53 protein-coding genes and 1 pseudogene (1 of these 54 running past the window's edge) are annotated in these 57,671 nt (G+C 51.4%); 22 read left to right on the top strand and 32 right to left on the bottom strand.

The genetic code is table 11. The features are described 5' to 3' along the window. The 3 genes in view from HYT77_04775 to HYT77_04765 are tightly spaced (at most 16 nt apart) and all read right to left on the bottom strand, a layout consistent with a single transcriptional unit that may run on beyond the window. On the bottom strand, positions 1 to 514 hold the 5' portion of the coding sequence (locus HYT77_04775; protein ID MBI2067308.1) for a J domain-containing protein. The gene continues 410 nt to the left of window position 1, outside the view; 514 of the gene's 924 nt are visible here — the first part of the coding sequence; its start codon is at positions 512 to 514; its stop codon lies off the left edge, out of view. 16 nt (positions 515 to 530) lie between these two features. Then, entirely contained in the window at positions 531 to 1,091 is a 561-nt protein-coding gene (efp, locus tag HYT77_04770; GenBank protein MBI2067307.1) for an elongation factor P, read from the bottom strand. Then, the gene (locus tag HYT77_04765) at positions 1,088 to 1,591 is read right to left on the bottom strand and encodes a hypothetical protein (GenBank protein MBI2067306.1); all 504 of its coding nucleotides are present in this window, start codon (positions 1,589 to 1,591) and stop codon (positions 1,088 to 1,090) included. Before HYT77_04765 ends, efp begins: the two co-directional genes overlap by 4 nt. Before the next feature lie 117 nt (positions 1,592 to 1,708). On the opposite strand from HYT77_04765, the gene mtgA reads away from it, so the two are divergent. The 3 genes from mtgA to HYT77_04750 are packed head-to-tail and all read left to right on the top strand — an operon-like array spanning position 1,709 to position 4,017. Then, positions 1,709 to 2,524: a monofunctional biosynthetic peptidoglycan transglycosylase gene (gene mtgA / locus HYT77_04760; GenBank protein MBI2067305.1), complete on the top strand. Its 816-nt coding sequence runs from the start codon at positions 1,709 to 1,711 to the stop codon at positions 2,522 to 2,524. Continuing rightward, positions 2,511 to 3,593 carry a hypothetical protein gene (locus HYT77_04755; protein ID MBI2067304.1) on the top strand — a complete coding sequence of 361 codons (1,083 nt, stop codon included), beginning with the start codon at positions 2,511 to 2,513 and terminating at the stop codon, positions 3,591 to 3,593. Before mtgA ends, HYT77_04755 begins: the two co-directional genes overlap by 14 nt. After that, a complete protein-coding gene (locus tag HYT77_04750; protein MBI2067303.1) occupies positions 3,580 to 4,017 on the top strand; it encodes a hypothetical protein in 438 nt (145 codons plus the stop codon). The genes HYT77_04755 and HYT77_04750 overlap by 14 nt, the downstream gene beginning before the upstream one ends. Here HYT77_04750 and HYT77_04745 read toward each other — a convergent pair. Together HYT77_04745 and HYT77_04740 are read right to left on the bottom strand one after the other, a co-directional pair. Next, entirely contained in the window at positions 4,014 to 4,607 is a 594-nt protein-coding gene (locus HYT77_04745) for a hypothetical protein (GenBank protein ID MBI2067302.1), read from the bottom strand. The two genes, HYT77_04750 and HYT77_04745, sit on opposite strands and share 4 nt — an antisense overlap. After that, positions 4,594 to 5,136, bottom strand: a complete 543-nt coding sequence (locus tag HYT77_04740) for a hypothetical protein (protein ID MBI2067301.1) — start codon at positions 5,134 to 5,136, stop codon at positions 4,594 to 4,596. Before HYT77_04740 ends, HYT77_04745 begins: the two co-directional genes overlap by 14 nt. A 123-nt stretch (positions 5,137 to 5,259) precedes the next feature. Here HYT77_04740 and HYT77_04735 point away from each other — a divergent pair, with 123 nt between their 5' ends. Then, positions 5,260 to 7,545 (top strand): AsmA family protein, encoded by a 2,286-nt coding sequence (locus HYT77_04735; protein MBI2067300.1) that lies wholly within the window; start codon positions 5,260 to 5,262, stop codon positions 7,543 to 7,545. On the opposite strand, the gene HYT77_04730 is transcribed toward HYT77_04735, so the two are convergent. The 9 genes and pseudogenes from HYT77_04730 to HYT77_04690 form a co-directional block, all read right to left on the bottom strand. Continuing rightward, entirely contained in the window at positions 7,542 to 10,115 is a 2,574-nt protein-coding gene (locus tag HYT77_04730) for a hypothetical protein (protein ID MBI2067299.1), read from the bottom strand. The genes HYT77_04735 and HYT77_04730 overlap by 4 nt on opposite strands. 164 nt (positions 10,116 to 10,279) lie before the next feature. Beyond that, positions 10,280 to 11,377 carry a hypothetical protein gene (locus HYT77_04725; GenBank protein MBI2067298.1) on the bottom strand — a complete coding sequence of 366 codons (1,098 nt, stop codon included), beginning with the start codon at positions 11,375 to 11,377 and terminating at the stop codon, positions 10,280 to 10,282. 34 nt (positions 11,378 to 11,411) lie between these two features. After that, positions 11,412 to 11,822 (bottom strand): SCP2 sterol-binding domain-containing protein, encoded by a 411-nt coding sequence (locus HYT77_04720; protein MBI2067297.1) that lies wholly within the window; start codon positions 11,820 to 11,822, stop codon positions 11,412 to 11,414. Positions 11,823 to 11,834: 12 nt separating this feature from the next. Beyond that, the gene (locus HYT77_04715; GenBank protein MBI2067296.1) at positions 11,835 to 13,004 is read right to left on the bottom strand and encodes an iron-containing alcohol dehydrogenase; all 1,170 of its coding nucleotides are present in this window, start codon (positions 13,002 to 13,004) and stop codon (positions 11,835 to 11,837) included. Positions 13,005 to 13,047: 43 nt separating this feature from the next. Further along, positions 13,048 to 14,463, bottom strand: a complete 1,416-nt coding sequence (locus tag HYT77_04710; protein ID MBI2067295.1) for an amidophosphoribosyltransferase — start codon at positions 14,461 to 14,463, stop codon at positions 13,048 to 13,050. Positions 14,464 to 14,505: 42 nt separating this feature from the next. Next, positions 14,506 to 16,727: pseudogene (gene purL, locus HYT77_04705) on the bottom strand (phosphoribosylformylglycinamidine synthase subunit PurL). Next, complete coding sequence (purQ, locus tag HYT77_04700) at positions 16,693 to 17,349, bottom strand: phosphoribosylformylglycinamidine synthase subunit PurQ (protein ID MBI2067294.1); 657 nt, start codon at positions 17,347 to 17,349, stop codon at positions 16,693 to 16,695. Before purQ ends, purL begins: the two are co-directional and overlap by 35 nt. Next, a complete protein-coding gene (gene purS, locus HYT77_04695; protein MBI2067293.1) occupies positions 17,346 to 17,576 on the bottom strand; it encodes a phosphoribosylformylglycinamidine synthase subunit PurS in 231 nt (76 codons plus the stop codon). The genes purQ and purS overlap by 4 nt, the downstream gene beginning before the upstream one ends. 24 nt (positions 17,577 to 17,600) lie before the next feature. Further along, on the bottom strand, positions 17,601 to 18,893 hold the full coding sequence (locus HYT77_04690) for an adenylosuccinate lyase (protein ID MBI2067292.1): 1,293 nt from the start codon (positions 18,891 to 18,893) through the stop codon (positions 17,601 to 17,603). A 71-nt stretch (positions 18,894 to 18,964) separates the two neighbouring features. Here HYT77_04690 and HYT77_04685 point away from each other — a divergent pair, with 71 nt between their 5' ends. Next, positions 18,965 to 19,654: a hypothetical protein gene (locus HYT77_04685; protein ID MBI2067291.1), complete on the top strand. Its 690-nt coding sequence runs from the start codon at positions 18,965 to 18,967 to the stop codon at positions 19,652 to 19,654. Between the two features lie 70 nt (positions 19,655 to 19,724). Here HYT77_04685 and HYT77_04680 read toward each other — a convergent pair whose 3' ends face one another. Both HYT77_04680 and HYT77_04675 read right to left on the bottom strand, forming a co-directional pair. Continuing rightward, positions 19,725 to 20,522: a phosphatase PAP2 family protein gene (locus HYT77_04680; GenBank protein MBI2067290.1), complete on the bottom strand. Its 798-nt coding sequence runs from the start codon at positions 20,520 to 20,522 to the stop codon at positions 19,725 to 19,727. 22 nt (positions 20,523 to 20,544) lie between these two features. Beyond that, on the bottom strand, positions 20,545 to 23,700 hold the full coding sequence (locus HYT77_04675) for a hypothetical protein (GenBank protein ID MBI2067289.1): 3,156 nt from the start codon (positions 23,698 to 23,700) through the stop codon (positions 20,545 to 20,547). A 93-nt stretch (positions 23,701 to 23,793) separates the two neighbouring features. Between HYT77_04675 and HYT77_04670 the strand changes: the two genes are divergently transcribed. Both HYT77_04670 and HYT77_04665 read left to right on the top strand, forming a co-directional pair. Beyond that, positions 23,794 to 24,993, top strand: coding sequence for a sodium:calcium antiporter (locus tag HYT77_04670; GenBank protein MBI2067288.1), 1,200 nt, complete (start codon positions 23,794 to 23,796; stop codon positions 24,991 to 24,993). Between the two features lie 30 nt (positions 24,994 to 25,023). Continuing rightward, positions 25,024 to 26,298, top strand: a complete 1,275-nt coding sequence (locus HYT77_04665) for a Glu/Leu/Phe/Val dehydrogenase (GenBank protein ID MBI2067287.1) — start codon at positions 25,024 to 25,026, stop codon at positions 26,296 to 26,298. A 14-nt stretch (positions 26,299 to 26,312) separates the two neighbouring features. Here HYT77_04665 and HYT77_04660 read toward each other — a convergent pair whose 3' ends face one another. The 3 genes from HYT77_04660 to HYT77_04650 are packed head-to-tail and all read right to left on the bottom strand — an operon-like array spanning position 26,313 to position 29,174. Further along, positions 26,313 to 27,728, bottom strand: a complete 1,416-nt coding sequence (locus HYT77_04660; GenBank protein MBI2067286.1) for an RDD family protein — start codon at positions 27,726 to 27,728, stop codon at positions 26,313 to 26,315. A 35-nt stretch (positions 27,729 to 27,763) separates the two neighbouring features. Next, complete coding sequence (locus HYT77_04655) at positions 27,764 to 28,492, bottom strand: hypothetical protein (GenBank protein ID MBI2067285.1); 729 nt, start codon at positions 28,490 to 28,492, stop codon at positions 27,764 to 27,766. Continuing rightward, complete coding sequence (locus HYT77_04650) at positions 28,473 to 29,174, bottom strand: 16S rRNA (uracil(1498)-N(3))-methyltransferase (protein MBI2067284.1); 702 nt, start codon at positions 29,172 to 29,174, stop codon at positions 28,473 to 28,475. Before HYT77_04650 ends, HYT77_04655 begins: the two co-directional genes overlap by 20 nt. Positions 29,175 to 29,231: 57 nt before the next feature. Between HYT77_04650 and rsmD the strand changes: the two genes are divergently transcribed. The 6 genes from rsmD to queF all read left to right on the top strand — a co-directional run bounded on the left by rsmD (position 29,232) and on the right by queF (position 33,477). Next, positions 29,232 to 29,777 carry a 16S rRNA (guanine(966)-N(2))-methyltransferase RsmD gene (gene rsmD / locus HYT77_04645; protein MBI2067283.1) on the top strand — a complete coding sequence of 182 codons (546 nt, stop codon included), beginning with the start codon at positions 29,232 to 29,234 and terminating at the stop codon, positions 29,775 to 29,777. Positions 29,778 to 29,782: 5 nt separating this feature from the next. Next, positions 29,783 to 30,271: a pantetheine-phosphate adenylyltransferase gene (coaD, locus tag HYT77_04640; GenBank protein MBI2067282.1), complete on the top strand. Its 489-nt coding sequence runs from the start codon at positions 29,783 to 29,785 to the stop codon at positions 30,269 to 30,271. Beyond that, complete coding sequence (locus HYT77_04635) at positions 30,268 to 31,464, top strand: pyridoxal phosphate-dependent aminotransferase (protein MBI2067281.1); 1,197 nt, start codon at positions 30,268 to 30,270, stop codon at positions 31,462 to 31,464. Before coaD ends, HYT77_04635 begins: the two co-directional genes overlap by 4 nt. A gap of 72 nt (positions 31,465 to 31,536) precedes the next feature. Next, the gene (locus HYT77_04630) at positions 31,537 to 32,568 is read left to right on the top strand and encodes a tagatose 1,6-diphosphate aldolase (GenBank protein ID MBI2067280.1); all 1,032 of its coding nucleotides are present in this window, start codon (positions 31,537 to 31,539) and stop codon (positions 32,566 to 32,568) included. Between the two features lie 11 nt (positions 32,569 to 32,579). Beyond that, positions 32,580 to 33,089, top strand: coding sequence for a hypothetical protein (locus HYT77_04625; GenBank protein MBI2067279.1), 510 nt, complete (start codon positions 32,580 to 32,582; stop codon positions 33,087 to 33,089). A 34-nt stretch (positions 33,090 to 33,123) separates the two neighbouring features. Continuing rightward, positions 33,124 to 33,477, top strand: a complete 354-nt coding sequence (queF, locus tag HYT77_04620; protein ID MBI2067278.1) for an NADPH-dependent 7-cyano-7-deazaguanine reductase QueF — start codon at positions 33,124 to 33,126, stop codon at positions 33,475 to 33,477. A 5-nt stretch (positions 33,478 to 33,482) separates the two neighbouring features. Here queF and HYT77_04615 read toward each other — a convergent pair whose 3' ends face one another. Next, positions 33,483 to 34,766, bottom strand: a complete 1,284-nt coding sequence (locus tag HYT77_04615; protein MBI2067277.1) for an ATP-binding protein — start codon at positions 34,764 to 34,766, stop codon at positions 33,483 to 33,485. A gap of 163 nt (positions 34,767 to 34,929) precedes the next feature. Here HYT77_04615 and HYT77_04610 point away from each other — a divergent pair, with 163 nt between their 5' ends. Beyond that, a complete protein-coding gene (locus HYT77_04610) occupies positions 34,930 to 36,549 on the top strand; it encodes an alkaline phosphatase family protein (GenBank protein MBI2067276.1) in 1,620 nt (539 codons plus the stop codon). Between the two features lie 3 nt (positions 36,550 to 36,552). Here HYT77_04610 and folE read toward each other — a convergent pair whose 3' ends face one another. Continuing rightward, on the bottom strand, positions 36,553 to 37,155 hold the full coding sequence (folE, locus tag HYT77_04605; GenBank protein MBI2067275.1) for a GTP cyclohydrolase I FolE: 603 nt from the start codon (positions 37,153 to 37,155) through the stop codon (positions 36,553 to 36,555). Beyond that, positions 37,152 to 38,696 carry a thioredoxin family protein gene (locus HYT77_04600; GenBank protein MBI2067274.1) on the bottom strand — a complete coding sequence of 515 codons (1,545 nt, stop codon included), beginning with the start codon at positions 38,694 to 38,696 and terminating at the stop codon, positions 37,152 to 37,154. The genes folE and HYT77_04600 overlap by 4 nt, the downstream gene beginning before the upstream one ends. 62 nt (positions 38,697 to 38,758) lie before the next feature. Here HYT77_04600 and HYT77_04595 point away from each other — a divergent pair, with 62 nt between their 5' ends. From HYT77_04595 to HYT77_04585, 3 genes are read left to right on the top strand one after another with little or no spacing between them, the layout of a single operon-like run. After that, positions 38,759 to 39,649, top strand: coding sequence for a DNA integrity scanning protein DisA nucleotide-binding domain protein (locus HYT77_04595; GenBank protein ID MBI2067273.1), 891 nt, complete (start codon positions 38,759 to 38,761; stop codon positions 39,647 to 39,649). Between the two features lie 3 nt (positions 39,650 to 39,652). Further along, positions 39,653 to 39,838, top strand: coding sequence for a hypothetical protein (locus tag HYT77_04590; protein ID MBI2067272.1), 186 nt, complete (start codon positions 39,653 to 39,655; stop codon positions 39,836 to 39,838). 39 nt (positions 39,839 to 39,877) lie between these two features. Then, complete coding sequence (locus tag HYT77_04585) at positions 39,878 to 40,390, top strand: hypothetical protein (GenBank protein MBI2067271.1); 513 nt, start codon at positions 39,878 to 39,880, stop codon at positions 40,388 to 40,390. Here HYT77_04585 and lipB read toward each other — a convergent pair. The 8 genes from lipB to HYT77_04545 form a co-directional block, all read right to left on the bottom strand. Continuing rightward, the gene (lipB, locus tag HYT77_04580) at positions 40,365 to 40,991 is read right to left on the bottom strand and encodes a lipoyl(octanoyl) transferase LipB (protein ID MBI2067270.1); all 627 of its coding nucleotides are present in this window, start codon (positions 40,989 to 40,991) and stop codon (positions 40,365 to 40,367) included. The two genes, HYT77_04585 and lipB, sit on opposite strands and share 26 nt — an antisense overlap. Beyond that, positions 40,984 to 42,060, bottom strand: coding sequence for a metallophosphoesterase (locus tag HYT77_04575; GenBank protein MBI2067269.1), 1,077 nt, complete (start codon positions 42,058 to 42,060; stop codon positions 40,984 to 40,986). Before HYT77_04575 ends, lipB begins: the two co-directional genes overlap by 8 nt. Then, entirely contained in the window at positions 42,053 to 42,598 is a 546-nt protein-coding gene (locus HYT77_04570; GenBank protein ID MBI2067268.1) for a CDP-alcohol phosphatidyltransferase family protein, read from the bottom strand. Before HYT77_04570 ends, HYT77_04575 begins: the two co-directional genes overlap by 8 nt. Then, a complete protein-coding gene (gene hflX, locus HYT77_04565; protein ID MBI2067267.1) occupies positions 42,595 to 43,767 on the bottom strand; it encodes a GTPase HflX in 1,173 nt (390 codons plus the stop codon). Before hflX ends, HYT77_04570 begins: the two co-directional genes overlap by 4 nt. 79 nt (positions 43,768 to 43,846) lie before the next feature. Beyond that, the gene (gene dnaE / locus HYT77_04560) at positions 43,847 to 47,293 is read right to left on the bottom strand and encodes a DNA polymerase III subunit alpha (GenBank protein ID MBI2067266.1); all 3,447 of its coding nucleotides are present in this window, start codon (positions 47,291 to 47,293) and stop codon (positions 43,847 to 43,849) included. 45 nt (positions 47,294 to 47,338) lie between these two features. After that, positions 47,339 to 48,253, bottom strand: coding sequence for a hypothetical protein (locus tag HYT77_04555; GenBank protein MBI2067265.1), 915 nt, complete (start codon positions 48,251 to 48,253; stop codon positions 47,339 to 47,341). 200 nt (positions 48,254 to 48,453) lie between these two features. After that, the gene (locus HYT77_04550) at positions 48,454 to 49,419 is read right to left on the bottom strand and encodes a hypothetical protein (GenBank protein MBI2067264.1); all 966 of its coding nucleotides are present in this window, start codon (positions 49,417 to 49,419) and stop codon (positions 48,454 to 48,456) included. Between the two features lie 57 nt (positions 49,420 to 49,476). Continuing rightward, positions 49,477 to 49,905: a hypothetical protein gene (locus tag HYT77_04545; GenBank protein MBI2067263.1), complete on the bottom strand. Its 429-nt coding sequence runs from the start codon at positions 49,903 to 49,905 to the stop codon at positions 49,477 to 49,479. A gap of 195 nt (positions 49,906 to 50,100) precedes the next feature. Here HYT77_04545 and HYT77_04540 point away from each other — a divergent pair, with 195 nt between their 5' ends. Together HYT77_04540 and HYT77_04535 are read left to right on the top strand one after the other, a co-directional pair. Beyond that, entirely contained in the window at positions 50,101 to 51,078 is a 978-nt protein-coding gene (locus HYT77_04540) for a deoxyhypusine synthase family protein (protein ID MBI2067262.1), read from the top strand. A 47-nt stretch (positions 51,079 to 51,125) separates the two neighbouring features. Beyond that, positions 51,126 to 52,040 (top strand): TIGR01777 family protein, encoded by a 915-nt coding sequence (locus tag HYT77_04535; protein MBI2067261.1) that lies wholly within the window; start codon positions 51,126 to 51,128, stop codon positions 52,038 to 52,040. Here the strand turns inward: HYT77_04535 and HYT77_04530 are convergent. Next, the gene (locus tag HYT77_04530) at positions 52,037 to 53,041 is read right to left on the bottom strand and encodes a hypothetical protein (protein MBI2067260.1); all 1,005 of its coding nucleotides are present in this window, start codon (positions 53,039 to 53,041) and stop codon (positions 52,037 to 52,039) included. The two genes, HYT77_04535 and HYT77_04530, sit on opposite strands and share 4 nt — an antisense overlap. Positions 53,042 to 53,081: 40 nt before the next feature. Here HYT77_04530 and HYT77_04525 point away from each other — a divergent pair, with 40 nt between their 5' ends. Together HYT77_04525 and HYT77_04520 are read left to right on the top strand one after the other, a co-directional pair. Beyond that, positions 53,082 to 54,050, top strand: a complete 969-nt coding sequence (locus HYT77_04525) for a D-2-hydroxyacid dehydrogenase (GenBank protein ID MBI2067259.1) — start codon at positions 53,082 to 53,084, stop codon at positions 54,048 to 54,050. Then, positions 54,047 to 55,828: a hypothetical protein gene (locus tag HYT77_04520; GenBank protein MBI2067258.1), complete on the top strand. Its 1,782-nt coding sequence runs from the start codon at positions 54,047 to 54,049 to the stop codon at positions 55,826 to 55,828. Before HYT77_04525 ends, HYT77_04520 begins: the two co-directional genes overlap by 4 nt. On the opposite strand, the gene HYT77_04515 is transcribed toward HYT77_04520, so the two are convergent. Next, on the bottom strand, positions 55,825 to 57,264 hold the full coding sequence (locus HYT77_04515) for an FAD-binding oxidoreductase (protein ID MBI2067257.1): 1,440 nt from the start codon (positions 57,262 to 57,264) through the stop codon (positions 55,825 to 55,827). The genes HYT77_04520 and HYT77_04515 overlap by 4 nt on opposite strands. 88 nt (positions 57,265 to 57,352) lie before the next feature. Between HYT77_04515 and HYT77_04510 the strand changes: the two genes are divergently transcribed. Beyond that, positions 57,353 to 57,671 (top strand): hypothetical protein (locus HYT77_04510; GenBank protein ID MBI2067256.1); only part of this gene is annotated, 319 nt, incomplete at its 3' end.

Below are 57,671 nucleotides of genomic sequence, written 5' to 3'. Positions count from 1 at the left end.
TGAGCTGTTCCCGACCTCCCTCACGTGCAATCTTGATCGACCTCTCTGTTCCATGAATCGCCTCCTCAAAATCGATTTCGATCGAGGCATGAAGATCCTTCGGTTCTGGCCCCCGTCGTCGGGCACGCCCTTCACGACCGCTCCTTCCGACCCCCCCCATGAAATTTTCAAACAGATCATTTAAGTCAAAACCGGATTGTCTTTGAAAATCGTCAAATCCAGCCCTCCCTCCCCCACCCGGACCACCAGTCCAACTCCATGTCCTGTAGGCCTGCCCCGGATCAAAACCGCTGCTCTCCGCAAAATGACCAAACTGGTCGTACTTTTTCTTCTTATCGGCATCCCCGATGACGTCATAGGCCTGTGAGATCTCCTTAAACTTTTCCTCTGCCGACTTGTCCCCCTTGTTCACATCGGGATGATATTTCTTGGCCAGCCGTCGATACGATTTTTTAATCTCCTCGGGCGAGGAGGAACGGGAGACCCCTAAGATTTCGTAGTAATCACGAGGCATCGGTTATTTTAAGGATTTAAGAAACTCTTTCCAAATATTCATCGCTGGAGGTATCGACTTTCACCAGATCCCCCTCTTTCACAAACGGGGGGACCTTGACGGTAATTCCATTTTCAAGCTTGGCCGGTTTATAGGAGGAGGCTGCCGTTGCGGCCTTGAAGACCGGCTCGGTCTCAACGACCTTTAGATTCATTGTGCCGGGGATCTCAACTCCCACCGGCTTCTCGTCATACAGATCGACCACGACCTTGGTGTTTGGCTGGAGATAATGGGTGGCGTTCCCCAAGAGATCGGTTGAGAGATGAACCTGTTCGTACGTTGTACTATCCATGAAGCAGTAATGATCCCCCTCCTGATAGAGGTACTCCATGTCTCGCTGTTCCAAGGTTGCCCTTTCAACCGAGTCCTCAGAGCGAAACCGATAATCGATCTTCGTCCCGTCTTTAAGCCGCCGCATCTCGACCTGCATCTTCCCCCGCTTGTTGCCGGGGGTGACATGCTGGATCGCCAAAACACGATAAAGATCCCCCTCATGCAGCAGAATCATCCCAACCCGAATCTGTGTCGCCTGAATCATCCTACGGACTCATGAACAGTTTGATCACGATTTTCAAGCAGTATTTTGCCGATCGGGACGCCGATCAAGAGGGCTAGACCCACCCGCGTCACATTGGCTGTCCAGCCGCCTTCTGTGGCCGAATACAAAAACTCCCCCACTTTGAACCTACTCCCATCAAGCAAATCTTTTACGGCCTTTTCAGCCCAGGCAAACGCTCCATCTCTCCACCGGGCAACGATCTTTCCATTACGACCATTGGCTGTACCCAAGGCGGCCTCTAATGTGGCATTCAATTTACCTCTTAAAAGAGCCGCATACTCAACACCGTCTGAACCTCGTGGGCCAGGAGTAAAGTAGGTACCAACGGAACCGATCACTTCGAGCATCGCCGGATCGGCACGCATCGCCGCATTGAGCCCCCTGTCGCTATTTTGGGCCTTCAAGAAACGGATTAGCTCCTGCACTAGAGCTTGCGCATCAGCCTCTCTGACCCCAAGCAATCCAATACTCATCCCCATACAATCCTCCTTGTCTCAACGTTAACAATTCACCAGGCCCCTACAGACAGCTGACTCGATCGTTTGGATGAAAAAATGGTTGCTAACTGTTCCTCCCAAAACTTACTCTGCCCCCAAATGTACTTGGGACGTTTTTTGATAAAAATTGCGATCTATTCATTTCTCCTTTGCACCCTCCTCTTAGGCCTTCTTTACATCGGCATGATCCCCCACACCCTATACCTTCGCTCCCACAATCCCCGAGGGACCGCTCTGATGGCGGCAGAGGGGGGGAGGACTTCCCAGCAATCGGTCTCCCTTTCACAGATATCGCCGTGGCTCCAAAAGGCGGTGCTCGCGGCGGAGGATCTTGACTTCTATAATCACCCCGGCATCGACCTCCACGAGATGAGAGAATCGATGAAGAAGAACTGGAAGAAGAAACGCTGGGCACGCGGGGGGTCGACGATTACAATGCAGCTCGCCAAAAATCTCTACCTCTCAAAAAATAAAACCGTCATCCGGAAAATCATTGAAGTTGTGATTGCGTTCCGGCTCGAACACTCACTGACAAAGAGGAGGATCCTGGAGCTTTACTTGAACCTCATTGAGTGGGGAAAGGGGATTTACGGCGCCGAGGCGGCGGCAAGACACTATTTTCGGAAACCCGCCTCGATCCTGACGGCCGAAGAGGCCGCCTGGCTCGCAGCCATCATTCCGAACCCCAAGAGATATTCCAGCCCGGGCTATGCCCGATACATAGGTCGCCGCAAGGCGATGATCCTCCGTCGGATCCATGGCGAACCGGTGGAAGAGCCTGAGGAGCTAATCAACGAGATCCCTGAGGAGGGGTCGCAGGCGCCCGGAAAATCGACCCCGGAGATACTGGAGGAATTAGAAGAAGTGACAAATGGTGAGGAAGTTGATACCTCAAATCCCGATGAAGAGAATTAGCGGGAAATTCTGCCTTTTGGCAAGCAGCCTTATTCTCCTTCCCCTTTTAGTCTCACAAACCGCCCATGCCACCCCTCACTTTGCCGTTTATGCCAACACCTCCTGCAGCCACTGTCATGTCAATCCGACGGGGGGTGGGATGCGGAGCAGCCATGGGGTCAATCTCTATAGTGAATTTTCGCTCAAAAAGAGCTCACCCCTTTTCCCTCCAGAATTCAAAGGGAGAGTCGGTCAGTATTTTGGCATCGGCGGGGATGTCCGATTGCAAAATCTCTCCACGATTGAATCACCTACGAATAACTCATTTACGATTCTGTGGGGGAGTCTTTATCTTGCTGCAGATCCCCACAAACATCTCACCATTTATACCGATACCGATCTTGCCAACACCACGAGTCGCGAGGCTTATGGAATGGTGCATCATCTCCCCGGAAACAGTTGGTTCAAATTTGGCCGGCTGAATCAACCGTACGGACTCCGAGTCCCCGATCCCACCTCCTTCATTCGAAGCGATCTCGGGTTTACCTTTGCAAACCAGGACCTCGGAGTTGAAATCGGTGCCGAGCCAGGCCCTCTGACGCTTGCATTGGCTCTCACAAACGGCGTTGGGGGAGGGGCGGGGGATGACAACCAGGCCAAGGCGATCACCTGGTTTTCCGAATGGCGCAAGTCAATTCTCCGGTTCGGTGGCTCCGTTCATTTCAATGATGCCCAGACAACCCGACTCCTCACCGGGGGAGCCCATTCCGGCTTGCATCTGGGAAAGGTCGCATTGCTGGGTGAGGTCGACCGCGCAGAGGTAAGGAATAAGACAAACGATACCGATCGAACAATCACGCTCGGCTATGGAGAGATCAACTATGCACCGATCCAGGGGCTTTACTGCAGGGGGATTTACGATGTCGAGGACGACAATCTCGCTCCCTCCGGCCTTCACCACCGGATCGGTGGAGGAGTCGAATTTTTTCCGATTCCGTTCATGGAGGTCAATCTGCTCTACCGAATGCAAATCGGGAATGGGACGTTGGGAGATGATCAGATTGTGGGACAACTGCATGGCTTTTTTTAGAATAGCACTAAAGACCCTTTTTTGCCTGCTCATCCTCCTCTCGGGCCTTGCCTGCACCGGTTCGGAAGAGGACGCCGATGAGGAAGAGCTCACCTCGACCCTCTCGAGTATTCAGACCAACATTTTTACACCGAACTGTGCCAAGTCAGGTTGTCATTCTTCGAGCAGTGCCTCGGGAGGATTGGACCTCTCTCTCGGAAGTTCTTTTAAAAATTTAGTTGATGTGGCCAGTACCGAGGCAACAAACTTACAGCGCGTTGAACCCCGAAACGCCTCGAATAGCTATCTCATTAACAAACTCGAGGGGACACAAAGCTCGGCTGGTGGCTCAGGAGTTCAGATGCCGAAAGGTTCCTCCGCCCTTACGAGCGCACAGATTCAGAGCATCAAGGACTGGATTAATGCCGGGGCCCAAAACAATTAATAAGACCTTTCTTTTTTTCTCTCTGCACTAGGGAAATGCTCTCTGAAACTAAAATAGCTGCCCCCATACATCATCATCATTGCCAGATTCATCGAAATCATCATGTAAAATCCTGCGGTTGATATGGCATCATGTTCCTCATAGACCATCTTGCCAAATTCCACATTGGCAACATCACAAGGCCCACCAATTCGACTAAAGAGAGTCACACCAAGAGCCTTGTCATCCTCTCCTGCCAAAAGCGATGTTTTTACCCCAACATCCAAAACCGCCATATCATATGTGCCCCTCAATGCCGCATCCCCCCCAACAGCCCAGATCCCAGACCCAACCTTCTCAAGATGCAGGTTGAGCGGGATAGCCATTACATTAATATTATTGAACTCATCGAGCGTCTCCCCGCCCAAACCGAGCGTCAGACCTCCTGTGATTCCAACCCTTCCCGATGGGTCATTCGTTGGGTCTCCATCATCAGGCGCTGCCTCTCTGACAGCGTGACCAAACGTATCTACTTTCGCCTCATCAAGGCGAATCGTACTGATGCCAGCACCGATATTTAACTGTACCCCCTGAATTTCACCGGCTCCCATCGTCTCCTCCTTTATGGGCCTTAAATCCATTAATCGATACCTTCATGGCGATCCCGACCATCGACTCATCCGTACCGGGAGAGTAAGCAAAGATCGGTCCAAATAACATCGCCAGATAGGTCTGCCCCTCGCGAATCCCCCGATTCAGGTAGGCCCTTGAAATTTCGGGTGCGACTGAAGCAAACGCCAAATGCCGGTCCTCTTCCCCCGCATGGGCGTATCCAGCCTCCATCACAAGGGCGAGACCTGAGGCAATCCTGAATTTTCCAAGATACCCTGCACCAAAATTGACATCACTCAATTCACGGCGGGTTATGCCGATGGGAACCGTTAGCTCAACACCATGAAACTGATCAAAAACCGCTCCATCGAGCAAGGCAACACCACCATTCAAGGACGCCCCCCAGACGGCAAAATCGCTTTTCCCTGCACTCGCCTCCGCCGGGGGAGACGACGAATCGGTCTCCCCAATCGGAAACAACTGGCTTTTAAGACCCAATGAAAATGCGGCCGCCTTGATCTCTGTCATGAGGACCTCCTTGAAAACCTCTCACAATTCCCTTTGCGTCCCGTCATCGGAACGGTTATAAGGTAGTTTCTTAATATTTTTAGTGAACTGTACCTCATAGAGGTACAGGGTAGAGGGGGCTCCATGATCAAAAAAATCCTGCTCGGGATCGGGGCGGTGCTCTTTTTGCTCATCGCTGCGATCGTCGTCTTGCCGTTCGTGATCGATGTCAACCGGTTCAAGGATCCGATCATCCAAAAGGTCGAGGAGAATATTAATGGAAAGGTGGCCCTTGACCGGATCGGCCTTAAACTGTTTCCGTTTATCGGACTTCGGCTCGAAAATCTCGCCGTGAGGAATCTTCCCGATTCCCCTTTTGGTGAGACGCCGCTCCTTAAACTTGGCACCTTTGATTTTCGACTCCATCTGATGCCTCTTTTGCAGAAAAAGGTTGTTGCAAGTCTTCTCCTGAAGGCCCCCGAGATCCAGTTCATCAAGACCGCGGCCGGTTCCAATGTCGACCTTTTGATCAAGAAGAAAGTGGCGGCCCCCGCAGAACCTCCTGCTGCCGAAGAGAAAAAGCCGGAGGCAGCAAAACCGATGCCACCGTGGATTGAGGAGGTCCGTATTGAAAAGATAAAAATTGAAGAGGGCCATCTTGTTTACGATGATCAAACCAACCCTGACGCCCCGCTTGCGGTAGGGGGATTCCGGCTTGAGGTCACGAATGCCGTCCTGACCGACACGACCAAACCGATCGGCATTGACCTCGGGATGCATCTCTTCGACGCGGCGAATGAAAATTTAAGTTTCAAGGCGGATGTCGCCGTTGATCAGGCGAAGAAAAATGCGACCGTGAAGGATGCCAAGCTCGTGATCGCCGGTTCACCAATCCTCTTCAACGTCTCCGTGGAGGATTACGAAAAAACCAGGAAGGTCGATGCAACGCTTTCGGCCCCTGCCTTTCAGATGAACTCCGTTTATTCACTCCTCCCCCAGTCTAAAAAGTCGCTTCCGCCCGACTCGTCGCTTGAGGGGTCACTCGCACTAAGTCTCTCTGCCAACGGAACTCCCGAGGCGATCGCCCTCAAGACAAGTCTCGATCTGAAACAGGCCAACATCAAGTATGGCGACACCTTTGTCAAACCGGCCGGGGCAACGCTCGATCTCTCGATTGAGGGGAATTATGCGACGAGTGGCGTCAACATCAGCCAGTTTGCCTTTCATATCCTTTCGGGGGCGATCACCGGCAGTGGAAGTCTTGCAATGTCCGGTGGCCAGGATCTGAAACTCGATCTTCAAACCAACCCGCTCAACCTCAAAGAGCTGCTAACCCTCTCACCTAGAAACAAGGAGATGGATGTAGAGGGCTCCTTACAATTGACCTTCAAGGCGGCCGGATCGCCACTTAAACCGGATGAGATGAATCTTGCGGGAAGCCTCTCCTCCGAAAGCATTCGTTACACCACCTATGCCCTCACGGGGCTTACCAGCGCCTTCTCCTATGAAAAAAAGGTGGCTCACCTTAACGAACTCAAATTCACGCTGTTTGAAGGGCTCTTCTCCGGAACCGGATCCGTTGACCTAAATCCTCAAAAACCGGTTTGGGATTTTGCGTTGACTGTTGACGGGATTAACATTGACACCGCCCTCACCCAATTCGCGGACCAGAAAGATACACTCACGGGGAAAGGAAATTTGGCCCTCACACTAAAAGGAACCGGCACGACACCTCCCGACATCAAACAATCGTTGTCCGGCACAATCGATATTGCGCTCCGAGACGGCGAGATCAAGGCGATCAACATCGCCCCTGGTATTTTTTCGGAGACGATGCTCGGGGGAATGAATCTCGTCGCCGAGAAGTTTCCTAATCTGAGCGTTGGGGGGTTGAAACTCGCAACACCAGGATTTGTGCAGGGACTCAAAGGCACACCGTACCATGAACTCAAGGGGAACGCGAAGATCGAAAACGGCCTGATCCAATTCCCCAACATAAGCCTCGCCCATTCTGAGAGTTCCATTGAGATGGGGGGGACTGTTAATCTGGATCTTAAACTCGATCTGAAAGGGAAATACTATCTCTCCAAGGCGGCAACGGACGGTTGGATCGGGAACGAGAAGATGCGCAGGCATCTGACCGACAAGGAGGGGCGGTTCATCGTCCCGTTTGCAATCACAGGTGACCTTAAGAACCCATCTGTCGGACCGGACGGCGACTATCTGACCGAGATCATGAAGAACGCCCTCACGGCCTATGTCAAGGAAGAGCTTAAAGGAAAGGCAGAGGCCGAGGCGAAGAAATTGGCGGAACAGGCGAAACAGAAGGCGTTAGAACAGGCCAAGCCGGTCGTTGAAGAGAAGGCGAAAGAGGTAATCGAACAGATCAAGCCGGCCGATATTGGTGAGAAGCTTAAAAAACTGTTTTAGAAGTAGGGATTCAAGCCACGGCAGGTACTACGACCAAGATCCTCATTCATCGTGCAGAACTGTCCAACAACGCAGTCAGAATCACTCCAACAACTGGCTGAACAGGGGAGGCCATAGGGGGTCAGGTGCGTAATTGGCTGAAAGCAATGATCGGGTGAGACACAAACGGGGGAATCCATTGTAAGAAATGGAGTCCAAACAAACTCCCTCTTCTTGCCGTCGTAGCCATACTGCCAGATTCGTAAGGCGTGGTCGTAGAACGGGCTCTCGATACGAATTGAGGTCACCTCATCCTCCTGATCTCCCTGCATCTGGTAGGTATCCACGTTATAGGAGCCACCACCCGTCTTGCTAAAATCGGTGCCTCTGGGAATCCACGGTTCATCCATGTAGCGGCTATCATAATTGAATTGATCCGTGACACGGCAACGATCCTCTTCGGTGTCCCCCAATCTTCTCTCGGTAAGATACGGGTGATTTCCGAGTTCCGTTGTATCAATCCATCGTTCGAGCCCTGTCGATTCGTTGTGTGCCCAGACCTGGATCTCAACATGGGGATTGCCAATCAGGTGTTGTCCCTTCCATTTGATAGTGAAGTTGCAACCGCCTGTATAGCACTCTGCATCATACCATCCTGATGGCAGCTTCAGTTCTGACAGATAACCGGCATCAAGGGTCTCCTTTTCGACCGGTACCTCGATCAGTTCATCACCAAAATTCCACATCCTGAGCTCAAACTTGTTGCATCGGTTGTGTCGTTTCTCGTGAATAAAGGTATGGTCTGTGTAGAATGGACTCACCTCCGCAATAGTGGCGGGTGCCTTCTCTTCATCGGAGACCTTCTTCTTCGTCCCTTTCAGATCCTTTGTCGTCTTTTTGACCCCCGTGGGCCGATCGCTGACCGCCTCGAGGCTCCAAATGGGGCCACACCCCTCAAAGTGGACGAGCCCCTGATCTTCAAGATTCTGCTGACCATTTGTCCTGACTGCCACGAGCTCCAATTTTTTGGCGTAATTGACGCTGAATTCCCGTTCTCGGTTCGCCGGTAACGATTTCGTGGTCTTGCCCCCCTTGGTCTTTTTCCCTCCGCTTGTTTTTCTCTTGTTGGCCGCTCCTGCCGAGGGACCAAAGAGAGGGACAACTGTCACCTTCTGCGTAAAACTCATCTCAAGACCGACCTTGCACCAATCCTCCATGTCGTCATCCATGTCGGCATCCTCACTCGAGGTCGGACGCTCCCCGAGATAGAAGGGGCAGGCGTTCTCACCCGTGAGCAGTTTGTTCGTGAGATGGAGCTCCGAATCATGAAAATCAACAGTATAATCACGATACAGGTTGTTCGCCCCTGGATCAAAGCCGCTCGCACCACAGGTAACGGTGAAGCCGTCATTCGGTATATCAAATTCATGCGTTCTCTCGCTCGGGGCGATACGGCCGTACTCCTCAATCGGGAAGTTGTAGCTCTCTGATTGACTACTACCGGCATAGACAGACACATGGGCCCTCACGGCGTTCGAGACATTCATTGTCACCTTTACCTTGGGCCGCTCCGGATCAAACTCGACCACACAACCATCGGTCTCTGACAACTCAACATCGGCCGCTGTCATCTCAACAGGCTCGCCAACCGTCGGGGCGTAGTCACCACATTGATAAACAGGCCAGAAATAGCTCTCGTGAAACAACGGGGCCGCAAGAAACTCATGGAGTTCATGGAGATCTCCTGTCACCGGCAGGTCGTACCGAACAAAGTAATTTTTAAGGGCCGGTCGATCCATCTCTAACTCGGCAAGGCCCTGGCAGTATCCCTCATCTCCCTCACCCGCCTCGGGATCACAACTGGTTACCTGCGCCTCAATTCTTTCATGCTCCTGATCGTATATTTTGAAGCGCCAGAGATCCTCCCCGTTAACCTCCACATTCTCTCCTGCAATAAGTCCAATAATGGAAAGCTTCGAAAAAGAGACCCTTTCACTCAAGTTGGCAACCCGAACGGCGAGCAGATCCGGGGTTGGATCATCGGAGGTCAGATTGCTCGTCAAACCAAAAAACGGTGCCTTATTCTCATTGAAATCGACCTTAAACTCCACCTCGCCACAACCGTGCGGGACCTCGCATTCTCCCGTCTCTCTATTGCAGACCTTATCTGCGGAGCACTCCGAATCCTCTTCACAGGGAGGAGGAGGTGCTTCGCACTGACCGGTCGTCGTATTGCAAATAAGCTCCTGCTCCTCACAATCAATCTCATCGGGGCATGTGAGAGGCCGGCAATGGTTATTGTCGCAAATCTCTCCTGTCGGACAGGCGTCATCCCCTTCGCAACCGATAACAACAGGCGGGTCCGGTTCAAAATCAGGTGCGCGATTCACAACGGTCTGTGAATTCCCCCCATCAAATTGCGGCGGTGTACGATTCTCTGAATTCTGATCGGTCCCATTATCACCACCCGCTGCCTGCTCTTCGTTTCCCACTCCCGCCTCCTCATCTAGATCATGGGAGCAACCAGTAAATCCGAACTGAAGGGACAAAATGAGAACGATGGCAAGGGAGCTTAATGATAATTTGGTCATAAAGGCGTTGATAGAATCCTCTCACAACAAGCTTTTGCAATCGGGACGCCAATTAAGACCAAAAGGTCTGTATAATCTAACGGATTGAATTAATTGACTTATTTCTTTGGATTTTGTTTTTAGAAAAAGATAACGCGGGTTAGCATGGCGAGTTCTCTCCCCCCTTATGGGGTACTATCTGAGCCCTTCTTGACGATTGTCCCCTCGATGAGGATCGCCATCGTCGTCCCACTCATATCATCGAACATGCTGTTGGCACCCGGATCAAGCGTAGAGGACTGAATCGTTGTGGTTCCAACCAACACCACGGCACCCGTCAGTGGATCGATCCGTTTACCAAAGATCCGTTTACCGACCGAATCGTAGTGCCGGCTCCCGAAAGAAGCGATTGCCTCTGCAACAAGAGGTGTTGAAAGTGTTTTCAAAGAAACCTCATCCGTTGTAAGTGTCGTTGTGATTGTTGTGTTGAAATCCCCATTCAGCGTAACAACGAGATTATCAATCTTGAGACTCCCCTTCGAGTCATCATAGGTTCCACGGGCATCTCCAGAGGTAGAGAGCATGGTATCTTGCAGTATATTCCCCCCGAGAATTTCGACGTTCTCCCTCGGACGCGGCAAGATAAAGGATCCTTCTTTAATCTGCTCCATCATTGCTGTCCCGGCCGTGGCATCCAAAGTCATTTCAATCGACACCGGATCGAGCGGACGGACCCCATCTTCGGAGCTTAACGGTTGAGAGATTTTTGAGGTCGCCGCAACGAGCTTTGTGATCGTGAATGCCGCCTCCCCCGATATGTCAACCTGGGCTCCTTCATCGGCAACGATACAGCCGACGGGACCTGTTCCGTCAGCCGTTCCGGTTAAATGAAGTTGGCGAACACCCGTTAACGGGGCGCGATAAACAACATCGATCACCGCGGAATGCCCGCCGCTTGTCTTAGGTGTGTAACTGACCTGAAACTGATATTCTTCACCGGCAGGAATCCTGATGTTTGAAAAACTCGCCCCTTCGGCTGAAAGGGAGGTGTCCGCAACGACCACATCCTGGAGCGAGAAATTTCCATAAGGATCGGTACCGGCTGCCACAGCAACCCCTTCGATAACCATCTCTTCCTCCGTGTCATTCACGAATGGAATCGGCTGCGAGTTTGTGACACAGACGGTGCTCTGAAAAACGTACTCAGAGACCCCGCTCACCTGATCCTCTGCACAGGCAGAGAGAATAAAAAGAAAAGCCCACAAGGCACCCCGTTTTATCATCACCTATAATATCGGCTGGAATCGCAAAACGTTGCTAGAGGCAGTAGGCCGAAAACCCCTTCTCTCTCAAGTACTTGGGGTACAGATCGTAAGCAGGTTTTATCGCTGGAAGGAGACGCAGGATCTTCGGAATCGGTCCCTTGGCGACCATTTCACGACGGGCAAGCGCAATCATGAGATTCACCTTCCCAAACCAGAACCGATGCGCGACGTCGGCCTTCATCCTCATCTCCACATCCGGCGATTTGGTGGAGTCATTAAAACTGATCTCCGGATCCTGACGAGAAAGATCGACAGTGATTGATAGATCAGGCTCCATATAGTTAAACTTCAAGATCAATCGTGACTCTTTCAGCCTTGGCCCCATACCAGGATCGGCAAGAATGAACTGAAAAAAACCGCCAAGGACCTGCTGAAGCTTGTCGCTGTTTTCAAAGGTGGGCATCGTGTCTCCTCCTTAATAAGCCTTCTTTATAAACTCCAAAACCTCTTCCTTGATAACCTCTCTCGGATTGTAAAAACTCGTCCCGTCATTAACCGCCCCTTCGGCAATCTTTTCCAGCAAACCCTCTTCCACACCGACCTCTTTCAAACAGGAGGGAAGGCCACAGGCCTGATGGAGTTCCAGACGGAAGCGTTTGATCGCCTCAATCGCCGCCCGGGCTGCTTCTCTCTCACCCATCTTGGGACGCCGGACACCCAGAAATTCCGCAATCTCCGCATATCGCGGATAACAAAACTCGAGGTTGTACTCCATCCCCCAGGGGAGAAAGATGCTGTTGGCGGTCCCATGATGAACGTTCGCCAATCCTCCCGTTGCATGCGCCATACCATGCACAACCCCCACCATCGCATGGTCAAAGGCAATGCCGGCCATCGTGGCCGCCGTGAGCAATGCCCCCCGTGCCTCCAGGTCATCTCCATGAAGAATTGCCTTTAAAAGATTCTCCCGAATCAGAGGAATCGCGGCCGCCGAGAAACTACGCGACACCGGACTTGCCTGCGGACTCGTGTAAGACTCGATCGCATGGGTCAGGGCATCCATCGCCGTCGCCGCCGTCAGCTTGGGAGGCATCGAAGTCGTGATTTCCGGATCGAGAATCGCCAAGTGAGGAGCCAGATATCGATCAACAAAAGAGAGCTTGGTGTGCGTCGATTCATCCAAAATGACGGCGGCCGTGCTGACCTCACTTCCAGTCCCGGCCGTTGTCGGAATCGCAATGAGTGTCTTGAGAGGATTGGGAATCGTCTGGGCCCCGGAATAATCCCCGACCAGGTCTCCCCCATGCGTGAGAAGGATATTGACCGCCTTAGCGGTGTCGATCACACTACCACCGCCGATCGCGAGAATACCATCGGCACCCGTTGCTATCGCCTTCTCAGCACAGCTCTTCACAACGCGAAGCTCGGAATTGGAAGGAACCTCTGAAAAAACACCGGCGATCTCGATTCCGGCGTTTTTGACTCCCTGCAAGATCGGATCAACAATTTTGAGATCAAAGAGAACCTTGTCCGTAATCACAAAAAGGCTCGGTGGATTGTAAAGGGCCAGCTCTGCTGCAAAGTCTTTTGAAAGACCATTATTAAAGACAACACGCGTAGCACAGTGGAATTGGTAGAAGTCCACCAAAGGGGGCTTATCTCTTGACCCCTCTCAAGTCAAATGGGTCTTATTTTAGTTGAGATTTCAGGGAAGTAGTCAGCTTAAGTTTGGCCGAGGCGTCTTCAACGGCCACCGGGTAGTCGCCCGTAAAACAGGCATCACAGAACCATTCGCCGTGGTTTTTCTCAAACCAGTAGAGACCTTCTGTCGAAAGATAGCCGAGCGAATCGGCCCCGATAAATTTTCGTATCTCATCAACGCCATGAGAAGAGGCAATCAGCTCTTCTTTGGTTGGTGTATCAATCCCGTAAAAACAGGGATCGGTGATCGGGGGGGAAGAGATCCTCATATGAACCTCCTTCGCCCCGGCATCCCGAATCATCTTCACAATCTTGCGAGAGGTTGTTCCACGAACGATAGAATCATCGACCACAATAACACGCTTCCCCCTTAACACGTCCCGAACCGGGTTTAGCTTGATCTTCACCCCAAAATGACGGATCGATTCCTGGGGCTCAATAAAAGTCCTGCCGACATAGTGGTTCCGCATCAAACCAAACTGAAAAGAGATCCCCGATTCCTCCGCATACCCCAGCGCCGCCGGAACACCGCTGTCCGGGATCGGAATTACGACATCCGCATCCACAGCATGTTCACGGGCAAGTTGTTTTCCAAACCCTTTTCGCATCTCATAGACATCCCTTCCAAAGATATGGCTGTCGGGTCGCGAGAAGTAGATAAATTCAAAAATGCACATCGCCTTCTTGCGCGGGATTGGGAAAGGACGAAACGACTGCATTCCATCGGAGTCAAACAGCACAATCTCTCCCGGTTCCACCTCCCGTACAAAATCGGCCTCCAGGAGATCCAAGGCACAGGTCTCACTCGCTACAACCCATGTCGGCTGTCCTCCCTCCTGAACCGGTTTCTTCTGCCCAATCACAAGCGGCCTCCAGCCAAACGGGTCTCGAGCCGCAACCATCCGCGTCTCGGTCAGAAAAACCATCGAGTAAGCCCCCTTAATCTGAAGAAGGGCATCGATGATCCGATCAACCGTCGAATTTTTCCTGGAGTGGGCGATCAGGTGGACAACAACCTCCGTATCCATCGTCGATTGAAAGATGGAGCCCTCCGATTCAAGATCCTTCCGGATCTTCTGGATATTGACAAGATTTCCGTTATGGGCCGAGGCAAGCCAGCCATGGTGGTACTGGATTAAAATCGGCTGGCAATTGATGAGAGTACTCTCGCCGGCGGTGGAATAGCGTGTATGGCCGACTGCACCGGAGCCGGGCAGTGCCTTCAAGACCTCTTCTGTGAAGATATCTGCGACATGCCCCATTCCCTGCCGACTAAAGAGTCGTTCCCCATTGGACGAGACGATGCCCGCCGATTCCTGCCCCCGATGCTGCAGGGCATAAAGGCCAAGATAAGCCAAATTGGCCGCCTCGGGGTGATTATAAATACCGATAATGCCACACATAAAATAGGGCCTAAGTACTTCGACTCGTAAAAATCAACAAAATTACTCGCTCAGCACTAGTTTAGGGCTTAGCGAATCGTTACCAAATACCCCTTTTTCAAATCCTGTTGACCAGGCATTATAAAGTTCCTCGACCGTGCAATCAAGGAGATCCTCAATTCTTAACCGACCCCCCCCCACTCTGCCTAAAATCATCGTCGGACAGTTTTTCACTTTAGCCGACCTCAAAAATTGTTGCAAATTCCGTTCTTGTAACGTCACAAGAATACGGGATTGGGTTTCGCCAAACAAGGCTGAGATCGCTTGGTCGGCTACCCCTTGGCACCCCTCAACGATCATACCAACTCTCCGTGGCCCCGAAATACAACATTCCGCCAGAGCAACCGCCAATCCTCCTTCTGCACAATCATGGGCCGAACGAATCAATCCCTTTTGGATCCCGTTTAAAACAACCTCTTGCACCTTCTTCTCTAATTTAAGATCAATTCCGGGGAGCCTTCCCGTAACGAGACCATGAATGAGCTTCTGGTATTCGGAACCAGCCAGGGAGCCGGAGGTGATTTCTCCAGATTGCCCACCGACCAGCACAACAACATCTCCCTCTTCTTTAAACCACTGCGTACAATGCCGTTTCAGATCCTTTAAAAGGCCGATCATCCCTATGGTCGGAGTGGGATAGATCGCACCATTCTGGGATTCGTTGTAAAAACTGACATTCCCCGAAACAATCGGTGTCTTGAAAAAACGGCAGGCGTCCGACATTCCCTGAAGCGCCTCACGAAATTGCCACATCACCTCGGGATTTTCAGGGCTTCCAAAGTTAAGACAATTCGTCACCGCAAGCGGCGTCCCACCGGAACAAACAATATTTCTCGCCGCCTCGGCAACCGCTCTCTTCGCTCCCTCCCTGGGGTCCAGATAAACATAACGACTGTTGCAATCGGTGGTAATGGCGAGGGCCTTCGACGTCCCTTTAATGCGAACGACCGCAGCATCGGAACCCGGAAGAACGATCGTATCGGTTCCAACGGTGTGATCGTATTGACGATAGACCCAGCGTTTACTGGCCAGGTTGGGGGACGAAAGAAGCTTCTTCAAAACATCGTTGTTATTTCCCTGTACGGACACAGCAAGCGGCGCCCCTACAACAACCCCTTTTATCCCATTCCTCAAATATCTCGGCTTCCTCACCAACCTTCGATAGACCGGCGCCTCCTCACTAATCGGGAGATTGGGGACAACACCGGCAATCGTTCCATCAGAACGGATCACCACATCATGCCCTTTTGTCACCGCTCCAACCACGACTGCATCGAGGTCCCACTTCTGAAAGGTCTTGAGGACTTCATCTTCATGTCCCCCTTTTGCAACGAGAAACATCCTCTCCTGGGACTCGGACAGCATGAGCTCGTAGGGGGTCATTTCAGTTTCACGACGTGGAACCTTGTCCAGTTGTAAATCCATTCCGACTCGCCCCTTGCCCGACATTTCAACGGAGGAGCAGGTGAGTCCCGCCGCCCCCATATCCTGAATCCCGTAGATCGACTTCCGACCCCTGGCAGACTCCATGAGTTCGAGACACGCCTCCATCAGTTTTTTTTCAGTAAAAGGATCGCCTACCTGAACCGTCGGCCTTCTTTCCTCTGATGTTTCATCAAAGACATCGGAGGCCATCGTCGCCCCATGAATTCCATCACGACCGGTCTTGGAACCGACGTAAATCACCGGATTCCCGATTCCTCCGGCCTTGGCATAAAAAATGTTTTTCTTCTGGATCAATCCGACACACATCGCATTCACGAGGATGTTGCCATTGTAGCATTCGTCAAAATAAACCTCACCTCCAACCGTCGGGATCCCCATACAATTACCATACCCTCCGATGCCAGCAACAACACCGCGAACGAGTGATTTTGTTTTGGGATGATCCGGCGAACCAAATCGGAGCGAATTCAGAAGGGCAATCGGCCGGGCCCCCATCGTAAAAATATCCCTGAGGATTCCACCAACACCGGTCGCCGCCCCTTGATACGGTTCTATATGTTCTCCCCGGGACCGCAAATGACCTGCTTCCCCTTCGTGGGCAGTTTTTTTAAGTAAATCTTGGAGCTTTTATAGGAGCAGTGTTCGCTCCACATCACAGAAAAGATGCCGAGCTCGACAAGATTTGGCTCTCGTCCCATCATCTTGACGATTTTCTTGTACTCTTTTGGAGTGAGGCCGTGTTGTTCAATTAATGATTGATTCAAACAACCTCCTCCCATCCTCATTTCCTAACAAACCTTCGGAACATCGCTCCGGATGCGGCATAAGCCCCATCACGTTACCCTGTTCATTCATAATTCCGGCGATGTCATGCATGGCACCATTTGGATTGATTGGAGCATAGCGTAGCAAGACCCTTCCCTCCCCTTCCAACCTCTGAAGCGACTCTTCATCGGCAAAATAATTTCCGTCGCCATGCGCAATCGGCATCCAGACAATAGAGCCTGGAAGATAGGATTGGGTGAATCGGGCATTGGTATTCTCAACCTTTAAAGAAACCGTTTCGCAGATAAACTGGAGATTGGCATTGCGCATTAAAACGCCCGGCAGAAGTTCCACCTCACAAAGAATCTGAAAGCCATTGCAAATCCCGAGCACCAGGCCTCCTCCCCTCGCATGCCGCACCACCTCTTTCATGATCGGTGAAAACCGTGCAATCGCCCCGGTTCGAAGGTAATCCCCATAGGAGAAGCCGCCCGGCAGGATGATACAGTCGACCCCTGATAAATCCGTCTCCTTGTGCCAAAGATAACGAACCTTTTGTCTTAAGATATTTTTCAGGACATGAAAGGTGTCACGGTCACAGTTGGTGCCGGGGAAGAGAACGATGCCAAAGTTCATTTTGAAATCTCAAACTGGTAACTTTCAATGACTGTGTTCGCCAATAACTTCTCGCACATCTGCCGGATTCTCTCTTCTGAATTTTTCTCCAATGTGAGTTCCACATACTTTCCAATACGAACGTCTTTGACCTCCCTGAAGCCCAGACTTGAGAGCGCTTGTTCAACCGCCTTGCCCTGTGGGTCAAGCACTCCCGACTTTAAGGTGATGTAGATTTTGGCCTTCACTCCCTTACCCTCCCATACTCTACCCTAAACAAACACCCTCTTAAATATCGTCTCCACATGCCTCAAGCTTTTTTTTAAATCAAAGAGCCCTTCAAAATCTTTCTTCTTGAGCCGCTTCGCGATCTCCGGGTCCTTTCGAATACCGGCCTCAAAATCCGCCCCCCTCTCCCACGTCTGCATCGCCTGCCTCTGCACCAAACGGTAACCCTCTTCACGTGTGAGTCCTGACTCGACAAGCCTGACCAGAACCCCCTCGGAGTAGACAAGTTTTCCCATCTTCTCCAGGTTTCTCTTCATCGTGTCGGGATAAACGATCAGTTTTTCGATTAGTCCCGTCAGGCGCGCCAGCAGGAAGTCGGTTAAAATCGTCGCCTCGGGGGCAATGACCCGCTCGACAGAGGAGTGACTGATATCCCGTTCATGCCAGAGCGCTACATTCTCGAGAGCCGGTGTTACCGTCGACCGAACAAGTCGTGCGAGACCACAGAGGTTTTCGGACAGGACCGGATTTCTCTTGTGCGGCATTGCCGAAGAACCTTTTTGGCCCTTTGAAAAAAACTCCTCCACCTCAAGAACCTCGGTCCGTTGCAGATGCCGGATCTCGGTCGCGATCCTTTCAATCGAAGAGGCGAGCAGGCCCAATGCGGCAAAGAAAGCAGCATACCGATCCCTTGAAATGACCTGTGTCGAGACCTCATCCGGCCTTAATCCCAACTTCTCACAGACAAGCTTCTCTACCTCGGGCTCCAGATGGGCAAAGGTACCAACCGCACCCGAAATCTTGCCAACCGCCAGATCAGCCCGCGCCAATTTCAACCTCTGTTGATGCCTTTTTATCTCGGCATACCAGGAGGCGACCTTGAGTCCAAACGTGATCGGCTCCGCATGAATGCCGTGTGAACGACCGATCATCGGGGTCATCTTGTGTTCCATTGCACGGCGCTTCAGCGCCAGAAGGAGATGATCAACCTCTTTAAGAATCAGTTCCAGTGCTTGTGAAAGCTGGACCGAAAAACAGGTATCCAGAATATCGGAGGAGGTAAGCCCCAGATGCAGCCATCGCGATTCCGGGCCGACCGATTCCGCAATATTGGTGAGAAAGGCGATGACATCGTGCTTGACCTCTTTTTCAATCTCATCAATCCTTCTCACGTCAAATCTTGCCTTCTTTTGGATCGAGCTCACCGTCCCCTTGGGAACCCGCCCCAGGCGCTCCCATCCCTCACAGGCCAAGAGTTCAATTTTGAGCCAGATTTTGAAACGGTTCTCCGGCTCCCAAATATGGGCCATTTCGTCTCGACTGTAACGGGGGATCATCGCCCAACGCTTTTATCAACTGCCCCAAAAATAGCAACCTTTCATCAACAGACCCGATGGCGAGTTAGAAAATGATTTACAATGCCCTTGTCACATTTGATATTTCTGTCCACTGCCGGATCCTCGAGGCGACACTCCCCACACAAGGGTATTCTGCTGATTCTGTCCGACTCGCTTGCGAAGTCCAATACCCGGCTGACAAGCAGGTGGTCGGATTCAAGAGGAGTTCGCTCTATTGGATGCACTACATCCGGCAGACGTTCGGGATGCATGCGGAAGATTGTGATTATGTCAGAAAAATTTTGGGGAAAAGAAAAGAGAGCCGTCAGTGCACCCCCGATGAGGCGTATACCGCCGGTGAGAAGATCACATTCGGTCAAATCGATCGCCTCATCCGTCAATCACCCCCTGAAACACTACTGACGGATGAAACAGTCGGAAAGAGCCTCTTTCTGCTCGCCTGTCTCGCCCATGCGGTCCAGGACAAGAAACATATGGAGGGGTTCCCGGACGGCATTACTGCACTCGAACACTACCTCCCGCCGGGATGGATCAACAAGGAGACCGATTCCCGCCCACCCCCCGCCATGGAGGCTGGTGGACGCGAGAGGACAGTCGCCCTGCTTGGCCGGTTTGAGGTTTTTTTACAGAGAAGGTTCGGCCGGGAAAGGGGGATGGAACTGGCACGCCAGATCAAGTCGTTCCGGCTTCCACCAAACAAAGAGCTCGCCGAGGTGACGAATTTATTCACTCAGGACTAGTGCTGAGCGAGTAATTTCACTGATTTTTTTGGCTTTTCAGATACGTCATGGTAATTACGAGTCGAAGTACTTAGAACTGCCCTGCCACGGTGAGACCCGCTGTCTCAGCAGAGCCGGAGGGCAGTACAGCAACCGATTTGTCGGAGAAAAGAGTCTCACCGATCCAACTGGCCACCACTCCACCGGCAATCCCTAGTCCACCCGTAATGGCACCCCTCCTGCCGGAAGGACGGTGTTCCGTATCATGGCGCTCTTCCGGCATTACAAAGGTATAGTAGCTCGCCAGTGCAAGACCACTCCCAACCGCGGCCCCCGTTACAATATCTTCCCAGTAGTGTTTGTTGGCACCATTGCGGGCAAGTCCTACAAGTGCCGCACTCCCGAGTGAAAGGGCAACAACAGGGGCTACCGTCCCTGGATAATCGCTGCCATAAGTGTGTATTAAATCGGTCGATAGATAGACGGATGAGACAAACGAAAAGGCGGTGTGGCCTGAGAAAAAACCCTTGTTGTCAGATCGGTCCGGTCGCTCTCTTCCTACAGCTATCTTCGTCACCTGGACTGTGCCAAACGTCAGCATCATCGCAGTCCCATATCCCGCAAGGCGACTGAGCTGATGTTCGGGATCATCGTTAACCTGCCCAACGTAATAACCGGCAGCACCCATATTGACTGCCCCGAATCCGTAATCCGAAAGAGACTTCCATGCTGAAACCGGGAGCCCCTTACCGGCAAGTAATGTCGCCCCCCGACTCTCCCAGGAGGTTGATGGTTTAATATTTGAAACGGACAATCCTGCAAGCGCCCCGACAGTCCCAAATCCAAGCAGGATAAATTGGGCATCGTCTCGTGTTGCTATTTCGCTCATGAAATTGACTCCTGTAAATTCCTTATTTAAAAAACGTCCTGTACCATTCAACTGCTTGAGGCACATCCAACATCAGCCCAACCGGCATACTCCGGGACCCGTCCTGGTAAAACTTCTGTTCCACATGGATGGAAAGTGCCCCAAAGAGCGTTAGCTGGGCATTCCATCCCTTAAAGGATCTTCCCGTCATGTTGTGTTGGAGGTTTCTCAAGGAATACCCTCCCAGCGGACCCGCGCCGACCTCCAACAGATCCAGATAACCGACGGAGAAGACCGACCGTGTCGTAAAATCGAGATTATGCGCCACCAGATCAACACGGCCAAACTGCTCCACATCGCGGAATCGATGGTTGGAAACATAATCAGCAGACTCCCAAAGCCTGAGGTTCAAATCTGGCCAACCGTCCCAATCATAAATATGCCAAAGCGCCCCGGCCCCAACGGAAAGGTTCAGATTGACATCATGGGCCGACTCCGGGGTTCCAAACAGCCTCTCTGTTGACCCCGTTCCAAGCATCACCCCAAAGGGGAAGGAAAACTTAACCTCAGGCCGCCAGGGAGGCGGTGGCGGAATCAGCTCCATCAACGACGCCCGATCCCTCTCTGCCTGTTCAAGCGCCTGCTCCTTTAATCTTGTCCAGCGTGGATCCTCCGGAGATTTTTCAGACGGATCCAGGTTGGAGGTCTGGACATAATTGACCGATTCCTTACGAGACAGGAAGGGGCGGTGCTCCAAGGCCAGCGTAAGGCGATCCGGGACAGTCCTATCCACGTTACGCCTCTCCTCATACATCTTATCGCCGATAATCGCGGCGAGTGGCGTTGCGAGTGTCAGGAAGGCCCAGGACTCACTCCCCTCCGGCAGATCCTCAAGATGCCTGAAAAGCGACTGGAAGCTCCCCTTTCCAAACAGATTCGTACGTGCAATCCAGTCACTTGCATCCTCAGGCCGCTTGATCCGGACCAGATCCTCATAATCCTCAAGCCAGTTCTGATAATCGTTCAGGTAGGCGGTCAGACTAGAGGCCATGTGATGAGAGAGCGTGAGCAGCTCCTTCTCCTCGCCCTCCACGAGGCCCAAGTCGACCAACACCTTGATGGAATCGAGCAGATTGTCACGGGCGTGATCGAGCTCCCCCTCCAGTTGAATGAGCCGGTCATCCTCTTCATGAGAATCGACGCTCGGAACGTAGTCAGCAGAAGAGACACGGTTATAATAGCTATCGAGGGAGGTCAGATAGGCGGAGAGCCCCTTGTTAAAGTCGTCCGCCTCTTGACCAAAATCAGCCTCGCGCAGCGAGAGGTCGAGAATCTTTGAAAACAGACGGATATGGAGTCGGGCATCCGCCACCATCGCCGGAATGACATCCTCCTTGATGATGCGATCATGTCCGCCATTTAAAAGAATCTTCTTGAAGAGATAGATCTTCCGTTTCAGTGGAATCCCTGGAGTTGCAAGTTCCCGAACCTCGGGATCATTAATCCGGCGGATCCCTTCTGCATAGGTGTTGAAGTGAGGGAGCATCTGACGGAGCTCCTCATAAACCCGATCCGTCACACCGGGAACCTTTGAGGAATCAACTCCTTGAAAGGTCAGCTCAACAACCGTCTTCGAGGGATCGGTGTCATCGATCTTTACAACGGCTATTTCGTTAGGGTCGTCGATCATCGAGGGGACAATCACGGAGGGAAGCGGATTTTTCCGCTTGATCCCGTTCTTTTCCGCCCACTCCCCCTGAGAGACATCCTTATCAATGTAGCGGATATGGGAATGTCCCCCAACAAACGCAATCACCGCCTCATTATTGAAGATGCGATGAAGTCCAGCCTCATGAAAATTTTTGATCCTGTGAAGTGCATAATGCCCCGTCAGGATAAACCGGGCCCCCGGGTCATTCCTTTGGGTTTCCGCAATGATCGCCTCGAGGACCCGAACCTGATTTCTGGAGACATGGGCATTCATTGCCCCACCCAGGATACTTTGGTTCCCAAAATCCATGTGGTCCATGTTGATCGTATAAAGACCACTCTCTCCATGGATCGTTCGAATCCGGTCGGTCTGACTGATCGAGGCACGAAACCATTTGTGGTTAATGGAATCTCCTCCCCCATCAAAAAAGACGGTGGAATGACGACTCCCGTCAACCTCCGGCGGCCCCCAAAAACGTTCGACCACCTCATCGGTCTCTGAAAATGAACCAAAACGGCCATCCTCCAAGATATAGCTATCGGAACGATAATCGACCTCTTTAAGGCGAACCGGCTGGATCAGGTCGATCTGGTCAATCAGCGTATCCGGATGGACGCCCCGCCTTTTAAGCTCTTCCATATTCAAAAAGGCCACCGGGTCGAAATTCTGCTCATGCACTTTTTTCGAGGAGAAGAGATCCCCAGGGGCAAGACCTGCCTGGGCGAGGGCGGCATAATCAACAATATCAGCAAGAGTGAGTTTGTTTCTCTTGAGCGCGTTCGGATCAAGACGCCCGACATCTCCATAGTAATGACGCCTCTCCAGAAAGATCCTTTTTTGATGATCCAAACGCCTGTCCGGATGACCGACCGCCACAAGATGGACATCATTGGGGACGCTCTTTTTTCCCTGCAGGTTCAGCAGGATCCTGGGAACAATCAGATAGGCGTCTTCATCCTGAGACAGACCGAGCGGGTCGGTATCGTGATTACCGATCGCCCCGCCGCGATACCGGTGGTTGGGATGAAACTGTTTGACCCGTTGTAGAACCTTTTCGTTTTTATAAAACTCGTAGGTATCACCGATCTGTGAATCATCCCCCAACGTATAGTATCCCAGGTAGCAACCGAGATTCTGCTCCAAAGCGGCATTTTCCTCCAGGTGTTCATGCGTCTTGGAGATCCCCAAAACCGCCGATGGGATCCGCCTCCCAGGACCAACGGTCAGGGCCGTCGCGGAACCGAAGAAAAGGACCCGCTGCCAAACGGTCTCATGCTGGGGATCTGAGGTGAAAGAGAAAAAACGGGGTCGATCGACGCACTGAAAATGGCTCTTGTCGTAGGCCGTGACAAGAGGTGCTTCCGACGACTCTTTCTCCGGATGAAACCCCGTCCCAAAAGAATATTTGGTGTGCCGATGATAATCCTGATGGTGTTGATGACGCAATGCAGGACGGTTACCCGCACCACGCGGAGGATCGGAGGCCATGTGTCGGACTCCTCGGAATCGTTTTAAAAAAGTTGCGGTCAAAACAAAAAAGGACTAGCCGTCTGTTGACAAAGGGGCTTGAAAGGATATGGCATGAAAAATCTCCGATCGACGCTGCTCATCGGGCTTGTTGTGCTCCTCTGTTTTCAGTGGTCTCTCATCAGATTTTCAGGCGTTTCTCTCCCCGCCCCCTGGAATGCAATCCTCCCGGGCCTGGCGATCTTCGGAGCCGCCTTTCTGCTCTCTTGGGGGGCCGAGCTGGCGCAGTTTTTTATCCCCCAGTCTCTCGCGATTGCCTTTCTCGCGTTGATTGCCGTCCTGCCCGAGTACGCCGTCGATATGTACTTTGCCTGGCAGGCCGGCAAGGATCCCCAGTATATCCACTACGCCACCGCCAACATGACCGGTTCCAACCGCCTTCTGATCGGTCTTGGCTGGGCCACGGTTGTGTTCGCCTACTTTTTTCGAACAAAGAAAAAAGAGATACAGCTGGAACCTGAAAACCGCGTTGAACTGTTCGCCCTGGGCCTGGCAACCCTCTATTCCTTCGTGATCCCGATGTTCCACAATCTCTCCTGGGTTGATTCCCTGTTCTTCCTGGCGATCTTTTGCCGCTACATTTACCAGGCAACGCGGAGTCACCACGAAGAACCTGAGATCGAAGGGCCGATCGAGTTTATCGCCAAGTGGACACGAAACTCAAAACTTCTGGCGACGCTCTTCTTCTTTCTCGTTTCAGGTGCCACCATTTTCCTTTCTGCCGAACCTTTTGCCGAGGGGTTACTGGAGACGGGACGACACCTGGGGATTGAGGAGTTTATCCTGGTTCAATGGCTGGCACCGCTCGCCTCAGAATCACCGGAGTTTATCGTTGCGATCCTCTTTGCCCTCCGTGCCAAGGCAGCCTCGAGTATCGGGACGCTTCTCTCCTCAAAGGTAAACCAGTGGACGCTTCTGATCGGCATGCTCCCCCTTGTCTATAACATCTCCGCGGGCCACTTGATGCCGATGCCAATGGACGCCCGGCAGGTTGAGGAGATCTTCCTCACCTCGGCCCAGTCAATCTTTGCCTTTGTCGTGATTGCCAACCTCCGCTTCACGCTCTGGGAGGCATTACTCATCTTTGTTCTCTTTGTAACCCAGCTCTTCTTCACCTCCAAAGAGGCCCGACATGCCTACGCCTTTGTCTACATCGCCCTCTCTCTCTTCTGGCTTATGATGTCGAAGGAGAATCTTATAGGTCTGTGGGGTATTTCCAGGAAGGGCCTCACACCCAACAATGAAAGGAGATGAATCACTCGTATGACACCCTCAAAAAAAGAGATGAACTATCCGGAATCGGCCGAATGGGATTCTCCCCTCTTTAGAGACACCCAGATCCAGTTCGAAAATGTCGCCAAAAAAATTTCGCTCGATGAAAACGCCTTCAACCGGCTCCGGGTCCCGGACCGTGTACTGATTGTGTCGGTCCCCTTCCGGATGGACAATGGATTGGTCCGCGTCGTCCCCGGTTATCGGGTCCAACATAATGACACGCTCGGTCCCTGCAAGGGGGGTATCCGTTATCACGAAAGCGTCAATCTGGGTGAGGTCTCAGCACTCGCAATGCTGATGACCTGGAAAACCGCACTGGTTGGTCTTCCCTTGGGAGGTGCCAAGGGGGGAGTCAAGATCGACGCCACGCTGCTCTCCCGCCAGGAGTGCCAGCGTCTCACACGCCGTTACACAGCCGAGATCATCAATTTTATCGGTCCGGACCGGGACATCCCCGCACCCGACATGGGAACCTCGGCTCAAGTCATGGCCTGGATGATGGACACCTACAGCTCACTGAAAGGCTTTTCAGTCCCCGGTGTCGTCACGGGCAAACCGATTGCTATTGGAGGCTCGCTCGGGCGTGAAGAGGCACCGGGACGCGGCGTTGTCTACTGCATCATGGAGGCGGCCCAGCAGATGAACTGGAAGCTCGATCAAAACGTGCGGGTTGTCATTCAAGGGTTCGGACAGGTCGGTGGCGCGGCGGCGAGGAAGATTACGAAGATTGGTTGTCAAATCGTCGGGGTTGGCGACCACACCGCCTCCTACTATAATGAACGGGGCTTCTCTTACGAGTCTCTGAAGAAGTACGTCGATAAAAATCGCTTTCTGGCCGGTTATCCCGAAGGGACACTGATCCCGAACGATGAGCTGCTTACGCTGCCCTGTGACATTCTCATCCCGGCCGCCGCTGGTGGCGTCATTACTGCCAAGAATGTCAAAAAGCTCAAATGTCGTATGATTGCTGAGGGCGCGAATGGACCGACCGACAGCGAGGCGATCAAGCTGCTTGAAGACCAAAATGAGATCCTCGTACTCCCGGATATCCTCGCGAATGCAGGCGGCGTGACGGTTTCCTATTTTGAATGGGTCCAGGGGCTTCAGAACTTCTTCTGGTCAGAGAAAGAGATCAACGAACGACTCTTTGAAATCATGCGAAGGGCGTTCCTGGCCGTCTACGAAAGGGCCCAGAAGGAAAAGATCAGCCTCCGTGAGTCCGCCATGCGTATCGCCATTGAAAAAATCACGACCGCGATGCTCTCAAGGGGATTATTCCCTTAAAGGTCCGTGAAGGTTTACTCGACCTGAAATTCAACACGATGAAACAACGTCGTCTTCGCCAACCGGTCCCGAACCGTCAGCTCCAGTTCATATCGGCCATGAGCGGCCTCCGGGTGAAGGGCAAAGCGAGACGAGAGATCTGCATCCTTTTTCCCCCGGAGTTCAATTCCTGAATTGATGATGTTTGCCTTGCTCAGGATGACGTTTCGCCGCGGATCACGCACGAGGAGATCAACCTGGACCCAGGCCCTGTCACTTTTTGGTTCAAATCCGGCGAGCCGGAAGCTCACGGCGATCAGATCTCCGGCATGAAATGGGGCTCCCCCGCTTGATTCTCCCTCATTGAGCTGCAACACAAGTTGTTCTATTCGAAGCGACTCTCCTGTTTCACTCAAGAAAAAATGAGGGACCAATTCAAACGTCTGACCTCCCACACGCAAATGATACCCCTGCCGATAAAAACTGCCCGGTTGGAACCAGCCTCCCACAACCGCTCCGGTTGTGAGAAGAAGCATATAAGGGACAACCATCCATCCCCGCCAATTACGAGGGGCATGGATCACACGTGTTCCAGCGGCAATATCCCCCGGTCTCTGCTTTCTGGAAGAGAGCAAGGCACAGAGATAACCGAGCGGATTCATATCAACTATCCGAAAAAAATTCCTGACCAGGATGAGCGAGAAGGAGGGACGCGAACCATCCTCCTGAACCACCTTGAGCCCAAAAATAACCTTTCCAAACGTCGACTGAAAAATCGTCTCGGCCAAGGCCAAGTAGAGCAAGAGTATCAATGGTACGAGATTCAGAAGGATAAAGGAAAGTCGGGGACGATCGGCCGGAATAGAGAGAAGAATTCCATAAAGAAAAAGGACGGATAAGACAAAATCGACCCCGAAGGCGTAGGTTCTAAGTGTCGCCCCTGCGGAAACCATCTCTTCTCTCCTTTGTGCGTTCCCTTGAAACGGAAGTTTCTTCAAGACAACGGTTCCCGCGACGAGATCCCCAAGCCGCCGGCATCGCCTCGTTGATTCCATCATCCCCAGACCGGTCAAAAAGAAGAGCGGATAATCGACCAGACGAAACAGGGTACGGAGCAAGATGGCGAAGAGAGAGGGGGTTCCCCCTCCTTTCTTGTGAATGATAAGCCTTCCGAGCATCTTGCCGGGCGTTGCCGTGAAAACCCCCTCAAAGAAGAGGTGATAAAGAAGATAAAAGGCGACCGAAGATGAGATCCAGATGATCTCCGTGCTCCCCTGGAATTCAAACGGGTCCTTGTGAAAAAAACGGCCCAGAAGGAGAGCCCAACCACCCAGAAGATAGGTACTCAGCAGAAGATCGACAAAGAAGCAGGCAAACCGCTCCTGAAGGCTGGCGGTCCGATAGAGATAGCGCGGGGCATGGGGTCCGCTCGACTCTGCGTGGTCAAGCACGGTGGCGCTAACTTCGCTGTCGCTCTCGTGAGTTGTCATCCGTTGGTCCTGAGGGAAAGCAACCGATCCGGCCGGTCACTGAAAACACCGTCAACCCCCCAAGAGACCATTCTATTCATATCATCCGGTTCGTTAACAGTCCAAACAAAAATCCGTCTGCCCCGCGCCTGTCCTGAACGAACAGTCTTCTGCGTCGCATCTTCGAGGGCAATGTTCAAAGAGGATGGCCCTACCTTCTTTTCGACCAACAGGCGGTGGCGGGTACGGAGGTAGCGGTTCCAGCAGAGATAGCCTCGCTTGAGTTCAGGAGCCAAATGGGACAGCCGATAAAGCGGAAGTGGGTGAAAGGCAGAGACGAGAATAGAAGATCCCAGCCCAAAGGCACGAAGTGTTGCAAGAAGTTTTTTCTCCACAACAGAGGATCGGTACCGAACCGTCTTGATTTCAAGATTGAGGAGGAGTTTGTCTTGAACGAGGTCAAGCAGTTCCTCCAGTGTTGGAAGATGGGAACCCTGCAAGTCAATCTGTCGTATCGAGGAAGAGGTTAATTCCTCTATATTATCGTCCCGATCGGCCAACCGTTTAAGCGTCTTGTCATGAAAAATAATGAGCTCGTTGTCGGCCGTCATACGCAAGTCGACCTCAACTCCATCGACCCCCAGTTTCATCGCCGCCTCAATCGCCTCAAGACTGTTCTCAACGTAACGCTCTGCAAAACCACGATGGGCCAGAATCAGGGGCTTTTTAGATGTTTCCCAGTTCATGTTGAACAAGAGTTAAAGAGACGAGGGAGGCGGTTTCCGCTCGCAGGGTCCGGGAACCGAGCGAGACAACCTCGCACCCCTCCTCCTTTGCAAGTGAAATTTCCTGATCGGAAAATCCCCCTTCGGGACCAACAAAGAGAGAATAGTTCCTCTTGTGAGAGTCCACAGGAAGGGTCTTTCCCTTTTCCGAAAAAATAATTTTCGAGCCAATAGCTGTTTTTCGTACAAGGCTTGAAAAATCCTCTTCCCAATGAACCCTCATCGGATTGACACGGCCGGATTGTTTAAGCGCCTCGTCGGCGATTTTTTGCCACCGACCGATCTTCTCCTGTTTGAAAGAGGTGGGGATTGACCGCTCGGACTTAAATGAAATAACGGCAGATGCCCCCAACTCAACCGCCTTCTGGATTACCCACTCCATCTTCTCCCCCTTCAACAGAGATTGGCACAAAACGACCTCTCCTTGAACCGGTTTTATTGGGACGCTTTTGAGCAGCCGGACCTCGGTTCCGACAGGAGAGAGGACGACGATCTCCCCCTCAAACCGGCAGGCACCGTCAAAAAGGCCGATTCGTTCCCCCACAGAGGCGCGGAGGACCCGGACAAGATGTTTTGAGTCTTCCCGCGACAGGGTGACAATCGTACCCGGGTTCTGGCCCGGAGGGATAGGAAACTGGGGCATTATAGGCCCCTAATCTCTTCTTTAAACGAAGTAAAGATTCATGGTAGCGGAACAACGATGCGTGTCATCAGTGGATCAGCCAAGGGAAGAATCTTAACCGGTCCGAAAAGCGACCGTATCCGTCCTGCCTTAGACAAGGTCAAGCAGGCGATTTTTAATATCCTTTGGGAGATTCAAGGGAAAACGGTGTTGGATCTCTTTGCCGGAACCGGATCGATCGGGATTGAGGCCATTTCAAGGGGGGCGGCCCACTGTACCTTTGTCGATTTATCTCGAGAGGCACTCAATCTAGTCAAAAAAAATTTAGAGAAATGCGGCTTGGAAATGTATGCCAAAATTTTCAAATTCAAAATCCCCCCTATCTCCCCACGGATCAAGGGGGAAGCGGAGGAGGGATTTGCTTTAATTTTTGTCGACCCCCCCTATGACAATAATCTGGTAAACCCCACACTGCTCGAAATTGCACGGGAAAATCTCCTTGCCCCGGATGGAATCGTCGTCGTAGAGCACAGCCCAAGGGAACCGATCAAAAAAGAAACAGGCCTGAGGCTGGTTGATCAGCGGAAGTACGGCCAGACATTGATCAGTTTTTTGAAGAGATGAAATTTATGAAGATCGCTGTTTATCCTGGGTCGTTTGATCCCCCCACCGAGGGACACCTGAATATCATCGAAAGGGGTTTAAATCTTTTCGACAAAATTATCGTTGTTGTTGCAGTCAATTCTTCCAAAAACAGGCTTCTGACGGTTGAAGAGAGGGTCCAATTGCTTCGGGAGATCTTTAAAAAATTTCCGGCTGTGGAAGTCGATTCGTTTAAAGACGAACTTCTTGTCAAATACGCCCAATCCCGAAAGGCCACTGCCATTCTGAGGGGACTCAGGACACTTCAAGACTATGAATATGAGTTTCAGATGGCTCTCACCAATAAAAAACTGGCCCCTGCTATTGAGACGGTCTTCATGATGACGGAGCCACAGTACGCCCACGTCAGTTCAACGTTGATCCGAGAGGTAGCCCGGCTGGGCGGTTCTGTCAGTGGCATGGTCCCCAACGCCGTTCAGAAAAAACTGAACAAAAAAAGGGAGAGGAAAAAATGACCTTACTCTCCGATCGAATAAAACGGATCAAGCCGTCATCCACGATTGCCATTGACACCAAGGCAAAACAGATGATCGCCGATGGGATTGATGTGATCAGTTTCGGCGCCGGTGAACCGGATTTTGACACCCCGGACCCGATCAAGGAGGCAGCGGTTCAAGCACTCAAGGCTGGCAAGACGAAATACACCGCCGTCGGTGGAATCAATGAGCTCAAAGATGCGATCATCGCCAAATTCAAGAGAGACAACGGCCTGTCGTACAGCCGTGACGAAGTTCTTGTCTCCGTCGGCGGCAAGCATTCCCTCTACAACGCCTTTCAGGCCCTCCTGAACCCAAGCGACGAGGTGATCATCCCCTCCCCTTACTGGGTCAGTTATCCGGATCAGGTGCTGCTCTGCGACGGCACACCGGTCATGCTGCCAACGGAGGAGAGGGACAGCTTCTGCCTTAGGCCGGAAGTGCTGGAAAAGGCGATCACAAAAAAGACCCGAATCTTTGTCTTGAACAGCCCCTCGAATCCGACCGGCGGCGCCTACCCCCGAAAAAAACTTGAAGAGATTGCAGAAGTGCTCACCCAGCATGAAATTCTCTGTCTCTCCGACGAGATCTACGAAAAAATTGTTTATGATGGTTTTCAATTTGTGAGCATCGCATCGCTTCACGAGAAGATGAAAGGGCTTACAATCACTGTGAATGGAGCCTCCAAGGTTTATTCAATGACCGGTTGGCGGATGGGGTATGCCGCCGGCCCTAAGGATATCATCCAGGCGATGACCAAATTTCAGGGGCAGGTTACCACGAATATCAACTCGGCAACCCAGTGGGCCTGTGTTGCCGCCTTGAACGGCCCACAGGATTTTCTCCGGGAATGGGTCGGTGAATTTAAAAAGCGGCGGGACTATATGGTAAGCTTCTTCAATAAAATCCCCGGCATCTCCTGCTTCAATCCGCAGGGGGCGTTCTATGTCTTCCCGAATATCTCTGCCTATTTTGGAAAACGGTACGACGACAAAGCGATTCGCGGTTCGGACGACCTTGCGGAATACCTCCTTATAAAATCGCGGGTTGCCGTCGTACCCGGTACCGGATTCGGGGCGGAGGGCTATATCCGGCTCTCGTACGCAACCTCGATGGAGAAGATTCAAAAGGGGCTGGAGAGGATCGAGAAGGCATTCGAAGAACTGATTTAATAGATAGGGTTGATAAAGAATCCTGTTTTTCATAAAGAACCTTGCATTGTGAAACCAAAAAGGAGGGGGACGATGACAACACTGACACCGGGCAAACTGAAAAATCTCGAGAAACTGGCCAACAAAAAAGGGGTCATTGCCGCGGCGGCGATGGACCAGAGAGGTTCGCTGCAAAAGGCGATTGCCAAGGAGAAAGGATGTGATCCTAAAGAGATAACGGCTCAAATGATGTCGGAGTTCAAAACGGCCGTTACAAAAGTACTGACGCCACATGCCACGGCCGTTCTGCTGGATCCGGAATTCGGTCTGGAAGCGGCCCGCCAGAGGGCCTCAAACGCTGGCCTTCTCCTCTCCTATGAATCAACCGGCTATGACCAGACATCACCCGGACGATTTCCCCAACTCATTCCAGGTTGGAATGTCAAAAAATCGATTGCGGCAGGGGCGAATGCGGTCAAGATCCTCCTCTACTACTCCCCCTTTGAGCAAAAGGAGATCAACAAACGAAAGCATGACTGGGTGGAAAAAATCGGCCGGGAGTGTGTTGAAAATGACATCCCCTATTTCCTCGAGTTTGTCGGCTATGCAACGGGCGGAGAGGATGAGAAAGGGATCGAATACGCGCGTAAGAAGCCGGAGATTGTCACTCATAGCATGGAGGAGTTCTCAAAAGATCGCTATCACGTCGATGTCCTCAAGGTCGAAGTGCCGATCAACATGAAGTTCGTCAAGGGGGCGGAGACCTGTAAGGGAGAATCTGCTTATACGCGGGATGAGGCGAAGGAACTCTTCCGGAAGGCAGCGGCGGTCACTCAAAAACCGTTTATCTATCTTTCAGCCGGTGTCAGTGATGAGGAATTCCGGGAAAGCCTTGAACTCGCACTCCAGGCCGGGGTCCATTTTAATGGAGTCCTCTGTGGCCGTGCCACCTGGAAGGAGGGAATCCCTGTTTATGCCAAGTCGGGCGTTGCCGCACTGGAGCGCTGGCTCTCGGACCGCGGCGTCCAAAACATTAAGGCGTTGAATGCCGTTCTGGAAAAGGGGGCTTATCCCTGGCATGAAAAATTCGGTGGACGGGGGAAGGTCGAGGCAAGATCTCGCTAACTTCCGGTACCGTGTCCACAAATCCCTCTATTCTGGAGATTGGCCCTGGCCGCGGTGACTTTCTGATCTCACTCGCCCAAAACAATCCCTTAAAGCAGATTGCCGCCATCGAATACAAACGGAAGCGGTTTGAAAAACTCTTGAGACGCCTGGAACCTTATCCCAACGTTTCTGTTTTGTTTGGTGATGCGCGAATCGTCGTTCCAGAAAAATTTCAGGAAGAGGTCTTCGATGAGGTTTACATCCTTTATTCCGATCCCTGGCCCAAACGCCGCCATGCGAAACACAGACTGTTTCAAACACCGTTCTTGAAAGACCTCCATCGCTCTCTCAAGGCCGGCGGTTCTGTGTTTGTCGCAACGGATGACTCTCAATACAAAAACCAGATTCAGGAGGTCTTTGCGGAGCTACCGGAATTTCTCTTAAAAACGGCCGATGCCTCACTCTTTCCGACCTTCTATGCGGAAAAGTGGAGTCGAGAAGGCCGTTCCTTGCAGGCGATGGCGTATAAAAAGGCTTGAAATCACCCTTGGGAAGCAGATAGGGCAGGAGTCGATGTCGACAAAACCATCCAGGAACCTTGAGACCTTTCCCAACCCGAAACCGGAACGGGACTATGAAATTCGCATGGACTGTCCCGAATTCACGAGTGTCTGTCCAAAAACCGGTCAGCCTGATTTTGGAAAGATTGTTATCCGGTACATCCCTCATGAACTCTGTATTGAGCTCAAATCACTCAAACTCTACCTCTGGTCCTACCGGAACGAAGGGGTCTTCTACGAACGGGTTGTGAATCAGATTCTGGATGACCTCGTCGCCGCCTGCCAACCTCGATTTATGGAGGTTATGGGAGAATTCACTGTGCGTGGTGGAATCAGTTCGACGATCAAGGCGACTTATCTCAGGTAAGTCGGTTACATTGCAGCGAGGGAAGTTAGATCCCGGTGAGAAAAGATCCGGAAACTAACCTTCTTCCCTTTCATCTTTTGACTCAAGGCCGCTTGTTCAAATTTTCTCTTCAGGTTTTCAACAAGTCTTGACTCCTCTTTTTTGTCTAGATTTGCCCATTTACACTCCGCAATAAGGTAACCTTCCTGACCTTGACGAGTTACAAGATCGATTTCAACCTCCTTTTCCCAATACCGCCCGGATCCCGGCAGGCATCGCCGACAAAAGATCTCCCATTGGCGGCAGGCATGCTGTTTTAATAAGGTACGTTTCTCCTCTTTATTCATACCCGGCCACTGGGCTCTGAAAGGAAGAAAAGTACCATAATAAAATGAGAGAACAGGATCTTCGACCCGGTAAAGAATCTTCTTCGTCGTGCGAGCCGACTCGCCGAATGGAAATTCTCTCTTGAGAAAAGAGAGCTCCAGAAGAAGAGCCAAGGGACGCGAAAGATTACCATGAGGAATTCCCAAACGTGAGGCTAATTCACTCGGTTTCGAAACACCCCGTCCTACCAGATCAAGAATCGCCTTTGAAATGGATCCCGTCACGCCTTCGTCGCGCAACATCTGAACAGGTTCCTCAGAGAGAAGAGCCCCGGGAGCAAAATAAAGAAGGTCTGCCTGCTCGATAACATCCCCCGAAGGCATTAACTTCCAGTAATGTGGAATCCCGCCAACCAGCGAAAAACGAAGAAAAGAATCCGGATCATCAACAGGATATTTCATGACCCTGCAAAACCATTCGTAGCTCATCGGTTCCAGAGACAAATGGATTTGTGCCCGACCATAAAGAGGAACATTTTGACGCAAAAAATGCGAAAACAGCATCGATTGAGAAGATCCTGAAACAAAAAGGGAGCTCTTCTTCTTGGGAAGTTCATGATCGACCCATTTTTGAAGAAGGCTTGGCAGGGTGGAATCTCCTTGCACCCAATAAGGAAATTCATCAAAAACAATCAGTGAGGGAAGGGCCTCGCGAGAAAGAAGCGCAAAAAACTCACCCCAACTTTTCGGAACAATCTCACGAAACAGAGGAAGCGCTTGTCCGATCTCCTCCGCCAAATGGAGAAGTTGTTGTTGGGCGGTCCCCTCGACCGCCTGGTGATAAAATCCGCCAAGCTCCTCACACGCCTTAACAAGAAGAGCCGTTTTTCCAACGCGCCGCCGGCCGGTGACATAACCAAGAGATCGTTTCCCAATCTGTTTTTTGATTTGAAGCAGCTCTTGTTTTCGGTTCCAGAACTCCATTAAGACAAAATGATGCCAAATAAACATCATGTTTGTCAAACATAATCTTGGCTACAAAGTCGCCGATGAAGCTCCCCGCCGCAAGACGGCAGGGTTTTCTGGCGGAGGCGGATAAAATAGACAAACCACAACTCCGGTTGCCGGGAGACGATAATATTCAGGCATGGAGATTCGACGCTCTATTGGCCAAACAACCACCTTTGTCGGCACCTCTTTGACGGGAGCCGCTCGCGAGATCGGGACTATTCCAAACTCTTTAACAAGGGCCCCTTCAAGAAATATGCTGGCAGGGCTCCATTTTCCACGAACGGCTGGAGTTTGGCAATCAGGGACAAGATTCGGTCTGGCCTCCGGGGCAATCCTTTCCGGGATCTCTCTCACCGTCTTTCTAATGGGGGGGTTGGCTTGTCATGCGAGTCTTAACATCCGCCCTTTTCCGATACCACCGGCAGAACCTCTTCCAGGCCATCCCGATCATCTCATCATTATTTCCATTGATGGCCTAAAGCGGGAATATCTGCTGCAACAAGACCAATTGGGTCTGGAGATCCCTACTCTCGCTGCCCTTATGGCAACAGGCTCTTACGCCGCGTCCGTAGAGAGCGTTTATCCTTCTGTTACCTATCCGGCCCACACAACGATTGTAACAGGAGTCACCCCGGCAAAACATGGTGTGGATCAGAATCTCATGTTCGATCCAAAAGACCCAATAGCAGAAAAGTATTATTGGGACTCGAGAAGCATACGAGCCAAAACAATCTGGCAGGCCGAAAGTGAGAACGGAGGGAAGACCGCCAGTGTCAACTGGCCTGTCACCGTTGACGCCCGTATGAATTTCAATATCCCTGAATATTGGGATGCCGATGGTCTGGAGAGAACGCTTCCGTGGCTCCGAAGGCACTCAACACCGAAAGGTCTCGTTACGACGATAGAAGATACTTATTTTAGTCGGATCGACTGGAAAAGGTATAAAAGGAGGGTCTCTCATGGTCTTCCGGACCCTCTCACGGCACAAGCGTTGAAATATCTTGTTGCCCGAGAAAAACCAGATCTTGTTCTGGGTCATTTTGTCGGTCTGGACGACGCCCAACATCGATATGGCCCTTTCAGCCCGGAGGCGTATGGAGAACTTGAAAAGATCGATCGTTGGATAGGAGAGATCCTGCGGGCAACGAGGAGTGCCGGGACTTATGAACAGACGGCCTTTGCGATTGTCTCAGATCACGGATTCACACCTTGTCAAAAAAGGATTCGCCTGAATCCCGTCCTAAGGGATCATGGTCTTATAAAACTGGATGCGAGTGGAGAGATAACTGACTGGAAGGCAGCCATTCATGGGGAAGGGGCGATGGTCGGAATCGTCCTGAAGGATCCAAAGGATGAGACAACATTAGCAACGGTTCGTCAGTTGTTGAATAATCTGATGCAAAATCCAGAGAATGGGATCGCCAGGATCTATGAAAAAAATGAGATGGCTAGACGAGGCGGGTTCCCCAAAGCCGATCTTGTTGTTGAGGCATTGCCGGGATATTCATTCAGTCCCGCGATGAAGACCCCCCTTGTCAAGGAGGCCTTTTTGGCCAAAGGGAACCATGGATACTCTCCGGAGCTTCCTGACATGAAAACTATTTTTGTTGTTGCAGGACGAGGGGTCAAGAGAGGGGTTGTTGTGCCAAATATGAATCTGCTTGATATCGCCCCCACCCTTGGATTGCTTAGGCATTGGAGTCTACCAGAGGTTCAGGGACAGGGTCTTCGTATTTTTTTCCAGGGAATCAACTAAAACTCATCCCCTGATTAAATTCATGAACTCTTCACGCGTCTCCTGACGTCGCCGGAAGACACCGAGCATCGAAGAGGTCACAACCTTGGACCCCGGCTTCTGAACCCCGCGCATCTGCATGCAAAGATGCTCCGCCTCCACCACAACCGCAACCCCTTTGGGGTCCAACGCTTTTTGGATCGTCTCGGCAATCTGTTTGGTGAATCTCTCTTGCACCTGAAGGCGTTTTGCAAAAATTTCTACCATTCGGGCAATCTTGCTTAATCCGACAATCCGATCTTTGGGGACATAACCAACGTGACACCGTCCAAAAAATGGCAGAAGATGATGCTCGCAGAGCGAATAGAAAGAGATATCTTTGACGGTGACCATCTCGTCGTAGTTTTCGGCAAAGAGCGCCCCGTTCAACACCTGATCAACATTTTGATTATAACCGGAGGTCAGCATTCGAAGCGACCGCGCCATCCGAACCGGCGTCCTTTGAAGACCCTCCCGGACTGGATCCTCTCCGAGCGCCAAAAGAAGATCACGAAACAATCCCGCCAACGGATCTTCCTCGTTCCGGACGGTGATCGAAACAACGGGATTTGAAACCCTGTTTTTCATCGCTGCAACCTCTTCGTTAATTCTTCCGGCCCCATCACCTCACCGACGAACCTCTGAAGCACCCTCCCCTCCCTGTCAAGGATCAAATAGGTTGGCCAACCAAACACCTGGTACCTTTCAACCATTCTTTTACAGGTGGGGGTCTCGACCGTACAGTCAATCTTCAAGGGGACAAAATCAGTTTTAAGAAATTCCTGAAACGTCTCCTGGTTGAAGGTCCTCCTCTCCATCTCGAGACAGGGGAGACACCACTCTGCAAAGAAGTCGACAAAGATCGGCCGGTCTTGCTTCGCCGCCTCCAAAAAAGCGGTCTCCGGATCGGTCATCCAGAAGGAAGAGGACGATTCACGTAACCCATTCTTCCCTATCTGTCGGTGCGCCGTCAGGGCGTAGTAGCCGGCCAGGAGAATCATCAAAAGCGCCAATAGCCGTTTGGACCAGAGCGTTAAAGAGGCCCCCCAACTCTGCCCCGCGAGAGAATGATAAAAAATGGCGGCAACAAGAAAAAGAGAGCCCATCCCCAATCCAAACGCGAAAAGAAGTGTGAATCCGGCAACCAGACTGCCTGACTGAGAGACATAGAGAAGCAGAGAGCCCAGGACCGGGCCAACACAAGGGGCCGCCAGGATACCAACGGTCATCCCCGCCAACACGGCCCCCAAGAATCCCTCTCCTCCCCACCTCGATATCCGGGTCTGCAGTGAAACGGGCAAATGAAACGGAATCCACCCCATCAGAACGATTGCAAAAAAGAGATAGAGGAGAGAGAGCGCTACAAGAAACGGAATCCCCTGAAAGAGAAATCCAAGGCTTTTGCCGAGTACCGTCCCGATCAAACCGAGCAAGGCATAGCTGATCGCCATCACCAGAATAAGTACCGTGGAGAGAAGAAAATTTCTGGAGCGTCTTTGCCCCCTTCTAACCCCGATGAAGGCGAGCGTCAGCGGAATGATCGGCAGGACGCAGGGGGTCAGATCGGTCAAGATCCCTCCTATAAAGGCCGCCAGTAGTGTCCAAAAAAAACTTTTCTGAATCATCCTTTTTCCGGTACCGATCGCTGAAGAATCGACTGGAGGAGATTCCTCAAGAGATTTCCCTAAAGTCCCCTTGATCGGAACCGATATCTCGTGTCGCATTTGCCGGTAGCAAAGGCTCTGGGAACAGCCTTGATAGGTGAGAAGGAGAAGGATCTTTCCATTTTCAGACGGTATCTTTTCACTCCTCTGAAGATCGGCATGAATCGTGGCAACATCCTCAAAGACATCCATCTCCTTACCAAAGAACGGATCCGTCTTCTTGTGAGACGGGGAATAGGTGACATGACTGAGGGAAGCCCCCTCCCCCTCCAGCAGGGTCAGACCGGTTTTGTCACGATAGAGGTAGTACCCTTCAGGGATCAGAAAATTGATCGAAACTGCAACAGTACCACCCGGAGTGAGTTCTTGCGGCGCCATTTTGTATTCCCATTGAAAGGGGTCCTGAAAAGAGAAGGAGGGCAGGGCCATGAGAAGGAATGCCAAACTTAAAAGAGATCTTTTCATGAATCGACCTATCTTATGAAAAGAACCTTGAATTTGGCAAGGAATTCGGAGACAAACTGATTATGGTCAAAAAGAGATTAAAGGAGATCGACAAGACGCTGATCAGCGCCGCCTTTCAACTGGCCGCAACAACACGCTCCTCTGCACTCCTCATCTTCCTTGACCCCCTCAAAGATCCCCCCTCGGAGGCTCCCCCGAAGGGATGCCACCTGATTTATGTCACCTGCCGCCCGCCGACCGACATGGAGACCTATCTAACCGATCACACGGAGCCGGTCATTCATCTCCCGTCAGTCAATATGACCCGGATGGGGCAAATCAAGATGGCGGTCGTTCTCGCCCTGTCAAAATCACTCATCCGCCTGGGGGATAAGATTGTTTTCCTTACGGGCCATCAGGAAGGAGAATTTCTGGACAGTGTCGTCTTTATCGATACCGCCAAGGAGCAGGAGATCATCACAACAGATGGTCTTCAGGAATTAACGGGAGAGGTCCGACCCGATGTCTTTCAACACCTGTTCAGCATCGCGCTGGAGCTCGCCAGCCATGGGCGCGAAGGGAAACCGGTCGGTACCATTTTTGTCGTTGGGGACGAGGAAAAGGTCCTGCAACTGTCTAAACAGATGATTATCAATCCGTTCAAGGGATATTCCGACGAAGAGAAGGGCATTTTGAGCCCCTCACTCCGTGAGACGATCATCGAATTTTCTGCTCTCGATGGCGCCTTTGTGATCAGCTCGGATGGCCTCGTCCTGTCGGCAGGCCGTTACCTGGGCGCCGTCGGTGATGTTGATGCGACGCCCCAGGGCCTCGGTTCCCGACATATCGCCGCCGCCGGTATAACGGCCTTGACGAAGGCGATCGCCCTTGTGATATCAGAGTCAACCGGCGACCTGCGCATCTTTAAGAACGGCAAGGTTATCATGGAGATTGAAAAACCAACAAGGAGATAACTGATGAAGGAAACGGAAGACAAATTCAATTTCATACATCTCGACAAACGGGTTATTGAAAATCGCCTTAAAAGACATCTGACGAATCAGAAGGAGTGCCAGAAATTGGTTTCTTCCTTGCCCGATGAAGCCGAGAAGTCGGATCAGCTGCTTGTCTTCAAGGAAGAGGAAGCCAAAGGCTTTTCTTAAAGACAACCCCCACTGAATCTGCTACCATGGGGCCTCCCTATGAAGGAATTCACTCCTTCTTCGATCAGGAAGCGAAGCAGCGGGCAAAACCTGGATCCCTATCTGAGCAGAAGACCTCCAGAAGACCGTGCGGTCTGCCGTGGATGTCATGCCGTTTATCATAACAGACACTGGACATTGACAATCGGGGGAAATGGGAAGCTCCGCCACAAAGGACCTGAAAATGGCCCGATGGTTCTTTGCCCTGCCTGTCAGAAAATTGGAGACCGTTTCCCCTCCGGCGTGATTCAACTCAAAGGGGCCTATCTCAAACTCCATCGTACAGACATTATCAATCTGATCCGGAACGAAGAGACGCGGGCCCGAGGCTTCAACCCGCTTGAAAGAATCATGTCAATCCATGAAACAGCCGATGGACTTAAGATAGAGACCACATCGGAAAAGCTGGCGCAAAGGATTGGCAATCGCCTGCAACGGGCCCACAAAGGGGAAGTCCACTATCACTGGTCCAATAATGAGCACTTTATTAGGGTCGAGTGGGCACGAGACTGACTTCATTCTGGATCTGCTTCTTTACCTCACTCATCATTGGTTTTATGCCGGTCTCGTTTAAGATCGAGGTCACCCCTCTTTCACGAATGCCACAAGGGTACATCAACTGATAGGGACGAAGATCACAATCGACGTTCAAGGCAAATCCGTGTCGTGAGACCCCTTTTTCAAAATGAAGTCCGAGGGCTGCAATTTTTTTTTGCCCAATCCAGACCCCCGGATAGTGACAGTCCTTTGATCCCTTAAGAGTATACTGGTGGAGTAACCGGATGAGAGACTCCTCAACGGCACTCACAAATTGTGGGATCGTCTTCTTGCCTAATTTAAATATGAAATAGCCAACCAATTGCCCCGGGGCATGATAGGTGAGACGCCCTCCCCGGTCTGTCTCCACAAAGTCAATCCCCTGCTCTTGCAACGATTCTTTGGGAACAAGCAGGTCTTCCGCCGACTCACGCCGCCCCATGGTAATAACAGGAAAATGCTCCAATAGAAGAAGGGTATCGGGGATCCCCTCGCTCATTCGCTTGGCTACCAACTCACGCTGAAGAATCTCGGTTTCCTGAAATCGAACCCTCCCAAGATCACGGATCTCAATCATAAACCTCCTCGATCGGATGCGAAACTCCCTTCCACTTCTTGAGCGACACCTGGGGAATGCCTTTTTCATCGTATTCCAAAAGGGCATAGGTCAAATCGACCAAACGTCCCGGATTCGAGATCTCGAGCGAGATCTGTTCATTCCAGAGGCCGGTGTTTAAATATGTTTTGTCAGGGGCAATTTTCCTCGAACCGGCATGATGGGTGTGACTGAAGATAACAATCCGGGTATTCCTCTCGGTGAGCAGAATCTTTTTGGCCTCCTCATTCAGATTCGGGGCAATCCCGACCTCCTTGATAATCTGGAATGTTCTCAAAATGGAGGATCGGCGATGCGGGTCCTTACGGAGGCGGAGCCAAATAAAATAGAAGAGAATTCTTAAGACCGACTTGATGGCAAATTGTGTGTCATGAATCAGGGCCCACCGGAGGTAGTATTTGAAGGGGTAGATCTTTGAAAAATAGGGGCGTTCCTGCCGAACGCGGTTTAAAAAATGAATGACAAAAAAACTCCCCCAGGGGAGATTGACGATCGGTTCAGGCAAATCCTTGGTCAGAAAATACCGGTGGGAGTTGTAGGCGTTGTCGGCAAAAAATTGGTGCCCGTGCTCTATATGAACCCCATCAAAACGGTACACATCCATCTGGAAGGCAGTATGCATCCCAAGCACCTCACGCAAGCGATTGCAGACCGATGGAAAAAGAAGTCCCGGATCGTGGTTCCCCAGAATAAAGGTAATCCTGTGTTTGGGCGCTTCGGCAAACCGCCTCATCTCCTCAAAAACCTCGGGATGACCTTTTAAAATTTCTTCCGTACGACGCAAAGCCACTTTTTCTGAAATGACATCGGGGTCCCTCTCCCAGATATCAAGTTGCAGATGGTTGAAAAAATCTCCGTTGCAAATAAGCTCCACATCCGCATCAGCGTAGATCCCTTCACGATAGTAGCGAAGGAACTCGATAAATTTGTCATCGTAAAAAAAATCTTCAAGATAATTGCGGGTCCCGTTGGGAAGCCAACGTCCGCGGCCGATGTGAAAATCGCTTACAACAATCTTGAATTTAAGCATGCCCTCTCCGAAGAATCTTGATCCCCTTCACGAGATAGTGAATCCATGAGAGCACGGTCATAACCGCCGTGACAAGGCGGTCATAATCGTTCCAGGGGGTTTCAACACCGTAACTGACCGACAGCAAGGCGGTCACCAAAGTGACCAGTTGAAAAAAAGTTGTCCCCTTTGACAAGAAGGTAGGACGGTATTCAATAAAAATCTTTTTCGTCTTTAAAAAAATGACTCCGCTACTGATCATCAGGTCTCTTGAGAAAACAAGGAGTGTCAACCAAAGGTCCATCCGACCATGAACGGTGAGTGTCATAAAACCGGCTGTCATAAGGAGTTTGTCGGCCATCGGATCAAGAAAGGCGCCTAACCGGGTTTTCTGTTTCAAAAGCCGGGCCAAGGCCCCATCGACCAGATCACTCCCCCCCGCTATAAAAAAGATCCAGAACGCCTCCCTCCATTGCCGCCACAACGCAAAATAAAGAAAGACCGGTATGAGAAACAACCGGCCCAGGGTGATCAGATTGGGGAGATTCAAAAAACTCATTTCCCCCGGCTTGTACGAAACTTTTGGAATTTATTGAAGTACTTTTCTGAGACCTCCGCTTGAAGAAGCACCCCCTCTCTCCGGTCCTCTCTTTCCAGAATACGCGAGGTGGCATAAAGAAGCGAGAGTTCTGAGCCGGACGCATGGGGGATCATGAGCATGATTTGACGAAACGACTCCGCGAGCTTCTGATCGATTTTCTTCAGCAGTTCCTCACGCCCATCTCCTCTTAAGGCGGAAATAACGAGATCGTCAGGAAATCGATCGACCCCTTCCGGAAAAAAGCCCGAGTCCTTATCAACCTTGTTAAAAACACGAATAACCGGTTTTTCATCCATCCCCAACTCCTTGAAAACCTTCTCAACGATCTGGATCCTTCCTGCCCCATGGGGGCGGACCATATCAATCACATGAAGCAGAAGATCCGAAGAAAGGGCCTCTTCAAATGTAGCCTGAAACGCCTCAATAAGCTCGTGAGGTAGCTTGCGGACAAAACCGACCGTATCCGCCAGCAGGATCTCACGACCCGAAGGGAGTTTCAGGCGTCTGACCGTCGGATCGAGCGTCACGAACAGCTTGTCTTCCACAGGGACCCCGGCCCCTGTCAGGCAGTTCATAAGGGTTGATTTGCCGGCGTTCGTATAACCGACCAGTGAAACCGTCGGTAAAGGAACCCCCTCCCGTTTCCGACGATGGAGTTGCCGGTGGGCACGGATCCCCAACAAATCATCCGTAAGGACAGAAATCTTGTCACGAACCTTTCGTTGATCCGCCTCTAACTGTGTTTCACCGGGGCCTCGGGTCCCAATACCACCCCCCAGACGGGAAAATTCCCGCCCATGACCGCTGAGGCGTGGGAGAAGGTATTTGAGCTGCGCCAGTTCTACCTGAATTTTTCCTTCGCGTGAACGGGCCCGTGAGGCAAAAATATCCAGAATGATCCCTGTGCGATCAACCACTTTTGTTGCAAAAATATCTTCCAGGTTCCTGTTCTGGGTTGGAGAGAGATCTTCATCCACCACAACAATGTCGACACCCAGAGAACGAACCTGGTCACGAATCTCCTCCGCCTTTCCGTGCCCGATCAATGTTGCTGGATGAATTTCCCGAAGCTCGAAGAAGAGCTCTCCTACAACCTCAGCCCCCGCTGTGGAGACCAGTTGCCTCACTTCCTCCAAAGAAATTGTTTGTTCCTCTTTTTCCCGGCGACTCCGGTAGAATCCAAAAGTAAGTGCGCGTTCAATGGTCTTACTGAACGGTGGTAACGGGTGCTCCAAAAAGTGAATCAACCTCCATTCTGAGTTCCGGAGACGGGTTAACGGTCAGATCCTCCGGCAACGAGAGAATTGTCTCACCCTTTTCCTCTCCCTTCAAGTGGATAAATGCAGCGGCCCTTCCACGGTGCCGCGCCAGCAACTCCTTAAGTCGTTCGAGCTGAAGACGGTTGACCGACCTTGATGACAAGTAAAAATGGACCTCTCGTGGCCGTTCCAGGAGCCCCCCCTGAAGCAGAGAAATCTCGCGTGCAATGATCTTGATCCCCTCCTCGGTCGCATCAACCGTTCCACGAACAACGATCGGTTTTTCCCCGTTTAAAAACGGGAGGGATCGCCGGTAAAGTTCGGAGAAGACAATCACCGGGAGGGTCCCCCTGAGATCTTCCAGCCCGACAAAGCCCATTCGATCGTTCTTCTTGGTCACCACCTCTCGAAGAGAGTTCACAATGCCACCCAAAAGGACCTCTTCTCCATCACGGCCCTCTTCCTTGATCTTATCCGTTGTACGGCAACCGGACACTTCCAACTGATCCAGGTAAGAATCGAGAGGATGACCGGTGATGTAAAATCCGAGTGTCTCTTTCTCCCCCTGCAATTTCTCCATCGACGACCATTCGGGAATGTCGGGAGAGGGAAGAGAGGGATGGGCAGCCCCACCACCAAATAATGCCCCCTGTCCCGTTGCCTTCTCTTTTTGAATACTGCTTCCCCTTTCAAGCGCCTGGTCCAGGAGCGCCATCGCCTGGGCCCGCTTAATCGCAAGGGAGTCAAACGCCCCCGCCTTGATTAAACCCTCAAAAACGCGCCGGTTGACCCGTCGAAGATCGACTGACTCACAAAAATGATCGAAAGAATTAAAGCGCCCCTCCTTTTTCCTCGCCTCCAACATCGCCTCCACCGCTGCAGTACCGACATTCTTGACCGCCGCGAGACCGAAACGGATTTCCCGAGGACCAACGACCGAAAAATAGGTAAAGCTCTCGTTGATATCAGGCGGCAGGATCGAGATCCCCTGCTCCCGGCAGTCGGCGATGTAGAGCATGATCTTGTCGGTATTCCCCATTTCATGGGTCAGAACCGCCGCCATATATTCCACGAGGTAGTGTGTCTTGAAATAGGCCGTTTGGTAGGAAATCAGGGCATACGCCGCACTGTGACTCTTGTTAAAGCCGTATTCCGCAAACTTGGCCATGAGATTAAATATCTTCTCCATCTTTTTCGCCGTGAATCCGTTCGTGACGCCCCCTTTGACAAACTTGTCTTTCTGCTGGGCCATCTCGGCCGGCTTCTTCTTTCCCATCGCCCGGCGAAGAAGATCGGCATCCCCCAGTGAAAAACTGGCGAGGCGTGAGGCGGCCTGCATCACCTGTTCCTGATAGACAATGACACCGTAAGTCTCACTCAAGACCGGTTCAAGCTCCGGAATCTCGTAATGGACCTGTACCTTCCCATGCTTTCTGTTAATAAAGTCATCCACCATCCCGCTTCCGAGAGGACCCGGCCGATAGAGGGCCACGAGGGCAATCAGATCGGGAAAGACCGACGGCTTCAACTTGATGATCAATTCCCGCATCCCGGATGACTCAAGCTGGAAGACCGCTGTCGTGTTTCCATGAGAGAGATTCTCGTAGACGGCCGGATCGTCCAAGGGAATGTTGGAGGGATCAACCTCAAGATTCCTTGTCCGTCGGATGATTTTGCGGGTCTGATTCAAGACCGTCAGCGTTTTCAACCCTAGAAAATCAAACTTGATGAGCCCGACCTCCTCAATCGCCTTCATGTCGTACTGGGTGATCACTTCCCCCTTTTGACCTCGTGCGAGCGGAAGAAAATCAACCAAGGGGCGATCCGAGATCACCACCCCGGCAGCATGAGTCGATGCATGGCGGTTCAACCCTTCAAGAGACTGGGCAATCGAGATCAGTTTTTTTATTGGCTCTTCCTTGTCGATCAGCTCCTGGAGGCGGGGCTCTATCCGGATCGATTCCTCCAGCGTGATGTTCAGCGCATTCGGAATCATTTTCGCAATCCGGTCCGCCTCGGCATACGGGATGTTCATGACACGGGCGACATCCCGGACCACCGCCTTGGCCTTCATCTTTCCAAAGGTGATAATCTGGGCCACATTTCCATATTTCTTCTGGACGTAGTGGATCACCTCGTCCCGTCGGTCCATACAGAAATCGATGTCCATATCCGGCATACTGACACGTTCGGGATTGATGAAACGCTCAAAAAGGAGATGATACGGCATCGGATCGAGATCCGTGATATTCAGGGAATAGACAACGAGACTTCCTGCGGCAGAACCGCGTCCCGGACCGACCGGAATCCCGTTCTTTTTGGCATATTCAATAAAATCGGCCACAATCAGAAAGTAACCGGCAAAGCCGGTCTTCTGAATCATCTGGAGTTCCTGCTCAAGCCGCTCCTCATATTTTTTTCTTTCCTCATCCGGGCTGGAAAAACGCGGCATAATCTTTTTCCAGCGTTCCTCAAACCCAAGCCAGGTCCTCTCCTTCAGGTAGCCAAAAAGATCCTTTCCTTCCGGCGCCTCAAATTTCGGGAAGTGATACGATTTGAATTTGAGGTCAATCTCACACCGTGAGGCGATCTCAACCGTCGCCTGAAGCGCCTCCGGCAGATCCGTAAAGAGGGCCTTCATCTCCTCCGAAGACCTCATGTAAAAGGCCGGCGTCTCAAAACGCATCCGGTCAGCATCCTGGAGGGTCTTGCCGGTCTGAATGCAAAGGAGCGCCTCATGGGCCGCCGCATCCTTCTCCAAAAGGTAGTGACAGTCGTTTGTTGCCACGAGCGGAATCGAAAGCTTTTGAGAAAGCTCCTTGAGAACCCCGTTAAACTTCATTTGACTCGCCAGACCGTTTTCCTGAACTTCAAGATAGAATCGGTCGCCCAATAGTTTCCTGAAATAATCGGCAATCGGGATTGTCTGGGTGATTCCACCCTGAAGGGCCGCTTCCGCCAATTCCCCCGAAAGACAACCGGAGAGAACGATCAACCCCTCGTGAAACTGTTCAAGGAGCTGTTTGTCAATGCGCGGCTTGTAATAAAACCCCTCCAGGTGGGCCCCCGTTACGAGGCGACAGAGATTATGATAGCCGGCCTGGTTCATCGCAAGAACGGTCAAGTGGTGGTACGGCTCAAACCCTTTTTTGACTTTTTTATCAAACCGGCTTCCGTGCGATTCGATGTAAACCTCACAACCAACAATCGGTTTGACTCCCACTTCGGCCGCCTTCTTGAAAAACTCGATCGCTCCGAAGAGGTTGCCATGATCCGTCATCGCAACCGCCGGCATGTCAAACTCTTTGGCCCTCTTGCAAAGTTCCGAAATGGTGATCGCACCATCGAGGAGACTGTATTGGGTATGAAGATGGAGGTGAACGAAATCAGCCATTGAAACAAAAGGCTAAAGACATTGCGCGCTGGAAGTCAATACCTGTTAGGCGTAGGCACCTTTGTAGATAATAACCCCCAACTGCTGGACCGTATAAGTCACATCGCTTAAGAGATAATTTCCCCATGTGCCGGGGGCCGGCGAAAATCGGTGCGTGATCGCATGGCGGAATCCCCCCGTCATCGCATAAACTCCGGCCGTCCAGAGGATGTAATCCCACGACTTCTCATCCGAAGACTGGGTGGTCCACGCAACCGGAATCAGCGAGACGGCCCAGCCGATACTCACCAGACCGTTCATCGCGACGCATTTCCACAAATGCCAAAGCCCGTTCTTTGGATGACAATAAACCTTTCTGCTCAGAAATCCTCCAACACCACTACCCGTCGTCGGTCCAAGGCCGATGAAATTGAGGTCCTTTCCATAATTGATTGTCTGGATCGGTCCGCCCCTCCTAAATCCGTTGACAACCCAGCTGTAAAGTCTCGAATTGCTAAAAAATTTGGTGCCGGCACCAAAGGCAAAGTTGTTGAGGATAAAATAGCTGGCCGGCAGCAGATCCCACTTCTCCGGCTCCCAGACAAACCCCTCTTCTCCTCCACGCCAGGACTGGTGAGCCAGCTCAATACCGGTTGAAATCGCGACGTTGGCAAAAATCCCTTCCCAGTCGTGGTCGATCCGTTCCAAAACGTTTTTGGGGATAAAGGACTCTCCCGCCTTGATCTGCGCCTTCGTCAATCTCCTGACCGACAGTTCAGGATGACGAGCCAAAAAGGTGCGGTACCATTGAAACTGTTTGAGCGATTTAAAGTGCCCCCCGAAGAAGGAAGGGAGTCCGCGAAACAGCAAAACTTGTCCCAGTACAACGGCAAGAGGCGCACTATACTTAAGGATCGGACTCTCCTCACGCCTCTCTGTTTCAACCCGCGGGGCGGCAGAAGTAGCCAGAATCGATATCATAAAATTTTACTCCAATGATTCATGCCTTGATTATCGGTTCACCAAGAAAACTGTTTCTTAATTTAGGGATATTAAAAGTCATTTCAAAACCGGATGAGATGCAAGGCAGGCCGTCCGAGCGCGACGCAGGCGTACTTGCCTGTACGTCGAGGAGTCGCAAGGATGGACAACGCCGCAGATCGCCGGTTTTGAAATGAGCTCTAGCCATTTGAACGTTCGGAGCCGTTGGTCATCATAATAGCCCCCTGAACGAGCACATATCCACCAGTGTTACACAAATAGTAAGCTCCACTCCCCATCGCCTTCTCCGGAAAAATTCTCCAGAGAATGGTCCTTCTGAGCGAACCTAAGGTAACATTCGCGATAAATCCTTTCAGGGCGTAGTCAAATTTATCCTCCAACGGGGCATCGAGTGACCAGATATAGAGGGTAAGCGTCGGGATCCAGACCAGCGAATAGATAACATTCATGACGATCATATCCGCCAAGAAAACACCAAAACGGCCCATCGATCCGCCAAAGGAGCCTGGCCAACGAGCCAGACGATTTGCCGACAAGGTTTTGCCCGGAATTTTGGTCATCTTGGAGGAGAACCAGTCAACCGCTTGGGCAAGCCTCGAACCGGGCTTGAGGAGCCCAATCGGGTCTCCACAAATGTATTCACGGCTCTTCAGTCTCCCTCCCAGCGTCATCATACGTTGATATTGTCCAAACCGTCGGCCTTCCGCTCCAAATTTAGGCAGGACCCCCCCTGAGAAACCGTCCAGGATAAGCGTGGCCGCGGGCAGGAGATCCCACTTCATAACCGTCTCAGGGATCTTCTCCCACTGACTCGGCCAAAAAACCCAGGTCCGGTCTCCGGGCTCACCATGAGATGACTGGTTGAATAGCAGTTCCAGCCCACCACAGATTGCAATATTCATCAAAAGGTCGAACGGCGTGCGGTGATCCAGCTTGGAAATCCACTTAGCCTTTCCAGCCCAATACTTCGGGGCAATATAAAAAGCCCATGTCTGAAATCCAAGAAAGGCAAGTGCCCCACCCTGCCTTAGGTACCGTCTCCCTTTCTCCTCATTTTCAGATTTTTTACAGGAACCGATTTCATCGGCGACGTACGCCGACCCAAGATTGTTAGAACAGGATCGAAGTGGGTTTAAGGTGCTCATCTCTGCTATGGTTACACAAAACCATCGACACCCCCTTAACCGTCGTTGCGGAAAATATTAACAACCAGCGCTTACTATATGAACTGTATCAACCCCTTCAAAGACAAGATTGAAGGCACCGGCCGCCATTCGTCTCACATGGTCCAGCCTGCATGAAAGTTCTACCATGGCAGACATAGGATTAGGGTTCGCTGGGGATCCTGCACTTAAGTAAGCATTCCTCAACGCCGATAATTCTTCTCGCGGCAGTTCTCGAACCAGCATCCACCTTTTTACTGCCAAATAAAAGCCCTCCAAAGCATCACACGCCAAAGCGAACTCATTCACATCGCCTAACGCCTTAGGCATAACGCCAATAGCGGCTAAATGTTCTGCCTGTTCTAATAATCCACTGGTTATAGGAGTTACACCATGAGTTGCTGCTTCATACCTCGCTAATTCCCTAATACCCGCCCTCACCGCCCGATAATAATCTAAAGTAAGCATAGCACTACCTCCCTGTATAGTTATCATCGGCTTTAAGGATTAAATGTTTCTTGGAATATCCTTGTCCTTGGCTTAAAAAATGTAACCCAGAAAATAATTTGAAGAAAAAATGATAAAAGGGACGAAAAATCTTTTAAAATCAAAAAGGTTGTTGTCAAAAAAGTTTTTTTGAAATAAAAATAGGAAATAGACGTCATGACTGAGAAACCGATCAGCAAATTCATCAAAAGGCACTTCCGGCACTTCAATGCGGCAACGGTTGTTGACGCGGCGGAAGCGTACCAAAAGCACCTCGAAAACGGTGGTAAGATGTTCGTCACGCTGGCCGGCGCCATGAGTACCGCCGAGCTTGGCATCTCACTCGCCGAGATGATCCGTCAGGAGAAGGTTCATGCGATCTCCTGCACCGGTGCGAATCTGGAAGAGGATATCTACAATCTGGTGGCCCATGACCACTACAAGCGCCTTCCCAACTATCGTGATTTAACGCCTAAAGAGGAAAAGCAGCTCTATGACGAGAGGTACAATCGTGTCACGGACACCTGTATCCCGGAGCAACAGGCGATGCTCAAGATTGAAAAACTGATGCATGAGGAGTGGAAAAACGCCGAAGAGCAGGGGAAAAGATATTTCCCCCATGAGTTGTTCTACAAGATCCTTAAAGAGGGCCGACTTGAAAAGTCATACCAGATTGAACCGAAGGACAGCTGGATGATCGCTGCTGCCGATAAAAACATCCCCCTTTTCGTCCCGGGTTGGGAAGATTCAACGCTGGGAAACGGCTTTGTCGGCTATCATATGAGAGGGCAGCTCAAGGATCTCTCTGTCATGAAGACAGGTCTTGAATATATGAAGTCGCTGGCGGTGTGGTACCTGGAGACCTCCAAACATCACTCGATCGGTTTCTTTCAGGTTGGTGGCGGCATTGCCGGTGATTTTCCGATCTGTGTTGTACCGATGCTTCATTTTGATTTAAAGATCAGGAATGCCCCTTTGTGGGGTTATTTCTGCCAGATCAGCGATTCAACAACAAGCTATGGTTCCTATTCGGGTGCCGTTCCGAACGAAAAGATCACCTGGGGAAAACTGGGGACCGATACCCCGAAGTTCGTTATTGAATCGGACGCAACAATCGTTGCACCCCTCATTTTTGCAATGATCCTTGGCTGGTAAAATCGACTCGCCCCCCAAGGGGAGAAAGTGTAAAATCCCTCCTACTTATGAAGATTCTGCTCACAGGGGGAACCGGTTTTATTGGCAGACCTCTTCTCAAGGCCTTGCTTGAAGCAAGGCATGAGGTGATCCTTTTATCTCGACAAGCGAATCCGATCAACGTTGCCCCAGGAACAAAAACTGTCTTCTGGAATGGCAAGACTCAAGGAGAGTGGGTTCACCAAGTTGAAAATATAGAAGCTGTCATTAATCTCGCAGGCGAGCCGCTTGTGAAAAATCGCTGGTCAAACTCTGTGAAACAAGACCTGCGTGACAGCCGCATTGAATCAACAGAGCTTCTTGTCACCACCATTGAAGACGGCTTCATGAAGCCTCACATCCTCATCAATGCCTCGGCAGTCGGATATTATGGCAATGTCCCCGAAGGAGAGGTTACGGAAGAGTCCCCAAACGGCAAAGGGTTCCTTTCAGAGCTTTGCCGCGACTGGGAGGCGGTTGCCAGGGAGGCAGAAACTTTCGGCGTTCGCGTGATTCTTCTTCGAACAGGAATCGTTCTAAGCAAAAACGGAGGAGCCCTTAAAATGATGCTGCCCCCTTTCCGGTTTTTTGTTGGAGGACCGTTGGGGTCAGGCCTTCAATGGTTTCCCTGGATTCACTGGAAAGATGAAAGAGATGCAATCCTTTTTGCTCTCACTAATGAAAAGATCCGGGGCCCTGTTAACCTCGCCGCTCCCGGAGGAGTTTGTCTCAAAGAGTTCTGTAAAATATTAGGGCAGACCCTTCACCGCCCCTCGTGGATACCTGTCCCTGCCTTCATCCTTCGCCTGCTCTTAGGAGAGATGTCCGATGTCCTTCTGGAGGGCCAAAGGGCGTATCCCAAAAAACTTATTGAAGCGGGATATCAGTTTGCCTATCCCACATTGAAGAATGCCCTGGAAGATATCTTAGGGGAGGCTCTTTAAAAATCCATGCATCGATAGATCTTGTTCGAAGGGAGATATTGGCCGAGGCGGTCCTGAAACCAATCAAGCATCTCTTCTTTGAGCTCCTCGGGATAATGAACGGTCTTGCGGTTTGTGGAAACCAACCGTTCCAGAACCGACCGATTCTTAGGGAACCTCTTTCTCATGAGGCGCGCTTGTCTCATCGGAAAACGGAGGGTGCCTAAGCTCAGCCAGGCAATCTGTCTCTCTTCAAGGCAGGAAAAAACTGTTTTGAAAACCTCCTGATAATTTTTCTTCCAATCCGCATGGGCAATTATTGGATCGAGGTGAAATCCGACCGGATAGCCTCTCTCTGAGACCGTTTTGGCCGCCAGAATTCTCTCTTCAAAAGAGGCCGTCTTGTACTCCTCTGCCTGAATTAAGGCCGGCGGATTGAGGGACCAGGAGATCACCGTCTCGCCCCGATGTTCCAAACCAACCAAAGGCTCAATCCGATTGCTCTTCGTCTTAAGCTCCAACAGGGCTCTGGACTGATTTGCAAAGAGCCTCACAAGAGCGGCCGCGTAGCCCGTGATCTCCTCAATAGCCAGAGAATCGGCAATCTTGCCTGTACCGACCACCGCCCCTAACGGCAACTGCATCAACTGTCTTTTCATCCTCTCAAAAATTTCATCCTGATTCGTATAAACGGTCATGAGCGGATTATTCCCCAGATAACTCTGCAGGATACAGTAGGTGCACTCCAGGTGACAGTTCGAAACGAGGTCCGCTGAATAATACGAATGGCCCACACTCTGGCTCATCGCCTTGAATTCCTTGATCGGATCGGGTTTAAGCCATGTCAGAAGTAATCCCTTCTTCGCCCAGGTCATCTCAGCCGGTTTCTTGAGCTGTTTAGGGTCATCAATAATAGAAGTAGGAACTTGTTGAAACCGCCTCAGGATCTTTTGGGTCAATGGTTGATCGAGAACGGCACGATCCACATAGATTCGGCTCGGACAAAAGGGGGCTGAGGGCATGTTTGACGCCTTTCGACAGCTTTGTTACAGCGGAATGGAAATGAAGCCAACTATTGTTTTCCTGGATGAAGCAACCGTGAATATTGGCGACCTTGATATAAAACCAATTTCACAACTTGGAAAATACCGACATTACAATGTCCTCCACCATTCTTCTCAAATTCTCCTCCGAGCCAGGCGGGCCGATATTATTATTACCAACAAGGAAGAGATCGGCGAGAAAGAGTTCTCCAAACTCCCCCGACTTAAACTGATTTGCGTCACGGCAACCGGCGTTAATAACATTGATTTGAAGGCCGCCAAACGACGGGGCATTGCGATCACCAATGTCGCCGGCTACTCCACACCAACAGTCGCCGAACATGCACTCATGTTTATCTTGGCATTGGGCCACCGCCTTTTGGAACACCACGAATCAGCCGTCTCCGGAGAATGGAGTCGCTCGCCTTTCTATAATATCCTGGATTATGCGTTCCAGGATCTTGCCGGCAAAAGGTTGGGGATTATCGGTTATGGGGCGATTGGAAAACGTGTTGCCAGACTGGCGAAGGGTCTTGGAATGACGATCTTGATTGCTAAACTGCCCCGTCGGAAATACGGCGGAAAACCGAGGCGTCTTTCACTCCCCTCCCTTTTAAGACAGTCTGATTTTGTCTGCATCCATACAGCCCTCTCGGACCAAACCCGCCATCTTATTGATAAGAAAAATCTGCGGCTCATGAAACGATCTGCTTATCTCATTAATGTGGCGCGCGGAGCAGTAGTTCACGAAAGAGATTTGGCTTATGCACTAAAAAAAGGCCAACTCGCCGGTTATGCCACCGATGTCCTCTCAGAGGAACCACCGCCCCGAAATCATCCACTCCTCCAAAAATCAGTTCGCAAAAAGGTCCTGCTCTCCCCCCACGTCGCCTGGGCAAGCCGTGAGTCACGACAGCGGGTCATTGATGAGGTTGGTAAAAATATCGAGGCGTTTCTCAAAGGCCGCCACCGAAACCGGTTGGTTTGAAGTTTTCAAGCAACCTTCCTGGGACTCAAAACGACAATACCTACAGCTTTATGATTCACCCTGCTTCTTTAAGAGACAACGGTATCGGTTACGAACCAGCAACCTTTGGGAACTACAACCCTACGCCCCCCCCTGTATCAGACAGGTTTGAATTATTTCAGAAAATTGGCGGACCCTCTCAACGTCGGTCCGATCCGGAAGAGACCTTTCAGATCGCCAGATCGCGGGAGAATCGATTTCTTGAGGTCATTGGGACAACCCTGCTCTTGGGAATGGCTGGTTATGGTGATTGGGGTTCTGATGGAACCGGGCAATTTGGACTTCATCGACCCCCTATCCATAAGGGGTGGTTTATTGGTGGTGGTATCGCCCTGGTGGCCGGTATTACCGTTCTTGCCATCTACCTCCATGCCCAACATGAAAACGAGGTCTGGTCCAAATCAAAGAGCGCCAACAACATGACCGAGGTCGAGGCGGCCGCCAAAAAGGGGGATGCCGAGGAGCTCGATGAGATAGGCAAAAAGGCGCGGGAGCGACATGGACGTATCAAAAAGCATATTGAGAATGCCGTCGCGCGTGCGGCTAAAAGGGTTGAGAACCGCACAAAAGATCCGATCGACCTGGCCAAAAAATATGAGGTGTTTGACCGAATGACCTATACACGTGCCGACCTCAATGAAAACAGATATTCGACGGATCCGACCTCCCGAGTCGGAGGGGAGCTCCTCTCTACCTGGCAGCAGCGCTCTCAAGAGACGGAAGCGAAGGCAGCAAAAGACGGTTTTGAAGGTTTTATGGCGATGCTCCTGGACGAAATGGGAACCGCCTCAAGTCAACAGCTGTTTGCGTACAAGAAACTCGAAAAGAATATTGAGGATTACGAAAAGATAGCCCCTTCCTTCTTTGGTGGTCTCATGAAGTATCAGGCAGAAACGGCCCGGACCGAACTCAAGGAGTTCAAAACGGCAGAGATTGACCAGGAAATTCAAGTAAGGGCGACTTACAACGGCCGGATGCGGCAGAGGATCAGTGGAAAATTTTATGCATCGCGCGAAGATTACAAGACCCACTTTGATCATCACACGCGGCTCAAAAATACGTTTGACTCCCTCGTAAAACCGACGGCCGACATTGCGAGAAACATCGACAGAAATCTTGATGAGGCGATTCAGCACCGCAATCAAGAGAATATCTATCTTGTCATGGCCGAGGCGCACAGGAATGATATTGTGAGAGTCTGTGATACAGACTCTGACGGTAACTCGTCGTGTCACACAGAGACGAAGGATAACAGCTTCATGTACAGAGCGCTCGCCTCCACAGAGGCCTCAGCCGCCCAAAGGTGTGCCCAGGCTGCAAAGACAGGGCTTGAGAGCCTGCGTCCCCTCGTTGCACAGCTCTACGCAAATGCTATTATCTCCGAAGAAGGACTTCAGGCCCTTGTCCCGAAGGGGGTCACGAGCAAGATAGTGAGCGACGGACATGATCCTGTCTGGGATTGGTTCCTCCCTCCCCTTTTTGGTATCTTTAACAATATGGGCACCATCAATGAGGCGAGCCGTGCCCGTGGCCAGTTTGGTTCGATCCATGGATCATTGTTAGCGATTGAATCCCAAATCGCCTCTCGAAGAGATGGGGAAGATCAATGGATCAACCATGAAATCGATGTTGATGTCGAAGCCCAGAAGAAAGAGGCCTGGAGAAAGAATGCAGAGAAGGCGTCTGTCGGCCATGAGCGTGGTCACTTTGAGGAGATCTGGGACTGGGCGACCTCCTAATCAAGGCTCCACAAATTTCCCCTTCCAAGGATTTGATGGGGATCGTAGGAAAGCTTGATCTTCTTCATCTCTTGAACAACCGTTGATCGATATTGGATCGGGAGCAGATTCCTAAAGAGCTTTCCGACGCCATGCTCTCCGGCAACGCCACCGCCCAGTTTCACGGCCCTTTCACACTGACGGATCAACAGCCCATTGGCCCGTCTCTTCTCATCGGCATTTTTGGTTATATAATTGAGATGTGGATGGCCATCGCCAATATGGGCATAGGCGAGATAGCGAATGCCTGATTCGCGACTCTCTTGTTCCACGAGCCCCATCATCTCCTGAATCTTTTCCACAGGAACCCACCAATCGGTCGCTATCTTTCCGCCCCCGTTTACCTGATATCGCCTCCCCTCTTCATTCGCCGAGGCGGGGATCGCATGACGGAGCAGACGAAAATTTTGTTGGGCCGGCTCATCCATCGCGATCGCGATCTCATTGACCAGGTGTGCGGCATTCCGTTTGTTAAGAATCCCTTCCAACAAATGAAGCCATCCCTCCATCCGATGCCCCATCTCCTGCTCATCCGAGTATTCCTGTTTAAAGGTGATCGCACAATCGGCCGTTTGGCAGGCGGAGGGGGCCCTCTCTTTTGTGGCGACAATGCGGAGTGATTCGTTGTCAATTAACTCCAATGCCCTTGGCTTAATCGAAGAGCTGTTCAAGGCCGCCACCACAAATTCAAGACCGGAATGAAGATCCGGGAAAAAGGCCCAGCCCGCAAAGAAAGGCCTTTCAGCCGGAAGAAGATCAACCGTGACCTCAGTGACAATCCCCAAGGTTCCTTCTGATCCGACAAAAAGATCAATGAGGTCTCCCCCCAGAAAATAACCGGCCCTGTTTTTGACCGAACCCCGGTACGGCTGTTTTCTCTCCAGAATGATTTCCTCTCCGTTTGCCTTGAGTATTTTCAGGCGCCGGACATACTTGCGTGTCGGGCCATAGAGGAGCGCATCCTCCCCTGTCGCGTTGGTCCCGATCGTCCCGCCCAGCTGGGCATCGTTACGACTCGTCGGATCGGGGGGATAAAAATAGCCGGCCTCACGAATCTGTCGCTGAAATTCTCCCAAAAGAATCCCCGGTTCGGCCGTGGCGGATGGAACCTTTGTAACGGGATCAAGGCCAATCTCCAAAAGCCGGTTTTTCTTCTCCATCGCAACAAGAATTCCTTCCTCAGCGATCCCTGCACCCGTTAAGGCAGTCCGGCTTCCACTGACGGTGACCGGAATCTTCTCTTGATCGCAATATCTCAAGATCTCCTGAAGGTCCTTAAAGTCTCTGGCCCGATAAACCCAGTCCGGCTCTCCATGATAAAGAACATCGGTGGTGTACGGTGTAATCCGGTCGTCCCCTCGGGGAATCATGTCTGAAGAGAAAGGAATTTTTGCCACATCATTGTTCTATTTCTGAGAAATACAAATATCAAGCAACAGAAACACGGTCTCTCCGATTACGCCTTGCAAGAAGGAGGGCTTACCTATGCGTCTATCAAATCTCTTGATTTTTGGTTCACTGGCCGTTGGCCTCGGGGCTTGTCAACGAAAACTAGTTCCGCTGCAAGGAAGGCCTGAGGAACCGTGTGAAGGAAAAGAATGCCACCCCTCTGCAACATCGATTGTGAAAGATTATATTCGGCTAACTCAGGGAAAGGCAAGATTCACTCCCGTAGAGAATGAGGTGATCGAAGGGGTTCTCAAGGACGCCGTTATAAGTAGAACTGAATTTTATGAAGACCCTTTAGGACACTGTGAAACAGCCGGTATGTATGCCTCCTCATCGGCAGACGGCGGGGATATTT

The organism is Deltaproteobacteria bacterium (assembly GCA_016180855.1).
Classification (GTDB): domain Bacteria; phylum UBA10199; class UBA10199; order JACPAL01; family JACPAL01; genus JACPAL01.
The sequence above is the reverse complement of the archived record's forward strand: the minus strand, read 5'-3'. Positions and strand labels throughout refer to the sequence as shown.

What these genes read in the sequence shown, in the direction of transcription:
- HYT77_04750 (MBI2067303.1), top strand. Translation starts at nt 3,580, where the DNA reads ATGGCTTTTTTTAGAATAGCACTAAAGACCCTTTTTTGCCTGCTCATC.
- HYT77_04630 (MBI2067280.1), top strand. Translation starts at nt 31,537, where the DNA reads ATGACAACACTGACACCGGGCAAACTGAAAAATCTCGAGAAACTGGCC.
- HYT77_04570 (MBI2067268.1), bottom strand. Translation starts at nt 42,598, where the DNA reads ATGAGTTTTTTGAATCTCCCCAATCTGATCACCCTGGGCCGGTTGTTT.
- HYT77_04765 (MBI2067306.1), bottom strand. Translation starts at nt 1,591, where the DNA reads ATGGGGATGAGTATTGGATTGCTTGGGGTCAGAGAGGCTGATGCGCAA.
- HYT77_04755 (MBI2067304.1), top strand. Translation starts at nt 2,511, where the DNA reads ATGAAGAGAATTAGCGGGAAATTCTGCCTTTTGGCAAGCAGCCTTATT.
- HYT77_04635 (MBI2067281.1), top strand. Translation starts at nt 30,268, where the DNA reads ATGACCTTACTCTCCGATCGAATAAAACGGATCAAGCCGTCATCCACG.
- HYT77_04600 (MBI2067274.1), bottom strand. Translation starts at nt 38,696, where the DNA reads ATGAAAAGATCTCTTTTAAGTTTGGCATTCCTTCTCATGGCCCTGCCC.
- HYT77_04575 (MBI2067269.1), bottom strand. Translation starts at nt 42,060, where the DNA reads ATGCTTAAATTCAAGATTGTTGTAAGCGATTTTCACATCGGCCGCGGA.
- folE (MBI2067275.1), bottom strand. Translation starts at nt 37,155, where the DNA reads ATGAAAAACAGGGTTTCAAATCCCGTTGTTTCGATCACCGTCCGGAAC.
- HYT77_04690 (MBI2067292.1), bottom strand. Translation starts at nt 18,893, where the DNA reads ATGATCCCCCGTTACAGTCGAGACGAAATGGCCCATATTTGGGAGCCG.
- coaD (MBI2067282.1), top strand. Translation starts at nt 29,783, where the DNA reads ATGAAGATCGCTGTTTATCCTGGGTCGTTTGATCCCCCCACCGAGGGA.
- HYT77_04610 (MBI2067276.1), top strand. Translation starts at nt 34,930, where the DNA reads ATGGAGATTCGACGCTCTATTGGCCAAACAACCACCTTTGTCGGCACC.
- HYT77_04740 (MBI2067301.1), bottom strand. Translation starts at nt 5,136, where the DNA reads ATGACAGAGATCAAGGCGGCCGCATTTTCATTGGGTCTTAAAAGCCAG.
- HYT77_04595 (MBI2067273.1), top strand. Translation starts at nt 38,759, where the DNA reads ATGGTCAAAAAGAGATTAAAGGAGATCGACAAGACGCTGATCAGCGCC.
- HYT77_04535 (MBI2067261.1), top strand. Translation starts at nt 51,126, where the DNA reads ATGAAGATTCTGCTCACAGGGGGAACCGGTTTTATTGGCAGACCTCTT.
- HYT77_04555 (MBI2067265.1), bottom strand. Translation starts at nt 48,253, where the DNA reads ATGATATCGATTCTGGCTACTTCTGCCGCCCCGCGGGTTGAAACAGAG.
- HYT77_04665 (MBI2067287.1), top strand. Translation starts at nt 25,024, where the DNA reads ATGAACTATCCGGAATCGGCCGAATGGGATTCTCCCCTCTTTAGAGAC.
- rsmD (MBI2067283.1), top strand. Translation starts at nt 29,232, where the DNA reads ATGCGTGTCATCAGTGGATCAGCCAAGGGAAGAATCTTAACCGGTCCG.
- HYT77_04725 (MBI2067298.1), bottom strand. Translation starts at nt 11,377, where the DNA reads ATGATAAAACGGGGTGCCTTGTGGGCTTTTCTTTTTATTCTCTCTGCC.
- HYT77_04710 (MBI2067295.1), bottom strand. Translation starts at nt 14,463, where the DNA reads ATGTGTGGCATTATCGGTATTTATAATCACCCCGAGGCGGCCAATTTG.
- HYT77_04730 (MBI2067299.1), bottom strand. Translation starts at nt 10,115, where the DNA reads ATGACCAAATTATCATTAAGCTCCCTTGCCATCGTTCTCATTTTGTCC.
- HYT77_04585 (MBI2067271.1), top strand. Translation starts at nt 39,878, where the DNA reads ATGAAGGAATTCACTCCTTCTTCGATCAGGAAGCGAAGCAGCGGGCAA.
- HYT77_04525 (MBI2067259.1), top strand. Translation starts at nt 53,082, where the DNA reads ATGAAGCCAACTATTGTTTTCCTGGATGAAGCAACCGTGAATATTGGC.
- HYT77_04615 (MBI2067277.1), bottom strand. Translation starts at nt 34,766, where the DNA reads ATGGAGTTCTGGAACCGAAAACAAGAGCTGCTTCAAATCAAAAAACAG.
- HYT77_04670 (MBI2067288.1), top strand. Translation starts at nt 23,794, where the DNA reads ATGAAAAATCTCCGATCGACGCTGCTCATCGGGCTTGTTGTGCTCCTC.
- HYT77_04685 (MBI2067291.1), top strand. Translation starts at nt 18,965, where the DNA reads ATGATTTACAATGCCCTTGTCACATTTGATATTTCTGTCCACTGCCGG.
- HYT77_04735 (MBI2067300.1), top strand. Translation starts at nt 5,260, where the DNA reads ATGATCAAAAAAATCCTGCTCGGGATCGGGGCGGTGCTCTTTTTGCTC.
- HYT77_04720 (MBI2067297.1), bottom strand. Translation starts at nt 11,822, where the DNA reads ATGCCCACCTTTGAAAACAGCGACAAGCTTCAGCAGGTCCTTGGCGGT.
- HYT77_04650 (MBI2067284.1), bottom strand. Translation starts at nt 29,174, where the DNA reads ATGCCCCAGTTTCCTATCCCTCCGGGCCAGAACCCGGGTACGATTGTC.
- HYT77_04540 (MBI2067262.1), top strand. Translation starts at nt 50,101, where the DNA reads ATGACTGAGAAACCGATCAGCAAATTCATCAAAAGGCACTTCCGGCAC.
- lipB (MBI2067270.1), bottom strand. Translation starts at nt 40,991, where the DNA reads ATGATTGAGATCCGTGATCTTGGGAGGGTTCGATTTCAGGAAACCGAG.
- dnaE (MBI2067266.1), bottom strand. Translation starts at nt 47,293, where the DNA reads ATGGCTGATTTCGTTCACCTCCATCTTCATACCCAATACAGTCTCCTC.
- mtgA (MBI2067305.1), top strand. Translation starts at nt 1,709, where the DNA reads ATGTACTTGGGACGTTTTTTGATAAAAATTGCGATCTATTCATTTCTC.
- HYT77_04590 (MBI2067272.1), top strand. Translation starts at nt 39,653, where the DNA reads ATGAAGGAAACGGAAGACAAATTCAATTTCATACATCTCGACAAACGG.
- HYT77_04675 (MBI2067289.1), bottom strand. Translation starts at nt 23,700, where the DNA reads ATGGCCTCCGATCCTCCGCGTGGTGCGGGTAACCGTCCTGCATTGCGT.
- HYT77_04680 (MBI2067290.1), bottom strand. Translation starts at nt 20,522, where the DNA reads ATGAGCGAAATAGCAACACGAGACGATGCCCAATTTATCCTGCTTGGA.
- HYT77_04530 (MBI2067260.1), bottom strand. Translation starts at nt 53,041, where the DNA reads ATGCCCTCAGCCCCCTTTTGTCCGAGCCGAATCTATGTGGATCGTGCC.
- efp (MBI2067307.1), bottom strand. Translation starts at nt 1,091, where the DNA reads ATGATTCAGGCGACACAGATTCGGGTTGGGATGATTCTGCTGCATGAG.
- HYT77_04545 (MBI2067263.1), bottom strand. Translation starts at nt 49,905, where the DNA reads ATGCTTACTTTAGATTATTATCGGGCGGTGAGGGCGGGTATTAGGGAA.
- purQ (MBI2067294.1), bottom strand. Translation starts at nt 17,349, where the DNA reads ATGAACTTTGGCATCGTTCTCTTCCCCGGCACCAACTGTGACCGTGAC.
- HYT77_04745 (MBI2067302.1), bottom strand. Translation starts at nt 4,607, where the DNA reads ATGGGAGCCGGTGAAATTCAGGGGGTACAGTTAAATATCGGTGCTGGC.
- queF (MBI2067278.1), top strand. Translation starts at nt 33,124, where the DNA reads ATGTCGACAAAACCATCCAGGAACCTTGAGACCTTTCCCAACCCGAAA.
- HYT77_04655 (MBI2067285.1), bottom strand. Translation starts at nt 28,492, where the DNA reads ATGAACTGGGAAACATCTAAAAAGCCCCTGATTCTGGCCCATCGTGGT.
- HYT77_04550 (MBI2067264.1), bottom strand. Translation starts at nt 49,419, where the DNA reads ATGAGCACCTTAAACCCACTTCGATCCTGTTCTAACAATCTTGGGTCG.